The 56430-nt window shown below is 61.3% G+C and carries 57 protein-coding genes and 2 pseudogenes (2 of these 59 running past the window's edge); 40 read left to right on the plus strand and 19 right to left on the minus strand.

Annotated features, from left to right (window positions below):
* Positions 1-408 carry the 5' portion of an ArsR/SmtB family transcription factor gene (locus N2599_RS22245; RefSeq protein WP_027512864.1) on the minus strand. 261 nt of this gene lie to the left of the window's left edge, so only the first 408 of its 669 coding nucleotides appear in the window; it begins with the start codon at positions 406-408; its stop codon lies beyond the left edge, outside the window.
* Positions 409-478: 70 nt separating this feature from the next.
* Here N2599_RS22245 and N2599_RS22250 point away from each other — a divergent pair, with 70 nt between their 5' ends.
* The 10 genes and pseudogenes from N2599_RS22250 to N2599_RS22300 all read left to right on the plus strand — a co-directional run bounded on the left by N2599_RS22250 (position 479) and on the right by N2599_RS22300 (position 8021).
* Positions 479-1216 (plus strand): MBL fold metallo-hydrolase, encoded by a 738-nt coding sequence (locus N2599_RS22250; RefSeq protein ID WP_027512863.1) that lies wholly within the window; start codon positions 479-481, stop codon positions 1214-1216.
* 1 nt (position 1217) lies between these two features.
* Positions 1218-2519: an MFS transporter gene (locus N2599_RS22255; RefSeq protein ID WP_051336781.1), complete on the plus strand. Its 1302-nt coding sequence runs from the start codon at positions 1218-1220 to the stop codon at positions 2517-2519.
* A gap of 24 nt (positions 2520-2543) precedes the next feature.
* Complete coding sequence (locus tag N2599_RS22260) at positions 2544-2909, plus strand: SHOCT domain-containing protein (protein ID WP_027512862.1); 366 nt, start codon at positions 2544-2546, stop codon at positions 2907-2909.
* Between the two features lie 77 nt (positions 2910-2986).
* A complete protein-coding gene (locus tag N2599_RS22265; RefSeq protein WP_027512861.1) occupies positions 2987-3340 on the plus strand; it encodes a DsrE/DsrF/TusD sulfur relay family protein in 354 nt (117 codons plus the stop codon).
* A 4-nt stretch (positions 3341-3344) separates the two neighbouring features.
* Positions 3345-4478, plus strand: coding sequence for a cysteine desulfurase family protein (locus N2599_RS22270; RefSeq protein WP_027512860.1), 1134 nt, complete (start codon positions 3345-3347; stop codon positions 4476-4478).
* Between the two features lie 164 nt (positions 4479-4642).
* Positions 4643-4853, plus strand: a pseudogene (locus N2599_RS22275) (zincin-like metallopeptidase domain-containing protein); the annotation flags it as partial.
* 525 nt (positions 4854-5378) lie between these two features.
* The gene (locus N2599_RS22285; protein WP_027512858.1) at positions 5379-6434 is read left to right on the plus strand and encodes a Fic family protein; all 1056 of its coding nucleotides are present in this window, start codon (positions 5379-5381) and stop codon (positions 6432-6434) included.
* A 348-nt stretch (positions 6435-6782) separates the two neighbouring features.
* Complete coding sequence (locus tag N2599_RS22290) at positions 6783-7094, plus strand: DUF736 domain-containing protein (RefSeq protein ID WP_027512857.1); 312 nt, start codon at positions 6783-6785, stop codon at positions 7092-7094.
* 299 nt (positions 7095-7393) lie between these two features.
* A complete protein-coding gene (locus N2599_RS22295; RefSeq protein ID WP_167333941.1) occupies positions 7394-7555 on the plus strand; it encodes a hypothetical protein in 162 nt (53 codons plus the stop codon).
* 292 nt (positions 7556-7847) lie between these two features.
* Positions 7848-8021, plus strand: coding sequence for a hypothetical protein (locus N2599_RS22300; protein ID WP_167333942.1), 174 nt, complete (start codon positions 7848-7850; stop codon positions 8019-8021).
* Between the two features lie 64 nt (positions 8022-8085).
* On the opposite strand, the pseudogene N2599_RS22305 reads toward N2599_RS22300, so the two are convergent.
* Positions 8086-8253 (minus strand): annotated as a pseudogene (locus tag N2599_RS22305) (WGR domain-containing protein); the annotation flags it as partial.
* 788 nt (positions 8254-9041) lie between these two features.
* Here N2599_RS22305 and N2599_RS22315 point away from each other — a divergent pair.
* Positions 9042-9587, plus strand: coding sequence for a hypothetical protein (locus N2599_RS22315; protein WP_027512855.1), 546 nt, complete (start codon positions 9042-9044; stop codon positions 9585-9587).
* A gap of 84 nt (positions 9588-9671) precedes the next feature.
* On the opposite strand, the gene N2599_RS22320 is transcribed toward N2599_RS22315, so the two are convergent.
* The 7 genes from N2599_RS22320 to N2599_RS22350 all read right to left on the minus strand — a co-directional run bounded on the left by N2599_RS22320 (position 9672) and on the right by N2599_RS22350 (position 18555).
* On the minus strand, positions 9672-11360 hold the full coding sequence (locus N2599_RS22320) for an ABC transporter permease subunit (protein ID WP_027512854.1): 1689 nt from the start codon (positions 11358-11360) through the stop codon (positions 9672-9674).
* On the minus strand, positions 11357-12406 hold the full coding sequence (locus tag N2599_RS22325) for an ABC transporter substrate-binding protein (RefSeq protein WP_027512853.1): 1050 nt from the start codon (positions 12404-12406) through the stop codon (positions 11357-11359). Before N2599_RS22325 ends, N2599_RS22320 begins: the two co-directional genes overlap by 4 nt.
* Positions 12407-12439: 33 nt before the next feature.
* Positions 12440-13468 carry an ABC transporter ATP-binding protein gene (locus N2599_RS22330; protein ID WP_027512852.1) on the minus strand — a complete coding sequence of 343 codons (1029 nt, stop codon included), beginning with the start codon at positions 13466-13468 and terminating at the stop codon, positions 12440-12442.
* On the minus strand, positions 13469-15079 hold the full coding sequence (locus N2599_RS22335) for a CocE/NonD family hydrolase (protein ID WP_051336780.1): 1611 nt from the start codon (positions 15077-15079) through the stop codon (positions 13469-13471). It abuts the gene before it with no gap.
* Between the two features lie 7 nt (positions 15080-15086).
* Positions 15087-15908: a creatininase family protein gene (locus tag N2599_RS22340; protein WP_027512850.1), complete on the minus strand. Its 822-nt coding sequence runs from the start codon at positions 15906-15908 to the stop codon at positions 15087-15089.
* A gap of 16 nt (positions 15909-15924) precedes the next feature.
* Positions 15925-17439 carry a class I adenylate-forming enzyme family protein gene (locus tag N2599_RS22345; protein WP_027512849.1) on the minus strand — a complete coding sequence of 505 codons (1515 nt, stop codon included), beginning with the start codon at positions 17437-17439 and terminating at the stop codon, positions 15925-15927.
* A gap of 132 nt (positions 17440-17571) precedes the next feature.
* A complete protein-coding gene (locus tag N2599_RS22350) occupies positions 17572-18555 on the minus strand; it encodes a LysR family transcriptional regulator (protein ID WP_051336779.1) in 984 nt (327 codons plus the stop codon).
* A 236-nt stretch (positions 18556-18791) separates the two neighbouring features.
* On the opposite strand from N2599_RS22350, the gene N2599_RS22355 reads away from it, so the two are divergent.
* The 5 genes from N2599_RS22355 (at position 18792) to N2599_RS37885 (ending at position 22375) form a co-directional block, all read left to right on the plus strand.
* Positions 18792-18950: a hypothetical protein gene (locus N2599_RS22355; protein WP_156915353.1), complete on the plus strand. Its 159-nt coding sequence runs from the start codon at positions 18792-18794 to the stop codon at positions 18948-18950.
* Positions 18951-18982: 32 nt separating this feature from the next.
* Positions 18983-20044, plus strand: coding sequence for an IS110 family RNA-guided transposase (locus N2599_RS22360; RefSeq protein ID WP_260307350.1), 1062 nt, complete (start codon positions 18983-18985; stop codon positions 20042-20044).
* Between the two features lie 335 nt (positions 20045-20379).
* Complete coding sequence (locus N2599_RS22365) at positions 20380-21570, plus strand: IS481 family transposase (RefSeq protein ID WP_260308549.1); 1191 nt, start codon at positions 20380-20382, stop codon at positions 21568-21570.
* 114 nt (positions 21571-21684) lie between these two features.
* Positions 21685-22089: a dioxygenase family protein gene (locus N2599_RS22370; RefSeq protein ID WP_446250281.1), complete on the plus strand. Its 405-nt coding sequence runs from the start codon at positions 21685-21687 to the stop codon at positions 22087-22089.
* A gap of 223 nt (positions 22090-22312) precedes the next feature.
* Positions 22313-22375, plus strand: coding sequence for a hypothetical protein (locus tag N2599_RS37885; RefSeq protein WP_375714149.1), 63 nt, complete (start codon positions 22313-22315; stop codon positions 22373-22375).
* Between the two features lie 295 nt (positions 22376-22670).
* On the opposite strand, the gene N2599_RS22380 is transcribed toward N2599_RS37885, so the two are convergent.
* Positions 22671-23354 (minus strand): GntR family transcriptional regulator, encoded by a 684-nt coding sequence (locus N2599_RS22380; RefSeq protein ID WP_027512656.1) that lies wholly within the window; start codon positions 23352-23354, stop codon positions 22671-22673.
* Between the two features lie 112 nt (positions 23355-23466).
* Between N2599_RS22380 and N2599_RS22385 the strand changes: the two genes are divergently transcribed.
* From N2599_RS22385 to N2599_RS22420, 8 genes are all read left to right on the plus strand, one after another.
* Entirely contained in the window at positions 23467-24120 is a 654-nt protein-coding gene (locus N2599_RS22385) for a GntR family transcriptional regulator (RefSeq protein ID WP_027512657.1), read from the plus strand.
* Positions 24121-24231: 111 nt separating this feature from the next.
* Positions 24232-25068 (plus strand): ABC transporter substrate-binding protein, encoded by an 837-nt coding sequence (locus N2599_RS22390; RefSeq protein ID WP_027512658.1) that lies wholly within the window; start codon positions 24232-24234, stop codon positions 25066-25068.
* A gap of 76 nt (positions 25069-25144) precedes the next feature.
* Complete coding sequence (locus N2599_RS22395) at positions 25145-25837, plus strand: amino acid ABC transporter permease (protein WP_027512659.1); 693 nt, start codon at positions 25145-25147, stop codon at positions 25835-25837.
* 15 nt (positions 25838-25852) lie between these two features.
* Positions 25853-26743 carry a 4-hydroxy-tetrahydrodipicolinate synthase gene (gene dapA, locus N2599_RS22400; protein WP_027512660.1) on the plus strand — a complete coding sequence of 297 codons (891 nt, stop codon included), beginning with the start codon at positions 25853-25855 and terminating at the stop codon, positions 26741-26743.
* An 11-nt stretch (positions 26744-26754) separates the two neighbouring features.
* A complete protein-coding gene (locus N2599_RS22405; protein ID WP_037143291.1) occupies positions 26755-29688 on the plus strand; it encodes an FAD-dependent oxidoreductase in 2934 nt (977 codons plus the stop codon).
* Complete coding sequence (locus tag N2599_RS22410) at positions 29685-30413, plus strand: amino acid ABC transporter ATP-binding protein (protein ID WP_027512661.1); 729 nt, start codon at positions 29685-29687, stop codon at positions 30411-30413. The genes N2599_RS22405 and N2599_RS22410 overlap by 4 nt, the downstream gene beginning before the upstream one ends.
* An 11-nt stretch (positions 30414-30424) precedes the next feature.
* Positions 30425-31858 carry a dihydropyrimidinase gene (hydA, locus tag N2599_RS22415; RefSeq protein WP_027512662.1) on the plus strand — a complete coding sequence of 478 codons (1434 nt, stop codon included), beginning with the start codon at positions 30425-30427 and terminating at the stop codon, positions 31856-31858.
* Positions 31855-32268, plus strand: a complete 414-nt coding sequence (locus N2599_RS22420; RefSeq protein WP_027512663.1) for a DUF3830 family protein — start codon at positions 31855-31857, stop codon at positions 32266-32268. Before hydA ends, N2599_RS22420 begins: the two co-directional genes overlap by 4 nt.
* Before the next feature lie 407 nt (positions 32269-32675).
* Here the strand turns inward: N2599_RS22420 and N2599_RS22425 are convergent, their stop codons facing one another.
* Positions 32676-33137, minus strand: coding sequence for a winged helix-turn-helix transcriptional regulator (locus N2599_RS22425; protein ID WP_084606607.1), 462 nt, complete (start codon positions 33135-33137; stop codon positions 32676-32678).
* A gap of 84 nt (positions 33138-33221) precedes the next feature.
* On the opposite strand from N2599_RS22425, the gene N2599_RS22430 reads away from it, so the two are divergent.
* Positions 33222-33956 (plus strand): SDR family NAD(P)-dependent oxidoreductase, encoded by a 735-nt coding sequence (locus N2599_RS22430; protein WP_027512691.1) that lies wholly within the window; start codon positions 33222-33224, stop codon positions 33954-33956.
* A gap of 453 nt (positions 33957-34409) precedes the next feature.
* On the opposite strand, the gene N2599_RS22435 is transcribed toward N2599_RS22430, so the two are convergent.
* Together N2599_RS22435 and N2599_RS22440 are read right to left on the minus strand one after the other, a co-directional pair.
* Complete coding sequence (locus tag N2599_RS22435; protein ID WP_051336748.1) at positions 34410-34808, minus strand: hypothetical protein; 399 nt, start codon at positions 34806-34808, stop codon at positions 34410-34412.
* A gap of 343 nt (positions 34809-35151) precedes the next feature.
* Positions 35152-37506 carry a helix-turn-helix transcriptional regulator gene (locus tag N2599_RS22440; protein WP_027512692.1) on the minus strand — a complete coding sequence of 785 codons (2355 nt, stop codon included), beginning with the start codon at positions 37504-37506 and terminating at the stop codon, positions 35152-35154.
* A gap of 135 nt (positions 37507-37641) precedes the next feature.
* On the opposite strand from N2599_RS22440, the gene N2599_RS22445 reads away from it, so the two are divergent.
* From N2599_RS22445 to N2599_RS22500, 13 genes are all read left to right on the plus strand, one after another.
* Entirely contained in the window at positions 37642-38670 is a 1029-nt protein-coding gene (locus tag N2599_RS22445; RefSeq protein ID WP_027512693.1) for an ABC transporter permease, read from the plus strand.
* Positions 38670-39551 carry an ABC transporter permease gene (locus N2599_RS22450; protein ID WP_027512694.1) on the plus strand — a complete coding sequence of 294 codons (882 nt, stop codon included), beginning with the start codon at positions 38670-38672 and terminating at the stop codon, positions 39549-39551. Before N2599_RS22445 ends, N2599_RS22450 begins: the two co-directional genes overlap by 1 nt.
* Positions 39552-39554: 3 nt before the next feature.
* Positions 39555-41198, plus strand: a complete 1644-nt coding sequence (locus N2599_RS22455) for an ATP-binding cassette domain-containing protein (protein WP_027512695.1) — start codon at positions 39555-39557, stop codon at positions 41196-41198.
* A gap of 13 nt (positions 41199-41211) precedes the next feature.
* Positions 41212-42768 carry a hydantoinase/oxoprolinase N-terminal domain-containing protein gene (locus tag N2599_RS22460; protein ID WP_027512696.1) on the plus strand — a complete coding sequence of 519 codons (1557 nt, stop codon included), beginning with the start codon at positions 41212-41214 and terminating at the stop codon, positions 42766-42768.
* Complete coding sequence (locus tag N2599_RS22465; protein ID WP_027512697.1) at positions 42761-43894, plus strand: S-methyl thiohydantoin desulfurase family protein; 1134 nt, start codon at positions 42761-42763, stop codon at positions 43892-43894. Before N2599_RS22460 ends, N2599_RS22465 begins: the two co-directional genes overlap by 8 nt.
* Positions 43895-43932: 38 nt before the next feature.
* A complete protein-coding gene (locus N2599_RS22470; RefSeq protein WP_027512698.1) occupies positions 43933-45531 on the plus strand; it encodes an ABC transporter substrate-binding protein in 1599 nt (532 codons plus the stop codon).
* Between the two features lie 88 nt (positions 45532-45619).
* Positions 45620-46693, plus strand: a complete 1074-nt coding sequence (locus tag N2599_RS22475) for an S-methyl thiohydantoin desulfurase family protein (RefSeq protein ID WP_027512699.1) — start codon at positions 45620-45622, stop codon at positions 46691-46693.
* A complete protein-coding gene (locus tag N2599_RS22480; RefSeq protein WP_027512700.1) occupies positions 46693-48231 on the plus strand; it encodes a hydantoinase/oxoprolinase N-terminal domain-containing protein in 1539 nt (512 codons plus the stop codon). Before N2599_RS22475 ends, N2599_RS22480 begins: the two co-directional genes overlap by 1 nt.
* 71 nt (positions 48232-48302) lie before the next feature.
* The gene (locus tag N2599_RS22485) at positions 48303-49247 is read left to right on the plus strand and encodes an isoaspartyl peptidase/L-asparaginase family protein (protein WP_027512701.1); all 945 of its coding nucleotides are present in this window, start codon (positions 48303-48305) and stop codon (positions 49245-49247) included.
* 73 nt (positions 49248-49320) lie between these two features.
* The gene (locus tag N2599_RS22490) at positions 49321-50301 is read left to right on the plus strand and encodes a dipeptidase (protein WP_244914939.1); all 981 of its coding nucleotides are present in this window, start codon (positions 49321-49323) and stop codon (positions 50299-50301) included.
* A gap of 124 nt (positions 50302-50425) precedes the next feature.
* Entirely contained in the window at positions 50426-50581 is a 156-nt protein-coding gene (locus N2599_RS37890) for a hypothetical protein (protein WP_375714150.1), read from the plus strand.
* Positions 50581-50802 carry a hypothetical protein gene (locus N2599_RS22495; protein ID WP_027512703.1) on the plus strand — a complete coding sequence of 74 codons (222 nt, stop codon included), beginning with the start codon at positions 50581-50583 and terminating at the stop codon, positions 50800-50802. The genes N2599_RS37890 and N2599_RS22495 overlap by 1 nt, the downstream gene beginning before the upstream one ends.
* Positions 50795-51046, plus strand: a complete 252-nt coding sequence (locus tag N2599_RS22500) for a hypothetical protein (protein WP_027512704.1) — start codon at positions 50795-50797, stop codon at positions 51044-51046. The genes N2599_RS22495 and N2599_RS22500 overlap by 8 nt, the downstream gene beginning before the upstream one ends.
* 129 nt (positions 51047-51175) lie before the next feature.
* Here the strand turns inward: N2599_RS22500 and N2599_RS22505 are convergent, their stop codons facing one another.
* Positions 51176-52069, minus strand: a complete 894-nt coding sequence (locus tag N2599_RS22505) for a methyltransferase domain-containing protein (protein ID WP_051336749.1) — start codon at positions 52067-52069, stop codon at positions 51176-51178.
* 154 nt (positions 52070-52223) lie between these two features.
* Here N2599_RS22505 and N2599_RS22510 point away from each other — a divergent pair, with 154 nt between their 5' ends.
* Positions 52224-52844, plus strand: a complete 621-nt coding sequence (locus N2599_RS22510; protein ID WP_027512705.1) for a TetR/AcrR family transcriptional regulator — start codon at positions 52224-52226, stop codon at positions 52842-52844.
* A gap of 3 nt (positions 52845-52847) precedes the next feature.
* Here the strand turns inward: N2599_RS22510 and N2599_RS22515 are convergent, their stop codons facing one another.
* The 3 genes from N2599_RS22515 to N2599_RS22525 all read right to left on the minus strand — a co-directional run bounded on the left by N2599_RS22515 (position 52848) and on the right by N2599_RS22525 (position 54784).
* The gene (locus N2599_RS22515; protein ID WP_027512706.1) at positions 52848-53390 is read right to left on the minus strand and encodes a hypothetical protein; all 543 of its coding nucleotides are present in this window, start codon (positions 53388-53390) and stop codon (positions 52848-52850) included.
* Positions 53391-53852: 462 nt separating this feature from the next.
* Positions 53853-54587 carry an urease accessory protein UreH domain-containing protein gene (locus N2599_RS22520; RefSeq protein WP_027512707.1) on the minus strand — a complete coding sequence of 245 codons (735 nt, stop codon included), beginning with the start codon at positions 54585-54587 and terminating at the stop codon, positions 53853-53855.
* On the minus strand, positions 54587-54784 hold the full coding sequence (locus tag N2599_RS22525; RefSeq protein ID WP_245209299.1) for a hypothetical protein: 198 nt from the start codon (positions 54782-54784) through the stop codon (positions 54587-54589). Before N2599_RS22525 ends, N2599_RS22520 begins: the two co-directional genes overlap by 1 nt.
* Before the next feature lie 79 nt (positions 54785-54863).
* Here N2599_RS22525 and N2599_RS22530 point away from each other — a divergent pair, with 79 nt between their 5' ends.
* Positions 54864-55136 carry a hypothetical protein gene (locus N2599_RS22530; protein ID WP_084606609.1) on the plus strand — a complete coding sequence of 91 codons (273 nt, stop codon included), beginning with the start codon at positions 54864-54866 and terminating at the stop codon, positions 55134-55136.
* Between the two features lie 146 nt (positions 55137-55282).
* Here the strand turns inward: N2599_RS22530 and N2599_RS22535 are convergent, their stop codons facing one another.
* Both N2599_RS22535 and N2599_RS22540 read right to left on the minus strand, forming a co-directional pair.
* Entirely contained in the window at positions 55283-55561 is a 279-nt protein-coding gene (locus N2599_RS22535; RefSeq protein ID WP_027512710.1) for a metal-sensing transcriptional repressor, read from the minus strand.
* A gap of 66 nt (positions 55562-55627) precedes the next feature.
* A protein-coding gene (locus tag N2599_RS22540) for a cation diffusion facilitator family transporter (RefSeq protein ID WP_027512711.1) crosses the window boundary here: on the minus strand, positions 55628-56430 show its 3' portion. Its footprint extends 550 nt past the window's final position; 803 of the gene's 1353 nt are visible here — the last part of the coding sequence; its start codon lies off the right edge, out of view; its stop codon occupies positions 55628-55630.

Here is a 56430-nt window from a genome sequence, read left to right on the forward strand (position 1 = left end):
CGTGACAAGGCCATCCTGCAGCCTTGAGACCAACTCCTCCCGCGACACTGGCTCCAACGCGTCGCGAGCGCGGAAGTAGTCGGTCATAACGCGATTGACCTCGGCCACATTGCGCGCTCCCACGCGACCGAGCGCCTGCATCAGCGCCACAACCTCGACATCGCCAGCGAGACGATAGAGCACATGCTTGCCGCGGCGCTCGGTCTCGACCAGGCGCGCACGCCGAAGGATCTGCAGATGACGCGACGTGTTGGCAAAGGTCAGGCTGGAGCGGGCGGAAAGTTCCTCGACGCTGCGTTCGCCTTGAGCGAGGTGCTCCAGCAGCTCGAGCCGGTGCGCATGACCGAGCGCTTGAGCCACCTCTGCGAGACTATTGTAGATCGCTTGTTTCGGTCCGGTGCTTGACATGGGTCCTCTTCAGTGGAACATTCAGCGGAATGATTGAATGTTAACGCTTCGAGACAAGGAGTGCAAGCCCATGATCCTCCGCCAGTTCCTTCACAAGGATCCCGTCGGCATCTCCTACCTCTTCGGCTGCGGCGGCAAGGCAGCAGGAGCTGTCGTCGATCCGGTCGGTGAGATCGAGCCCTATCTGCGCGCGGCCGAAGACGCCGGCATGCGCATTCACTTCGTCATCGATACCCACGTCCATGCCGACCATATCTCCACGGGGCCGCAGCTCGCCGAGGCGTCCGGCGCCGAATACGTCCTTGCAGCGCACGCCGACGTCTCCTTTCCATTCAGAGGAGTGCGCGACGGTGATCTCCTCCCCCTTGGCAACGTCACCGCAACCGTGATGCACACACCCGGCCACACGCCCGAGCACATCTGTCTCCTCGTGAGCGACCACACGCGGGCTGAGGAGCCATGGTTCGTATTCACCGGCCACACCCTCATGGTCGGCGATCTCGGACGCACCGAGCTTGCCGTCAACGCCGAAGAGGGTGCAAAAGACCTGTTCCGGAGTGCGCGCCGGCTCAAGGCGCTTCCCGACTATGTCGAGGTGCTTGCCGGCGCCTATGCCGGCTCCGTCTGCGGCAGGCGCTTGAGCGGCAAACCCGGGTCCACCATCGGCTTCGAGAAGCGTCACAATCAGGCGTTTGGGATCGAAGACGAGGCGGAGTTCATCCACTACATGCTTGCCGAGATCCCGCCGGCGCCGCCAGAAGCCACACGGACCAGGGCTGCCAACTCCGGCCATATGGTGGCGGTCTGACATGACGGACGCAGCTCTAAACCCGCAACCTGCCGGCCCAGCTGTGAAGCTGGGGCTCAAGGAGAACTGGCCGCAATTCGCATTGCTCATTGTGATCAACGCCTTCGTCGGCGGCATGGTAGGGATAGAGCGCACGGTGATGCCGCTGATCGGTTCGGAGGAATTCCATCTTTCGTCGACGACCCTCATCGTCTCCTTCATCATCAGCTTCGGCGTGGTCAAGGCCTTCGCCAATCTCGTATCGGGCCAACTCGCCGACGCCTGGGGACGCAAGCGCGTTCTGGTGCTCGGCTGGCTCATCGGCTTGCCAGTCCCGTTCATCATCATCTGGGCACCAAGCTGGGAATGGGTGATTGCGGCCAACGCCCTTCTCGGCATCAACCAGGGGCTTGCCTGGTCGATGACCGTGATCATGAAGATCGATCTCGTCGGACCGAAGTCGCGCGGCCTTGCCGTCGGCCTCAACGAGTTCGCGGGCTACCTCGCCGTCGGTGTTACGGCGTTCCTCACCGGCTATCTCGCCTCGCAATACGGACTGCGGCCAGTGCCGATCTATCTCGGGATCGGATATGCGTTCCTTGGCGCCGCGCTGTCGATCCTGCTCGTCCGCGATACGCGCGACCATGTCCGGCTGGAGGTCTCGGGCCATGCGCAGCAATCCGCGCCGATCAGTTTCCGCGAGGTGTTCATGCTCACGTCGTTCAAGGATCGCAACCTGTTCGCCGCATCGCAGGCCGGTCTCGTCAACAACCTCAATGACGGCATGAGCTGGGGTATCTTTCCCCTGTTCTTCGCTTCCTTCGGCCTCGGTGTCGAGCGCATCGGCATCCTGAAGGCAATCTATCCAGCCACCTGGGGCATCCTGCAGATCGCCACCGGCCCATTGAGCGATCGATGGGGGCGAAAGGGATTGATCGTCGCCGGCATGTGGGTGCAGGCCGTGGGCCTGTTCCTGACTGCGATGACACGCCAGTTCGAATGGTGGCTCCTCGGCAGCCTGCTTCTCGGCCTCGGCACAGCCATGGTCTATCCGAGCCTGATTGCCGCCGTGTCGGATGCCTCGCATCCGACCTGGCGTGCCCGTTCGCTCAGCGTCTATCGGTTCTGGCGAGATCTCGGCTACGCGATCGGCGCGCTCTCTGCAGGGCTCATCGCCGATCGCTTCGGACTTTCGGCAGCGATCGCGTCAATCGCCGCCTTGACCTTTGTCTCTGGCGTCATTGTTGCAGTGCTCATGCACGAGCGTGCGGCGAGCGCCCTTGATCTTGCGCAAGCATCCAAGCCGATCAGCGAAGTAGAATGATGTCGGTCAGGAATGGAGGAACCGATGCGGAAAGTTCTGGTCAAAGCAATTGCCGCGGCGAGCGCGGCGCAGGTCCTCATGCCGAGCGCAGCCTGGGCGCAGGCGCCGTCAGACGCCGAACGGTACGCATGGGGTCCGCACATGATGTGGTGGGGCGGAGGCTGGTACGCCATGATATTCGGTCCGTTGTTCATGATCCTTTTTCTCGCGGTGCTGATCGCCGCCGTGGTCGTTCTCGTTCGCTGGCTGGGCGGGCCATGGCCGGGGACATTGCCGCCGCATCACGCCCCACCGGGTCGCACGCCGCTCGACATTCTCAAGGAGCGCTTTGCCCGCGGCGAGATCGACAAGGAAGAGTTTGAGGAACGGCGCCGCATACTCGGCGAATAAGCGGATTCGATCGACAGATACGAGGCGCGAAAGTCGCTCCATGCCTGAAGGTCGGATCTTGTGAAGGAAGGACATCGATGCAAATTCTGCTGATCTTGAACGATCCGCCCTATGGCACCGAACGCTGCTACAATGGCTTGCGCCTTGCACTCGCTCTCATCAAGAGCGAACCAGCGACGGTCGTGAGAGTGTTCCTCATGGCTGATGCAGTCGTGGCGGCGAAAGCCGGCCAGAAGACGCCCGACGGCTACTACAATGTCGAGCGCATGCTGAAGGGTGTGATTGCCGGAAAGGGAGAGATCCTGTTGTGCGGCACGTGCATGGATGCGCGCGGCCTGACCGACGCTGACATCATGGCCGGCGCGAGGCGCAGTACGATGAACGAACTGGCAGCCGCCACGGCTGCCGCCGATAAAGTGCTGGTGTTCTGATCCGATGACCCCGATCTATCTCGACTACAACGCCAGCACGCCGATCGATCCGACGGTGGCCGCGGCAATGCGACCGTTCCTCGATGAAGCCTTTGGCAATCCATCCAGCGGCCATTGGGCGAGCATGCCAGCAAAGGCTGCTTTGGATCATGCTCGCGGCCAGGTCGCCACGCTGCTCGGCGCCGCGGCCGACGAGATCGTGTTCACGAGCGGCGGCAGCGAGGCCAACAACCTGGCCATCAAGGGCACGTTCTTCGCGCTCCGGCACAAGGGCGAGCACATCATCACCACCGCTATCGAGCATCCCGCTGTCCTGGCGCCCTGCCGGTTTCTCGAGCGGCTTGGCGCGACGGTGACCTACCTGCCTGTGGATCGGACCGGCAGGGTCGATCCCGAAGGCGTGCGGCGCGCAATCACGCCACACACCATCCTGATCAGCGTTATGCATGCCAACAACGAGGTCGGCACGATCCAGCCGATCGAGGAGATCGGCGCCATCGCCCGCGAGCACGGCATCCGGTTTCATACCGACGCTGCGCAATCGGTTGGCAAAATTCCGACCATGGTCGATGCGCTCAGTGTCGATCTGCTCACGATCGCCGGCCATAAGCTCTACGCGCCGAAAGGTGTCGGCGCGCTCTATGTCCGGCGTGGGGTCGAACTGGAGCCGCTGATCCATGGCGCCAGCCATGAGCAGGGTCGGCGCGCCGGCACCGAGAGCGCCCTGCTCGCCGTCGGTCTTGGCGCGGCCTGCGCCCTGGCGCAGGACCTCGCGCCGATGGAACGTATCCGGGCCCCCCGCGATCGCTTCTGGCGCACCCTGCAGGATCACGTCGGCGATCGCGTCGTGTTGAATGGCCATGTCGAGCATCGTTTGCCCAATACCCTGAACGTCTCGTTCGTCGGTATGGTCGGGGCCGACGTGCTCGCCGGGCTCGACGGGGTTGCGGCATCGACCGGGTCGGCCTGCCATTCGGGCCGCGTCGAGCTTTCGCCCGTGCTCGCCGCCATGGGCGTGCCGGAGAGGATCGGTATGGGTGCTGTGCGCTTCAGCCTCGGCAGGGCAACAACCGAGGCTGAAATCGACGCCGTTATCGATCGACTAGGGGCTATCTTAGTCCCCTCCACCAGCACCTGATCCACGCCGAATGAACGGTCCCAACAGGCGTTTGCTGCAGAACAATTTCCGCACCCGACGGCGGCCGATCTGTCTCACGCCCACCTGATGGCCGAGAACGGCGGAAACTTCGGCATTTCAGAAGTAAAAAACCGACTGAGACAGCTTGACTGTTCAGATAACCAGCTGAGCTCGGAAGCTGCTTCCTTTGCGCTGATCTCGGGATCGCGCCGGAACTGGAGCCACGGCCGGACCATGTCTTACCTCGGCTCGTGGCTGAAGGTTATCTCCGACGACAGGCGGGCGATTTTTCAGGCGGCGGCCCATTCCCAGCGTGCTGTCAACTTCCTACACGCTCTCCAGCCTATTCAGGCCGACGAGAGAGCGGCGGCGTAGGAGTCGTCAAAGTCGGTCGTGTCACCCGCATCGGCCGACCGGCCTTCCGGCTCTCTCTCTCCGCGAGGGCATGCGGATCGGACGTGAGGCCGAGCTTCCCCCAGATCGATGGTTTCCGATCGGTAGCTTTCGGCTTCCGGGATTGCTTGATTTCGACGATAAACGGCTTTGTCTGCTGACGCATAGATCCTCCAGGCGACGAATCGCGGTCCGACAATATCGCGTTGATGACAGGAGGCAACTGCCCGGGCGCCCGAGTTTGTCGCGTTCAAAGCGGACGCCTGACTCAGAGACAGGGCAAAGGCTCGCGGCTGCGATGTTCCGGCACGGTAACGCTCCGACGACGGCCTGCCGCTGATCTGGTCGCGCCCCAACCGCGACTGAGGTCCTCCAGGCTCCGCCCATCGGGCGGAGCCTCTGCCGCTGAGGCTTTTCCCGTCGTTTTCCCTTATTGGGTGAAAATGGATGGAAAAATGGAGTCCGTTGTGCCATATCCCATTTGGATGGAAACGGATGGGATAATGGATGACAGCCCTTGATCTCGCCAAATTGCGCATCTCGCCGGAGATCCTGTCGTTGATCGCCGAGATTGACGAATTTAAGGGTGCGTGGCGAGCGCTCGGTCGGATCGCGCCGGATCGGCTGTCCAGCCTGAGGCGGGTCGCGACGATCGAAAGCATCGGCTCGTCGACGCGTATCGAAGGCGCAAAACTGAGCGACCGCGAAGTCGAGAGGTTACTCTCGAACCTCCGCATCGGCTCGTTCACCAGCCGCGACGAACAGGAGGTCGCAGGCTATGCCGAGGTGATGGAAACAATCTTCTCCGCCTTCGACGCGATCCCGCTTGACGAAAATCACATCCGCCAACTCCATCGGGATCTGCTGGCTCACTCGACTAAAGATGAGCGGCACAGGGGAAATTGGAAAACCCTTGCCAACAATGTCGAAGCCTTCGACGAAGATGGACGAAGCCTGGGCGTCGTCTTCGCGACAGCTTGCCCCTTCGATACGCCGCGTCGAATGTCGGAGCTGGTGGCGTGGCACCAGGCCCAGGAGAAGGATGGCACCTTCCACCCTCTGCTCATTGTCGCTGTCTTCGTTGTGGTCTTTCTGGAAATTCACCCTTTCCAGGATGGCAATGGCCGCTTGTCGCGAGCCTTGACCACTCTGCTCCTCCTTCGGGCGGGTTACTCCTACGTGCCGTACAGCTCTCTGGAAAGCGTTATCGAGCAGAACAAGGAAGCCTATTACCTCGCGCTTCGTCGAACGCAAGGCACAATCCGGACAGACCAACAGGACTGGAATCCGTGGGTCGAGTTTTTCCTCCGGAGCCTGCAGCGCCAAAAGCAGCGGCTCGAGCGCAAGATCGAGCGTGAACGCATCCTGCTGGGCGACCTGCCGGAGTTGTCGGTCGCAATCCTCGAACTGGCGCGTGAGCGTGGGCGCGTTACGGTGATGGACGCGGCCACGGCCACAGGCGCAAGCCGCAACACCGTCAAGGATCATCTTCGGGCGTTGACCGAGCAGGGGCATCTGACTCTTCATGGAGCGGGTCGTGGGACCTGGTACGGCCTGAACTAAGGCCGGAGTGATTGGTCTGCAGATGCACCGAGATCGGCGCTATGGCCCAACTGTGCGCGGCCATTGCCACGTCCCTTTCCGGTTGTTAGGGGCGCTCCATCCGCGGGCTCGATGAGGCATGTCTGATCGGAGACCGGCTTCGCCTCGATCGTCCTCCCGCAACGGCCCTCCGCAACTTTCTTCCCCTGAGCGCTGCGCGCCCATTCCTCGCGGTCCAAGAAAGCTGCTCCCGGCCGCCCTCCACTTCGTTTCGGCCCCTCCGGGGTGCGGTCCGATCGTCACCGATCCTTGCGACAGCCATCGAGGCCGCGAAGGGCGCGGCCCGAAACAACCGAAAGGAATTTGGACATGGCTACCATCGGCACCTTCACCGCAAACGAAAGCGGCTTCACCGGCTCAATCCGCACCCTCGCACTCAACGTCAAGGCCCGCATCGCCCGCGTCGACAACCCCTCCGACAAGGGTCCGCACTTCCGCATCTACGCCGGCAACGTTGAGCTGGGCGCGGCCTGGCAGAAGCGCTCCAACGAGAGCGACCGCGACTACCTCTCGGTCAAGCTGGACGACCTGAGCTTCCCGGCCCCGATCTACGCAACGCTCACCGAGGTCGAAGGCGAGGACGGTTACCAGCTGATCTGGTCCCGCCCCAATCGGGATTGAGATCCGGCCAAGGGCCCCGCCGCTTGAGGCGGGGCCAACAGGCCACTTTGAGAAAGCAGGCAACGGGCGTCGAGCCCGTTTCCAGCTTTTTGGGTGCCATACGGGGAGTTGGGTCTGCTCATATCGAGCCAATCGTGCCGTGGAGCCGGGCCAGCCTCAAGGACGAGCGGTTCCTCCAAAATGCTGGCGCATTTCGGCTCCCCCACTCACGGCCGCTGGCGGTCGCATGCGCGATCCTTGACCCTGACCCACCGCCACGCCGGCGGGCGTCATCTTTCTCAAACATCAAGGAGATGACGATGATCGAACAACAAATCGAAGAACTGCGCGCCGAGCTGAACGCCTGCATTGAGCCCGCCGAGCGCCGCGAGATCGAGGCCGAGCTCGAAATTGCCCAGGCCGAGCTGATCGTGATGCTGGCCGAAAAGGACGGTTCCATCGAGGCCGAGCCGCCCTTCTGAGGGCGGCATATCACCAGCGCTGGGGACCGCCGCCATTCACAACACTGAGGGGAGCGATCCGCTGCAATTCTCCTTTCGATCTCCTGTTATCGACATCGGGGATGCTGCATCCCGTCCGTCGCGCCGCAACCTGCCGGCGCCAGAATTTTCCCCGCCGTGTTGCGCTCCTCGCGCGCCAAAATTTTGTCGCCGGCAGGTCCTCCACTCTCGTTTCGGCCTTTCAGGTGCGCCCCTCCTTGTCCGTCATGCGGCCTATCCCCGCGATATCCGCATTTCGAAAGGAAAGAATACCGTGCGACAGCTCGCTCAATTCCTCACCGCCACCGGCCGTCGGCTCCGCGTCCTCGGCAAGGTGATCAGTCACTTCTTCCGCAAGGGGAAACTCGGTCTCAATCTCGCAATCAAGATTCCGTTCTTCGTCGAGATCGAGGCGTCGTTCGAGACCGACTGGAACCGGCGCGAATGACGCGCCACCAGGGCCGCCTCGGCGGCGCCTCCTCGTGAACCTGAGAGACGCAAGGCAATCGCGGTCAGCTTTGCAAATACCAGAGGGTCGTTGGTGGCCGATAGCCCCGAGAACGTTTTTGTTTCACCAAGTCGAGGAACAGTCGAACCGCTTCCTCCTCGCGTTCGAAAACATGCTGCTTCTCCTGACCACGCTTACCAATCCGTCCCCATCGCCGTGTCAGGCAGGTGTCGTTTGGCACTTAATTGTAAGAATGCGGCCGTTCCGGCGAGCTACGGCACTTAACGTGAGATTCTTTAAAGCGATTTTCGGCGCTTAACGCCTTCAGATGGGGCAGTAACCTTTTGTGATATTTGCGATTTGCTGATGAAGACCCGCCGAAGACAGTCAATTTATTCACAACGGCGGTTCTCACATTCAGTGCCGAAATCCAAACCGAAATCTCACATTAACTGCCTCGTCTCAAATTAAGTGCCGCGCTATCATATTGAAACTATTGAAGTGAGAGTCTTACGATTAGCTGCAAAACGACAGCCGTCGACGACCTCCACAAAATTGATGTCTGTCGGCGTATGGTCGATTTGGCAGACATCGAGTGGATGCGGCGCATGAATATAGCCTGGCCGGGGCTTCAGCCGCAGCAGGTGCTTTGGATTGGCCGATCGTTTCCTGGCGATCTCCTCAGGCGTGAACAACGCCGGAAGCCGCCGGGCGATGGTGAGGTAAGACGGCGGCATAAGACCGCCTCTTCACAGCGAGCCTGGATTTCGGCCACGACCGGAGCAAGTGGCGGCGCCTCCAGCGTCAGCCATTTCTCGCGTAGCGTCGCGCTCAAGATTTCCTCGATCCTGGCGTCAAGCCGTTTCTGGCGTGTTTTCGCGGCGCGAGGCAGTAAGGCTGTTACCGTCCGGTCGGCACGATAGCGTGCGACGAGGTTGTAAACCTGGCGCGTGGACAAGTGCAGCGCTGCGGCAGTCCGAGCGATGGCCGGCTGGTCGTGGGCCGGAACCATCGAGAACTTTGTCCAGCTCAGCGGCAAGGGCAGCCGTCGACGTTCAGGCCTATCTCGACGATCAAAAGAAACTCCTCGCGGCGCAGACCTCGGATCCAACGGTGGTGTCTGCTGTGCGCAATTTCGCCCTCGCTTTGAAGGGTGTCGCAGGTGACCGGCTTATCGGTATGCGCGATGCGTATGCCAAGCCTACGAATGACGGTAAGCCGGCCATCGAACGTCCTAAGGGCGGCGGCAGCACCTATGACCGCATGCACGAGCAGTATTACGCTGGTTTCGTTTCAACGATGAAGCCTCAGGGTCTGGCCGACATCTGCCTCATCGATGAGGTTGGCCGAGTGCTTTACTCCGCTACCAGGGGTGAAGACTACGCGGTCAATCTCAATGAGGGTAAATGGGCGCACGCGGCGTTGTCTAAGATGACAAAGTCGCTGAGCGAAGAGCCAGAGCCTCAGGTCATGATCAGCGACATTGTCGCTTATCCGCAAACTGGTCCGTCACTCTTCATATCCGGCAGACGGGTAGAACCGCAGCCCGATCAGTGTCCAACCTAAGAGGCGCAGTCCATTAGCGATCGGATAAACCGTTGCTGCACCGATCCCCGGGGATCACCTTAGCATCTTTTTATTCGGGCAGTCCTATCTGGCATAGAGGCGATCGAGACGCACAACCTTGCCCACCACGGTCAGCGCGATCACCGTAAATAGGATCAACACCGCAGAAATCGCATGGGCGGTCGGCTCCAGGCTGAAGGTCGATTCCGCATAGATCCTGACCGGCAGCGTGGTGAGGCGGGCGGTCGTCAGGAAGCTCGTCACCGTCACCTCGCCGAAGCTCAGCAGGAAGCCGATGATGCCCGCCGCGAACAGACCCGGCGCGAGGCCCGGCATGATCACCACGAAGAAACGTGTCACGGGACTTGCGCCGAGGCTTGCCGCCGCTTCTTCCTGTGCTCGGTCGAGAGCCATGACGGAGGTCGTCAACAGCGTGATGGCAAAGGGTAGGATGACGATCACGTGGATCGCGACCAAGCCCAGGAACGGTGGGATGACGAGATAGAGCTGCAGCAGCCGCAGCATGCCGACGCCGATCGCCACATGCGGCAGCGACATCGGAAGCAGCCAGAACGCGAGCAGCGCCGACCTGCCCTTGAACGGAAACCGGCCGAGCGCAAAGGCCGCCGGCAAGGCCAGAACGATCGCGACGAGCATCGAGGTCAGGGCGAGTTGTACCGAGACCCAGAAAGCGTCCGCATAGGTGCCGGCGAAGAAGACCTGCTGGTACCATTTGAGCGTGAAGCCCCGGAAGCCGGCGGCAGTCGCCTGTGGCACGTCGTTGACGCTCTGGATGCAGACGAGCACGAGCGGCAGGAGGAGAAGCAGCAGGGCGGCGGCGAGCAACAGCTTGGAGACGATCGGACTGAGGATATCGATCACCGGCACGATCCAGCGCGGAATGCTGATCGGCTGGCTCGGCCTGCTTTTCAGCCAGGGCATCATGCGGTTGAGCGCGAGCGTGCACAGCGCCGCAAAGATCAGTCCCGTCACCGTCATGATGATGGCCAGCGCGGAGGCGAGCGGCGCGTTGAGGTTCTTGATCGCCTCCTGCAGCACGAGCATCCCGGTCGTCCAGACCTTCTTGCCGCCGAGCAGGGTTGCCGAGACGTAGGCCGTCGAGGCCATGAGGAAGACGATGACCGCGCCCGAACGCAGGCCGGGGAGCGAAAGCGGCAGGTCGACGGTCAGGAAACGCACGGCAGGAGACGCACCGAGGCTTTCCGCAGCCTCATGGACGCGCGGCGAGGTGTTCTGCAGGTTGTCGTAGAGCGCGAGCACCATGAACGGCAGGAAGACCTGCGCCAGCGCGACGGCGACCGCGCCATGGGTGAACAGCATGTTCCTTGCCGCCGGGACGCCGACGAGGGCGGTCACAGAGTTGATCAGGCCCTCCGGCGCCAGCAGCAGGATGATGCCGAGCGACCGCACGACTACGTTGGTGAGCAGCGGGATGAGGATCACCGAGAACGCGACGGCGCGATACTTCACCGGCATGCGCGCCAGCCAATGGGCCAGCGGATAACCGAGCAGCGCGGTCAGCACGGTCACGCCGAGCCCGAGGAGCACGGTCTCGGAGACGACGCCGTAATAGAAACCGTCGGATACTATGTCGGTATATTGCGTCAGCGACGGCGGGATGAAGATTGGGCCGAAGGGGTCGGGATACTCGTGCAGGGAAAGCACGAGCACCACGAACATCGGCGCCGCGAAGGAAAGCAGCAGCCACAGGGTGACCGGCGCGGCGAGCGCCGGTCCTATCCAACGGTTCATCCGGCGATCTCCCGGTCGTAGCGGGCCTGCCATTTCGCGCGGTTGGCGTTGATGTAATCCCAGTCGAAATCGACGAGCTGGCTGACCTGGCTTTCACCGACGACGAGCTTCTTCTTCAGGTCGTCCGGAAGGGTGACGTTGTTGACCGTCGGCGAATAGTAGATCTCGCGGGCATAGGCGAGCATGCAGGGCTCGGAAAGGTGCAGGTTGATCCACTCCTCGGCAAGCTTCTGGTTCTTCGTGCCGACGGTGATGCAAGCGACGTTCATCGCAAGCGCCTGGCCTTCGGACGGAGCGGCGATCGCGATGTTCGGGTTGCGGCTTTCCACGTAGGACTGAGTGAAGCTGCCGAACTCGACGGAAAGGTCGGCGAGCTTCTGGTCGAACATTTCGAAGAGCTGCGCCTGGCTCGCCTGGATGGCGGCGAAGGGCTTCAGCTGCTTCACCTTGTCGACGACCATGTCGAAGTCCTTCTCGGTGCCGCCGAAGGCGCGGGCGGTCATCATCAGGGCCGAGATGCCTTCGGCGCCGAGGCCGTCCGGCCAGGCGATGCGGCCCTTCCATTCCGGGTTCCACATGTCCTTCCACGAGGTGATGGGCTTGGAGGCCTTGGTCTTGTCGTAGACGATGGTGCAGGGGTTGAAGGCGACGCCATAGCCGCCCTTTCGCGCACTCGGATAAAGCGCCTCGAAATTCTTGACCGCTGCGGTCGGCTCCTGGGTCACGCCATCCTTCACCGCCTGGCGGCTTTCGAAGATATTCAGGTAGAGAACGTCGAAGCTTGGGCGGCCGCGCTCGGCATAGGCGCGGGCACGGCGGTCGCCGGTGCCGCCGAGAACGTAGCTGATCTTGCAGCCGTATTTCTCCACCAGCGGTTTTTCGACATATTCCTTGACGATGCGCTCCTGCGCGCCGCCCCAGATGCCGACGACCAGCTCGTCGCCCTTCTTGGGCTCCTGTGCGGCGGCGGGGCGCATGATGTGGAACGGTGCGGCAAGGCCAGCACCGACGATCAGTTTGTTGAATTTGCGACGCGAAATAGTCATCTGAGGTTCCCCTTGTTCGTTTAGATGCCCTGGTTAGATGAATGTGGCGCCACCCGGCTGTGTCTGGATGCTGCACGACGTCCCGACGGGCGGCGGCGGCATATCCGAAGGCACGATGAGGCGGATCGTGCCGCATGCGGATTGAATGTCGGCTTCGTAGGTGTCCCCGAGGAAGGCCGCGTTGACGAGCGTGCCGGAGACGTGAAGCGGCCCAGGTTCGTCGGAAAGTCTGAGGCGGGAGGCGCGCAGCACAAGACGCGTCGCGCCTTCCGGCGCACCGTCGCAGGTCAGTCCCGGCGCGGCGAAGCGCCCGGCTTCCGTGCGGCCCTTGATCACGGTGCGGGCGCCGAGGAAGGAGGCGGTGAAGGCGGATTTCGGCCGGTCGCAGAGGCTGACGGGCGATCCGATCTCCATCAGCAGCCCCTTGCTCATGACCGCGACGCGGTCGGACATGGCGAGCGCTTCCTGCTGGTCATGCGTCACGAAGACGGTGGTGATGCCGAGCCGCTGCTGCAGCGAGCGGATTTCGCTGCGCATGTCGGCGCGCAGGTGTGCGTCGAGATTGGAGAGTGGCTCGTCGAGCAGAAGCACGTCTGGCTCGATCACCAGCGCGCGGGCCAGCGCCACGCGCTGCTGCTGGCCGCCCGAAAGCTGGCCGGGATAGCGGTCGTAATAGGCGCCAAGACCGACCGTATCGAGTGCGGCGGCGGCCTTCTCGCGGCATTCCGCCTTGCCGGCATGGCGCATGCGCAGGCCGAAGCCGACATTGTCGAGCGCCGTCAGGTGCGGAAAGAGCGCGTAGGACTGGAAGACCACGCCGATATTGCGGGTATGCACGGGACGGCGGCTGATATCCTCGCCGCCAAGGATGATGCGCCCGCTGCTCGGGCGGATGAAGCCCGCGATCATTCGGAGCGTCGTCGTCTTGCCGCAGCCCGAGGGGCCGAGCAGCGAGAGCAGTTCGCCCTTGGCGGCCTCGATCGTCAGGCCGCTGACGGCGACGGAATCGCCGTAGATGGCCGTCGCGTTGTCGAGGGTGAGGTAGTGCTTATTCGACGTCATCTAAACCTTGGGCATGATCAGGCGGGAACGGGCAGTTCCGCCGTGGTGAATGGAAATCGGGATAGGCCGCTTCGCCATGTCCGGCACGGAGGCGAAGGGACCGTTGCCGGGATGGACTTCGAAGGCCGGCGAGCCGGCTCCCTGCAGCGAAAGCCGCAACGCATGGCGCGCCGGAACGGTCAGGCATACTGGCCGCAGCGAAATCGATGCGGAAGCCTGCTGAGCGCTCTCGATCCGGGCATAACCGGTGGAGACGACCTTCGCTGCGCCGTCCGGCGTGACGAGCGAAAGCGCCGCGCAGAGGTCGCAGCCCGACGATGGCGTACGGATATCGACCTCGACCTTTGCCTCGCCGACGAAGGTCCTGCTGGTTACGAACGGCGCGCTGGTATAGACCGCCACGTCGGCGCGGTTGTCGCTGGCGCTGCGGTCGACAAAACCGGCTGGCGTACCGAGATGGCCGCCGATCAGCGGTGTCGGGCGGAAGGGGTCGTTGACGAAGGTGTCGATGGCTCCGGCCGAGGGTTCGAGGCCGAGACGGCCATCGCTCACGGTAGCGGCTGCAAGGCCGGACGAGGATAGAAAGAAGGTCTCGTCCGAGATATCCGGAAGCGACGGGAGGTTCTGCCAGGTCCGGCTGCCCATGTCGAACAGCCGCATGGCCACGGGCCGCTCGCCTCTGCCCTTGAGGTAGAAATCGAAGAACTCGACCTGCGCTCGATCGACCGAAAACTCCGCGGCCGGTCCCATGTCGGTGCCGCCGCTCATGCGGTTCCAGGGGACATGCGCCCATGGCCCGATGACGAGGTGGGACGTTTCGGGGTTTTGGGCGCGGAAGGCCGCGTCTGCGGCCCAGGTGCCCTGCAGCAAGAAGTCCGCCCAGCCGCCGGTATGAAGGGCCGGAATGTCGAGAGGATCGTACTTGAGCAGGGTCCCGGGAGAAACGGCATCCCAATAGGCCGCGTCATCCTCGATCCATTTGCACAGGTGCGAAAGGCCGGGCCTTTCCACGAGGCAGTCGCGCAGCGCGGCATCGCCCATGGCGCCGAGTGCCGCGTAGGTGGCGGCATCGCCGCTGCGGGCAGCCTCCAGCTTGACCATCTGCGCCGCCCAACTGACATTCACCCCGAAGCGGAACGCGTTGCCTTCATAGGCCCAGTCGTCGCGCGGCATCCACGAGCCCATGGACGGAGCGATCGCATCCGGCCGGTGGCTACCTTTGCCAGCGAGCGCAAGATATTGCGTCATCGCCTGGTAACTGAAACCGTAGAGGCCGAGCTTGCCGTTGCTGCCCGGCAGGTTGGCGGCCCATTCCAGCGTCTGGGCGCCATCCTCGGCTTCATGGATGAAGGCCTCGAAATCGCCGCCGGACTCGCCGCAGCCGCGCACGTCCTGCACGACGACGACGTAGCCTTGCGACGCATACCAGGACGGATGTGCCAGAACCACGGTGGAGGCGATGGCCCGCCCATAGGGCTGGCGCATCAGGAGTACCGGATAGAGGTCTTCGTTCGCTGGCCGATAGATGTCCGCCACCAGGACGGTGCCGTCGCGCAACACGAGTTCGGCCCTTGTCGGTCCGATCACGTCATGGGGCGTCCGGTGGTGCATCACGTCGTCAGCTCCTGTACATCGTCTTGTCGGTGATGCGGTCGAGCGGGAATTCGAGAACCTCGTTGATGAGCTTCAAGAGGTTGCGGGCGCTGCGCTCCACGTGTTCGCGGCCGCGTTCGGCGTCAGCGGCGGCGGCATTGCCACAAGCGCCGGAAGGTTGCACGTCCTGCGTCTGCCATCCGTAGCCGATCCGTCCTTCCGGCATCAGCAGGCCGCCCGCATTCTCAAGCTCCACGGAGACCGGCACGAAATCGTCGGCATACTGCATGTCGATCAGGTCGCGATGCAGATGCAGCATGACGCTGGTTTCCGCCTCACCACCATGAATGCCGTGTTTCAGTTCGTGGGCACTGTAGAGATCGGAGAAATCCGCGCCGGCGCTCGCCCAAGCGCTGACGGCAAACATGCCTAGCTTGACGCGGAGTTCCCGGCAGACGATCTCCATCACCTGCGGCTGGCCGCCGTGGGAGTTAACGAAGATGATCTTGCGGCAGCCGGCCCGGTTGACGCTTTCGCCGAGCTCGAACCACATCTTCGCTAATGTCTCGTAGGTGAAGGTAAGCGTGCCCGGAAAGGCGGTGTGCTCGACCGACTTGCCGACCGGCATCATCGGCAGCACGAGGACGGGCAGATCGTCATCCATCAGTTCGACGGTGCGGACGATGGTGCCGGCATTGATCGCTGCGTCGACGCGCACCGGCAGATGGGGACCATGCTGTTCGACGGCGGCGATCGGCAGGATGGCGACGAATTCTTCCATGTCGAACTCGGAAAAATCCTTCGTCGTGTGATCCCACCACCAGTGCGATTTCAGTTTCGTGGTCATGTTCTCTGGTCCCCTCTCAGGCCGCGGCTGCACGCGCGGCAAGTTCCGCCTTGGCGATCTTGCCGGTGGGCGTCATGGGAAGTTCGGCGAGCGGGATGACGGTCATGAGGGAAAGGTCATAGGGCACCGAACCGGCGATCTTCGCCTTGATCTCCTCCCCATCCACGGGACCTGCGGCCTGTACGAATGCGACCGGCCGGGTGGTAATCGCCTTGTCGGGAACACCGACGACGGCCGCTTGCTGCACGCCCGGCACCATGGAGAGCGCCTCCTCGACGTCGCGCGGATACCAGGTCTTGCCGCCGACCTCGATCAGTTCGGAACGGCGTCCGAGCATGGTGACGAAGCCTTGCTTGTCCATCGCGCCGATGTCGCCGGTCCAAAGCCAGCCACCCTTGAGTGTCTCGGCCGTCTTCTCCGGCTTGCCCCAGTAGCCCCACATGAAGCCGCCCCTGAGCGCGATCTCGCCGACCGCGCCGCATGCAACCTCGGTGCCGTCGGCATTGAGAATGCGCACTTCCTTGTCGGGAAGCGGCTGGCCGGCGCGGCGCGTCTCGATATCAGCCGGATCGAGCTTCGGGAAACCGAGCGCGACAAAGCCGCCGAGCTCGGACTGGCCGTAGCTTTCGACGAGCGGCAGCTTCAGCTTTTCATGCCAGCCAGCCTTCAAGGTCGGCGGAACCGGTCCGCCGCCGGACATGCTCATGCGCAGCTTGGATGGCGTACGGCCCCGCACGGCTGCTTCGTTTAGGACATCGGTGAGGATCGGAGGATTGGCGATCAGCATGGTTGCGCCGCGCGCTTCCAGCGCATCGAAGCCGGTCGTCTGGGTCCACTTGCCCATGACGTTGATGGCCGCGCCGCGGGAAAGCTGCGGCAGCAGGTTGCCGACGAGCTGGTAGGAACTGGAGAGCGCGCTCGGCCCGAAAGAGACGTCGGCGCCGGTGATCTGCAGCCGCTCGGCAATGCAGCGCGTCGCGCGGACGGTCGGTTCGTGCTTCAGGCAGGCACCCTTCGGCTTGCCGGTGGTGCCGGATGTGTAGGAAAGATGCGCGATCGCATCCTCGTTGCCGGGATCGGCGGGGAGGGGGAGTGCCGCGGCCATCAGGTCGGGCAGCGAATGGGCGCCTTCCTGCGGTCCGTCCATGCAGATCAGTGCCCTGACGCTTGGCGCGCCCGCCGCCGCCGTGTGGATCGGCTCCCTCATGTCATGGGTATAGACGACCACCGTGGGCTCGTGATCGGCGAAATAATAGGCAAGTTCGTCGGCAAATTTGACGTTTACGAGGGCGCAGATGGCCCCGAGGCGCCAGCAGCCGAACATGATGTTGAGATAGTCCATGCCGTTATGGGCAAAGATCGTCACGCGGTCGCCCGGTTTGACGCCGAAATGATGAAGGGCCCCAGCGGCACGCTCCATGGTATCGACCGCTTCGGCATAGGTCAGGCTCCTGCCCCGGTCCACCCAGTGGAAACAGGCGTGGTCCGGATCACGGATTGCACCGTCCAGAAGCAGGGTGTGCATTAGCATTGAATTCTCCGCGTATGTTGCTCATTTGTTCGGCACTGAAGAGATCTGCCTGAAGCATGGGCAAAATTGATCGCGGGGTGAACGCCTACAGCGTCAATAGTAGATATAGACACACGCTTATATATCGCCCGCTCAGTACGCCGCGAGGAGCTCGGCCTTTGCGGGCATGGCGTGGAGGGTCTGGTCGAAACGGCGGGCGACGGAGCGGACTACGCCGCGCAACCATTGATTGGCGCCGCTCGCATGGGCGCGCTCATGCCAGAGCAGATAGAGGTTCATCTGGTCAAATTCCCGTGGCGCTTCGATCAGCCGAAGCTGATTGGCCGGCGCGTTTTCGATGATGTATTCGGCATAGGGCCGGGCGGTGGTGAAGACGAGGTCGGTTTCCGCCAGGATGGCCGGGATAAGGGCATATTCCGGCACGGACATCGCGATCCTCCGCTTCATCCCGAGTTGCGACAGCCTGCCGTCGATCGGGCTGTAGAAGGCGCTCGATCCCGGCGTCGGCGAGACATGATCGGCATCGAGATAGGTGTGAAGGGTCAGCCGGCCGGCCCGGGCGAGAGGATTAGATCTCTGCACCACGCAGGCAATATCGCAATGCAGGAGTGTCGTCGATTTCAGGCTTTGCTGCGGTGCCGGCCAGTTGCCGATCACAAGGTCCACCCGGCCCGCGCCCAGCTCATCGATCAGGTCCATTTTTTCGGAAGGGGCGAAGAAATCGACCGAAATGCCGGGCGCCTTCTGGCGGATGCTGGCGGCGAGCGGCGGGATGAGGAAGGCGCCGAAGCAATTCACGGCGGCGACGCGCATGCGGCTCTGGACCGCGCCAGGATCGAACTGGCTGGTCCGGTTCAGCGTGTTCTTCAGTCCTTCCAGGATGAGGCCGACCGAAACCATCACCTCTTCTCCCCGTTCCGTCAGAACGAGTTTCTGGCCGCTGCGCACCAGCAGCGGATCAGCGAAGACCTCACGCGCTTTCTTCAACGATGCGCTAACACTCGGCTGGGTGAGGCCAAGCAGAACGGCAACCTTGGAAACGCTCCTCTCGGTGAGCAGGAGATAGGTTGTGTGGAGCAGTCGGACGTCGATCGACGGGTTGATATTCGCATACACGGCCGGTTCCTCTCGCAAGTGGATTGCGGGACGCGATGCAAGCGATGTGCCACCCAAAGAACTTGCGTTGCTCGGGATGGTGTGCCCCCCGATTTCATCGGACATTTCAGCTATTGAGTAATAGTGCGCCTGGTATCCGTTCCCTGGCCTTGGCCGTATGCTCAAGACGGATGCCGGCAATGCCTGGGTCCCGGTCAATTGGCAGTTCTAATTCGGTGAGTAATGGAGGCCCCGCAATGACGACATCAAGGCGCGCACTTCTTTCGGGTTTTCTCGCAATGCCGCTCGTGCCGCTGGCCGGAGCGATCGCTTTCGGACAGGAGGCACCGTTGCTGCCGCTGCCCGACCTGTTGGGGTGGACGGCCCCCGAGCGGCATCGAAATGTGCCAGAGTGAGCCGTTAACGATCTCAAACGAAGGAGCCGTCCGTGGATCAGATTATCCGTATTGGCATGGATACGTCAAAGCACGTCTTTCAATTGCATGGTGTAAACGCCGCCGAGCAACCGATCTTGCGCAAGAAGATGCGCCGCAAGGAGATGGTGGATTTCTTTGCGAATTGCCCACCGACCGTGATTGCGATCGAAGCCTGCGGCGCTTCGCATCACTGGGCCCGGTTGCTGACGGGGCTCGGACATGAGGTCAAGCTGATCGCGCCACAACTGGCGAAGCCCTACGTCAAGCGCGGCAAGAATGATGCGGCCGATGCCGAAGCGCTATGCGAGGCGATGAGCCGTCCGACGATGCGGTTCGTTCCGGTGAAGAGTGCGGATCAGCAAGCCGCGCTGATGCTGGTGGGCATGCGCGAGCGCGCTGTCGCCGCACAGACGCAGCTTGCCAATACAATTCGTGGCTATGCAGCTGAGTTCGGGCTGACGGCGGCCAAAGGCATGTCTCATATTCCGCTCCTTCTGGAACGCACCATGATTGATGAAAGCGTTCCGGCTGTGGCGCGTGAGCTGTTTACGTCTCTCGCTGAGGAATTTGCGCAGTTGGGGGATCGCCTGAAAGAGGTGGAGGCAAAACTGATGGCCTGGTATCGCAACAATGAATGTTGTCGCCGTCTTGCAAAGATCCCTGGTGTCGGACCGATCGGCGCGGTCTTGCTGGCGATGAAAGCTCCGGCCCCGGAACAGTTTACATCCGGAAGGCAGTTTGCCGCCTGGATGGGCCTAACGCCCAGAGACCATTCGACTGCGGGCAAAGTCAGGCTCGGTGTCATTACGAGGGCCGGCGATGAGACCTTGCGCAAGACATTGGTCGTGGGTGCGACCTCGCGGCTTCAACAGGTAAGAGCGGGACGTGGAAAGAGCACTTCGCCTTGGCTCATCGAGTTGCTCAAGCGCAAGCCACCCAAGCTCGTGGCTGTCGCGCTGGCCAACAAGATCGCCCGGATCGCCTGGAAGATAATGGTGACCGGCGAGGACTACAAAGGTAATGCTCGCGACCGGCTCTGGCCTGCGCAGCATAGAGAGATCAGTCAGGTCTAGGTTAGCAGGTTACAGATGCTGCCGTGCCGATCTGATGCGTGAACTTGCAAGGAACGAGCAGATGGTGTGATCGATCGATCCGAGACGTGGGACACTCCGTATCTCTCAGTGGCCGTTGAAGGTCGCCGACCTGTTTGGAACTCACGTCGCGGAACCCATCTTGGCCAGCGTTCATGTGCGAGCGCAACAACAGGCCGGACATATGAACGCAAGCGATCTCGATCAAATCATCATAGGAGTTCTTGCAGGGAGGGGGCCGTCCACATATGAGAGATAGGTGACGTTTTGTACCGGAGACATGGGTGACACTTTTCGCTTTTTGGCGGGAGGTGTTGATGCCGTGGAAAGAGACTTCGGTGATGGAGGAACGTCTACGATTTGTCGCCCGGCTATTAGAGGGCGAAGGCATGAGCGATGTGTGCCGTGCATTCGGCATCTCGCGCAAGACCGGCTACAAAATCTTCAATCGCTATAAGGACGACGGCCTGGAGGCACTGACGGATCGGTCTCGACGGCCGGTGCGTTATGCCAACCAGCTGCCTGAGCCGGTCGAGGCGATGATCGTCTCGTGCAAGAAGAGCAAGCCGCATTGGGGTGCCAGGAAGATCAGGGAGCTTTTGGTGAAGCGCCTGGCCGGCGATGTGCGCGTGCCGTCGAAGAGTACGGTGCATGCCGTTCTCGATCGACATGGTCTGGTCGCCCATGCCCGCAAGCGGCAACGACATCGAGCCGAAGGGACAGCCTTGTCACAGGCATTACTGCCGAACGATCTGTGGTGTGCCGACTTCAAGGGCGAGTTCAAGCTCGGCGATGGCCGATACTGTTACCCGCTGACGGTCACCGACCAGGCGTCACGTTATCTTCTCGCCTGCGAAGCCTTTGAATCGACACGAGAACGGGCTGTCTTCGACGCGTTCCGGCGGCTGTTTACCGAATGCGGCCTGCCGACGGCGATCCGCAGCGACAACGGCTTGCCGTTCGCCAGCCCCAACGGGCTCTACAATCTGTCGAAGCTGTCGGTGTGGTGGCTGAGGCTCGGGATCACGCTGGAGCGCATCAGGCCGGGCCGTCCCCAAGAAAACGGCCGGCATGAGCGCATGCACCTGACGCTGAAGAAAGAGGCGACCAGACCACCGGGCAAAAACATCCTCCAGCAGCAGGCCCGCTTCGACGCTTTCGTCAGCGAATTCAATCAGGAGCGGCCGCACGAGGCGCTCAACATGAAGGTGCCGGCAGATCTCTACGTCGCTTCGTCACGCCCCTATCAGGGCCTGCCGGAGATCGACTACCCCTTCCACGATCGCGATGCGCTGGTGACCAATTGCGGCCGCATCTGCATCTTCTACCGCAAGAAGGTCAACATCTCGACCGTGCTGGCAGGACAGAAACTGGGACTCAAGGAAGTCGACGACGGTATTTGGCTCGTCAGCTTCATGCAGTATGATCTGGGATATATCGACCTGGAGCAGAGGACCTTGCAAACCATCGACAACCCGTTCGGCACGAGGTTGTCACCCATGTCTTAGGTACGATCTGTTACCGATGTCTCCGGGTCGGACACGCTGACGCGCGCCTGCGCCGACGGAGATGAACCCACGCCCGCCCGTGAGGCCGGTCCGTTCTTCAAGCCGAATTCACCGTTGAAGCAGGATCTCTATCTGGATGCGCCGCGCGGCGAGCGCATCACCATCGCCGGCTATGTCCTCGGTGATCGCTGTCGCCCAACGCCGCGGAGCCTCGTTGAGATCTGGCAAGCGGATGAAAACGGCGAGTACGATCGTCGGGGCTTCCGCTTGCGGGGACATCAGTTCGCCGACGAGCAGGGACGCTGGTGGTTCAACACCGTCGTGCCGGCGCTGTATCCGGGACGCACGCGACACTTCCATTTCAGGGTTCAACGGCCGGGCGGATATGTCCTGACGACGCAGCTCTTCTTTCCGGGCGAGCCGAGTAATGCACGCGACCGGATCGTCGATGAAACGCTGCTCATGACGATCAGCCCCGCGGGCGACGGTCAGTTCGCGCGCTTCGACTTCGTGGTCTGACCCATGGGTCGCCGCAGCGATCGGCAACGCGATCTTCCATGCCACGGGGCGGCGGCTTCGAGAACCGCCGATCCGCATCGAGCATCTTTTCTGGGAGGTTCGATCGACCAGCCGGCGGCGCGCCGAGGTCCGTGCATGAGGCAGGCTTAGAAAAGATGAGGAGACTATTGCATGAGCGAACAGCAGGATTCTGATCGTCAACCGACGTGGCTTCATCGGTGCTTTGGGCACAGGAGCCATCACACTGGCTACAACACCTTTCTTTTCCGGTAAGGCCCACGCCTAAGGCCAACCGAGCGTGCCGGCGACGGCCTCCACGACATCTGCACGAACGCGAACGAGTCCGAGAACGCAACAGACCCTCACGATACTCGGTCTCGGGACCTTCCTGACCTTTGACGCCCGCCCGGGCGACGACCGCAGGAACCTCGGCGAGGTCTTTCGGCGCTACTGGGGGCGGTGTCGGGTCATCGACACGTCGCCTCTCTACGGATCGGCGGAAGTCTCTGTTGGCCGTTCCTTGCGGGCACACCGGAGGCATCCGAGATTTTCGGGCTTGTTCCTCGGTCCACTTGATCGCACTAGAGGTCGGCGACTTGTAGATGCATTCGAGTAAATGCGATTAAGCTTTCGATGTGGTGGGCAACAGCCCGGCGCGTTTCCTCGACGTCGCCCCGGTCGATCGCCTCGATGATAACAAGGTGTTCCGTGGAGTCCGGCTTCAGGCGATCTTTCAGGCGGTCGATTTCGAAGAGACGCGTGGTCGCCCGAAGCTCCCGCAGTACCTTTGCCATTACCGCGTTGCCGCAATGATCGATGATCATATTATGGAGATTGTCGTCCGAGAACCAGTGCGCGTCTGTGTGATACGCAGTCGCGTCCAAAAGGTCGTGGATTTCCTGCCGGACGCTCATCAAAAGACGTCGCGGAATAGCGTTGATCGACAGTACCGCTGCTTCAGGTTCGATCAACAACCTCAGTTTCAAGCTTTGAAGATACTCGCCGATATCCACCTGTCGCACGACGTAGTTTCGGCCATCACCCTTGCGAACCAGGCCTTCGCCCTCTAACCTCTGAAGCGCTTCGCGCAGCGGTGTCCTCGAAATCCCGAGTGTCTCGGCAAGCCTTGCCTCAACGATGACATGCCCGCCTTTCAGCCGGCGATGCCGGATCATGTCGGACACGGCCTTGTAGGTCAGCGATGCAAGATTATGCTGCCCTTTCTCCGCAATTTTCCGACCCGGGGCCGCTAAAGCGTCTGTCACCGTTCGCTATTTCCTTGTTCTTTAAGGCGTTGGCCGCACGACGCGGCAACGCGCTTTCCTTACGCGATCACTTGTTACATATGATAGCCGATTTGGAAAAGGACTGGAACGAGTGCAGATGGACGATGGTCTGAATGAAGTTGGCGACTCCAGCCTTGCTGACGAAACCTACCGTTCCCTGCTGGCTGATATTCTATCAGCCAGGCTCGCGGGGGGATCGGTCGTCCAGCAACGCCGCCTGGCGACGAAACATGCTGTTTCGCGTTCTCCCATGCGCCACGCGCTGGGACGTCTCGAAGGGGAGGGACTACTTGTCAGAAACGAAAAAGGCGTTCTCTCCGTCAGGGTCATCAGTCTCAAGGATTACCTTGACAGTCTCACCATGAGGATGCTGCTCGAACCAACTGCGGCCGCGCTCGCCAGTCCTCACGTTTCGCGACTTGAACTGGACCCTTTGGCAAGGATGCTTGACGAGATCGAGGCCGACCCCGAACCTGACCCCGAGGTGGTTTGGGCGTTCGACGACGCGCTTCACAACTATATCGCAAGCGAGAGCCGCAACCCCTTTATGGCGGCTACCATCGGGGAGATGCGACGCTACACAACGATCTTTGAGCGGCAACTGCCCGTTGTTCGCGCTAAGCCGGGCGTGCGAGAACATAGAGCGATCCTGCTTGCCTTGGCCTCCAACGATGCCGAGGCCGCCCGCCGAGCCATGACCGATCATCTCGAAGTTGTCCGTCAGGGCGTTCTTGCGAACTACTGAATCCGATGAAAATGCACTTGCATTCGCGGGGGACTTTTGTATAAAAGTGGGATCCCACTTGAATGCACGGTCGGGATCCAACGATAAAGAACCGAACTCCAGAGGCTCTCCATGCTCCGTTCACACTTCTCTCGCAGCGTTTTTGCCGCGTCCTTCCTGTCGATCACAGCGTCTTTTGCCTTCGCTCAGTCCTGCGAACCCAAAGTGGTGGCAGGCGAGTTGATCAAGCCCGGTACGCTCGTCATGTCGACCAATCCAACGCTTCCTCCGCTCCAGTTCATCGATTCCACTGGCGATCTGAAGGGCATGCGCATCGACCTCGGCAAAGAGATCGCCAAACGCCTTTGCCTTGAGCCCGAGTATGTCCGCATCGAATTCTCCGCGATGGTTCCGGGTCTGCAGGCTGGCCGCTGGGACATGATCAATACGGGCATTTTCTTCACCGAGGAACGCACCAAGATCATGCAGATGATCCCCTATGAAGATCAGGCCATCAGCATCTCCGTGGCGCCGGATTCGAAGAAAAACGTCACCGCAAAAGATGATCTGGCCGGCATGACGATCGGTGTCGAAATCGGTGGTTTCGAGGAAACAAAGACACGCCTTCTCGACAAGGAACTGCGTGACGCGGGCAAAGAAGGCCTGACCATCCAGACGTTCGATAATTTCGCCTTGGCCTTCCAGGCTCTGCGGGCAGGCCAGGTGCAGGGTGTCGTGTCGATCGACGCGGTTGCGAAGGAGTACGATTCTCGCGGGGACTTCAAACGGGCAATCAGCGGCCTCTACCCCGCTCCGGTTTCTGTCGCATTCAAAAGCTCGGCTTTGGCTGATGCCGTGTCTGCAACGTTGAAAGACATGAAGACGGATGGATCTCTGAAGGCGCTCTTTGACAAATACGGTCTGCCGATGGTCGCGGGTGACTATTCGGTCAAAGGCCCCGGTCGCTGAACTGATTTCAAAGATCGTTTAGAGATGAGGCGGGGGCGACCACGTCGCGCCAAACCTCTTGTAGAAGGTCGTCTTCATGTCGCTTTGGAACTGGTCTGGGTTCTTCGGTTATCTGTTCAACCCCTTTATACTTGGCGGGGTGTTCACGACCGTCTGGCTCACCGTCGTCTCGTTGATTGCGGGGCTTATTCTGGGCTTTGCCCTTGCATTGATGCGGCGATCGTCGCGGCGGGTGCCATACTCCCTTGCCAAGGCGTATATCTGGCTTTTTCGCGGCACGCCGCTTCTTGTACAGTTGATTGCGATCTACACGGCGCTTCCGCTGTTCGGCATCAAGTTCACCGTCATAGAGGCGGCATTGCTCGGATTGGCTCTCAACGAGGCGGCGTATCTCGCGGAGATCATTCGCGCCGGTATCGAAGCCGTGCCGGAAGGCCAGACCAGGGCAGCACGCGCGCTCGGCATGACGGAGCGTCAGATCATGCGCTATATCGTGATGCCGCAAGCCTTCAAAGTTATCGTTCCGCCTCTCGGCAATTCGGTGAACGGTCTCTTGAAAACGACCTCTGTCACCTCCGTCATCTCGGTCGAAGAACTCCTTCGCCGGACCCAGGTTCTCATCCAGGAGCGGTTCATGGTGCTCGAACTGTTTGCGGTCGCGGCGATTTATTACCTCCTCCTCACAACACTCTGGGACTTCTTCCAGAGCCATATCGAAAAGCGTCTCGGTCAAGCCGGATCGCGGCTTTCCATTAACGAGAAGCGCTAGAACCAGGATTTTCAAATGCAGAAGATGTTCCGCGGTGTCTACACCGTGATGATTACTCCGTTAGATCCCAGCGGCGCGGTCGATCTGAAGGGGTTGGCTGCCTTTACCGACTGGCAGGTCAAGGAAGGTATCCATGGTCTGATCCCTCTTGGATCGACAGGTGAGTTTCTGTCGCTCAGCGAGGAAGAGCGCGATAGTGTGGCGAGGACCGTCATCGAAACTGTCGCGGGACGGGTGCCTGTTCTGATCGGCACGGGAGCGGAAGATACGCGGGAGTCCATTCGCCTCAGCGTCAAGGCCGAGGCAATGGGAGCAGACGGCGTCATGATTATTCCGCCGTTCTATTCCACACCAACGGATGACGAACTTGTTCACCACTACAAGAGCATTGCGTCTGCAGTGACTATCCCGATTATGGTCTACAACAATCCCGCGACCGCAAACGTCGATCTGACGCCAGAGTTGGTCAAGCGCATCGCCGAAATCGACGGCTGTGACTATATCAAGGAGTCCACCCTCGAAGTGACGCGCGTGCGCGACATCATCCGGCTGGCTGGCAACGATATGACTGTGTTCGGGGGCATTCTCGGGTTCGAGTCTTTCGTTATGGGTGCGCAGGGCTGGGTGGCAGTGGCTTCAAATGTTGCGCCAGGACCGATGGTGCGGATCTTCGAACTTGTCGCAAATGAGAAAAAGTTCGATGAGGCAAGAGAGCTTTACCTCAAATGGCTGCCTGTCATTCAGGCGGTCGGGGGCCAGGCCTATGTCGCAGGAACGAAGTCACTGCTGACCCACATGGGATTTGGCGCAGGCCTGCCGCGTCCGCCGCGCCTACCGTTGCCACCCGCGCAGGATGCCGCCATGAAGAGGCTGGTGGCCGATTTCGGTCTGACGTTCAGCGTCTGAGGAATTCCATGATGCCCGTCGCTTCCATAAACCAGAGTTTGGGGCCCGACGATGCGCGGGTCAGGCTCTCGGTCGACGGCCTGCAGATATTTGCCGAAAAAGGCATGTCTGTTGCCGCCGCCATCGAGGCGACGGGACGGCATGAATTTTCCCGAGGCATCAAAGGCGAGGGCCGTGGCCTCTTTTGCGGAATGGGTGCCTGTCACGACTGTCTCATGACGATCGACGGAAAAGTCAGCCAGCGGGCCTGCATGACCACTGTCGACGATGACATGCAGGTCCTGCGCCCTGCCGCCCGGCCGGACCTTGCCGCTGGTCAGATTGCTGATCTCTGCAGTGTGCCGCAGTCCTTGGCGACAAGGACGATGGACGTTCTCATTGTCGGAGCCGGCCCCGCAGGGCTTGCCGCCGCTAAGGTCCTTGCTGTGGCCGGGGCCGAGGTGACTGTCATTGATGAACGGCCGTCCGCCGGCGGGCAGTATTTCAAACAGCCCTCGACACCGAGCGCCGCTGAACGATTGCGTGGCGACGAGCAGGCTTTATCCGGCGCAGCGCTTATAGGGAAAGTGCGCGACCACGGCGTGATATTTCTTAGTGCGACGGTGGTGTGGGGTGGTGCACGCGACGACGCCGGTTCGTTTATCATCGCCTGCTATGGATCTGGCCATGCGTTTTACTGCAAGCCGAAAATGCTCATTATCGCGACAGGGGCCTACGAACGCCCAACGTCGGTCAGGGGTTGGACACTTCCCGGTGCGATGACAACAGGGGCCGCCCAGACGTTGCTGAGGAGCTACGGAACTGTGCCCGGCCGAAGGATCATTGTCGCCGGAAACGGTCCTTTGAATATGCAGGTCGCAAACGAACTTCGAAAGGCAGGAGCTTCCATAGTGGCTTTGCTGGAAGCAGCGCCGCCACCGTGGTCTCGGCCTGCGGCAGCCCTCAGGCTTCTGACAACGGATCCCGCTCTCGCCCGTCACGGATTACGCCAGATATCGACGCTGAGGTCCAGGGGCGTCAAGATAGACTGGAATAGCGTGCTCACCTCGATCAACGGTTCGCAGTGTGTGGAGAGCGTCACTTTCGCCGGACCGGGCGGCGAGACCAATCTCGATGCTGACACTGTCCTTATCGGCGGCAATTTCACATCCTCCAATGAGCTGTCCCGGCTACTCGGATGCGGCCATGAGGTCGTCGACGGTGATCTGCGGGCCGTGCGAGATCTCGACGGTCAGACAACGGTTGCGAACGTGCATATTGTCGGCGAAGCGGCGCGTTTCGGCGGCGCGCATGTTGCGATGGCAGAAGGACGGATTGCCGCCGCAGCGATTGCGCGAAAACTGGGCCTCCTTGCCCAGACCGACGAAAGCGCAGCGAAAAGGCTTGCTCGCCATAGACGGTTTCAAGAGGCGCTTTGGCAGGTCTTCGCGCCGAAGGACGATGCAAAGACAAAGACGGCGGTTCCGCCAGATGATGCCTTGATCTGCCGTTGCGAAGGGGTGACTTACGGTGCCTTGAGGACCCTCAGCGCAAATAGTGCGCAGGACGTCTCGACATTAAAGCGCCTGTCGCGTGCAGGCATGGGGCGATGTCAGAGCCGCTACTGCGGCAAAGCGATTACTGACGTCGCGAAGGAACGACACCTCACGGGCGAAACAAGCGGTTTTCTGGCTCCGCAAATGCCACTTCGACCTATTCCGTTGGCGGCGCTTGCGGTCGAGAAGCCGGAATGGGGCGGCCACAAGCGCGCACTTTTGCCGGAAAAGCCCCCATTGGCGAGCCCTCAAGCTTTGCCGGTGGCGGAAACGTCCACGCTGGTAATCGGCGCCGGCATTGCAGGCCTTTCGACGGCGCTCTTCCTTGCCAGGGAAGGCGAGGACGTTGTGGTGGTGGAGCGCGCTTTTGCGAACTCGCTGGCGTCGGGAGGGAATGCCGGAAGCCTTCATGCCCAGCTGCTTTCCTTCGACCACGGTGCCCGTGCCGAAGGTGGCGGCGGAGCGGCCGCTCAAACACTTCCCCTCCAGCGCGATTCAATCGCTCTTTGGGCCGCGCTGCAAAGCGAACTCGGACAGGATTTCGAGATGAAGGTCACAGGCGGCCTCATGGTGGCGGAAACCGATGATCATATGCATTTTCTGGCGGAAAAGGTCGGTGTGGAGTGCGCGGCCGGGATTGATTGCCGCTTGATCGGGCAAGACGAACTACGCTCTCTGGAGCCTGCTCTGTCTTCTCACTTCGTCGGCGCTGCCTACTGTTCCCAGGAGGGCAAGATCAACCCTCTCGTCGCTACGCAATATATATTGGAGGCGGCACGGCGAGACGGCGCTCAAGTCTTCGAAAACTGCGAGGTCACCGGAATAAGGACCTCGGACGGCGGGTTCGAGGTCAAGACATCGAGGGGCATCTTGCGGACAAAACGGATCGTCAATGCAGCCGGAGCCTTCGCTTCAAGGATCGGCGCGATGCTCGGTGTCGACGTGCCGGTATTCGGTGCTCCGCTGCACATGGTGGTTACCGAGGCCGCAGCACCTTTGATCTCGTGTCTCGTCGCCCATGCCGACCGCCATTTAACCCTGAAGCAGGCGGCAAACGGGAACTTCATCATTGGCGGCGGCTGGACCGCAGGCCTTGATCCCGTCCATCAACATCCGCGCCCGCTGCTGTCGAGCCTTGAGGGGAACCTTTGGGTTGCCCAGCACGTCGTTCCCGCTCTGCGCAAACTTCACGTCATCCGAAGCTGGGCGGCGATGAACATCAATATCGACGGCGCGCCAATCCTCGGCGAACATCCGTCAATGCCTGGGTTCTTCAATGCCGTCACTTCAAACGGCTACACGCTCGGCCCGATCGTCGGCCAGTTGACGTCTCGGCTCGTTCTCGGTCGCGAGACCGATAGAGCCTTGCAGCCCTTTTCCATCTCACGTTTCCAGAAAGGCCGGGCATGATTGAGATCACTGGCGTTACCAAATATTACGGTCAGTTCGCTGTCCTTAAGAACTGCTCGGTAAACGTCGAGCGCGGTGAGGTCGTGGTCGTCTGCGGTCCCTCGGGGTCGGGCAAATCGACGTTGATCAAATGCGTCAACGGGCTCGAGCAGTTTCAGGAAGGTTCGATCCGAGTGCATGGTATCGAAGTTGGCGACCCGAAGACCGACCTGCCGAACCTTCGCACACGAGTAGGGATGGTCTTCCAGAACTTCGAATTGTTTCCGCATCTGACGATCATCGGCAATATCATGCTGGCGCAGAAGATTGTCATTGGCCGCAGCGAAACGGCAGCCCACGCGAAGGCCATGGCGCTTCTTGATCGCGTCGGGCTGACGGACCACGCGCAAAAGTATCCAAGCCAACTCTCCGGCGGGCAGCAACAGCGCGTGGCCATCGCTCGGGCGCTCGCGATGGATCCGCTCGCCATGCTCTTCGACGAGCCGACATCCGCACTTGACCCAGAGATGATTTCCGAAGTGCTCGACGTCATGACCGGACTGGCAAAGGACGGCATGACCATGATGGTCGTCACCCATGAGATGGGATTTGCCCGCCGGGTGGCGACTCGCGTGATTTTCATCGATCAGGGCGAGATCGTCGAGGATCGACCGAGCGAGGAGTTTTTCGCGGGAAAACACAATCCGCGGACCGAAGCTTTCCTTGGCAAAATCCTGCAACACTGAGGGTCAGGCTTGTGAGCGACTACGATCTCATCATTCAGAATGGCACGGTGGCGACTGCTGCGGATGTTTTCCAGGCCGATATCGGCATTAAAGACGGCAAGATTGTCCAGATCGGGCAGAGCCTGTCGGGTGCTGCGCGCGCAATCGACGCCTCGGGCAAATATGTCCTTCCAGGCGGCATCGACAGCCATGTCCATATCTCCCAGCCTTCCGGCGAAGGGATCGAGATGGCGGACGACTTCGAGAGCGGAACGCTGTCGGCGGTGTTCGGCGGCAATACGACCATCATGCCGTTCTGCCTTCAGGAAAAGGGCAAGTCGCTGCGAGAGGTGCTAGCGGCCTATCATGCGCTCGCAGAGGGACAGTGTTATACCGACGTCAGTTTTCATCTGATCATATCCGACCCCAGTGACGCTGTGCTGGGCCAGGAGTTGCCGGCCCTTGTGGCCGATGGCTATCCGTCGCTGAAGGTCTTCATGACCTATGAGAACCTGCGCCTCGACGACGCGCAGATCCTAAAGACGCTCGATGTGGCGCGACGGACGGGCGCCACCGTCATGGTCCATTGTGAAAACGAGGACGCAATCAGGTTCCTGATTGAAAAGCACGAGCTGGCAGGCGACGTTGCCCCACGCGCTCATGCCTCTACCCGTCCGGTCGCTGTCGAACGTGAAGCCACGCATCGCGCCCTGACGCTCGCCGAAATCGTAGACGTTCCCATTGTCATTGTGCATGTCTCGAACGGCGAGGCGATGGAAGAGATCGCTCGCGCAAGGACGAGAGGTGTCAAGGTCGTCGGGGAAACCTGCCCGCAATATCTGACGCTCACCGCCAAGGACCTCGACGGCATGGATTGGGAGGGCGCGAAACTTGTCTGCTCTCCGCCGCCGCGGGATGAAGAAGCCCAGAAGGAATGCTGGCGCGGCATCGAGACCGGGGCATTCGAACTCTTTTCATCCGATCATTGTCCATTCCGCTACGACGACCAGCACGGGAAGCTTAATCCCAAAGGCCGCACGAATTTCAGGCACATTCCCAATGGCATTCCAGGTGTCGAAACCCGCCTTCCCATCCTGTTTTCGCAAGGGTTCATGACCGGACGCATCGATCTGCCGCGCTTTGTCGCCCTGACATCAACGAACCATGCAAAGACCTACGGGCTCTATCCACAAAAGGGAACAATTGCAGTGGGGGCAGATGCGGACATCGCGATATGGGATCCAGCCATCGAACGGACGATCCGTCATGCGGACCTGCATGATGGCGCAGACTATTCGCCCTACGAGGGGATCAATATCACCGGGTGGCCGATAACGACAATTGTCGCCGGAAAGCCCGTCGTCGAAAACGGTGTCCTGGTGGGCACCAAGGGCGACGGGCAATATCGGAAGGCTGCGGCGAGACAGATCAACAAGCATTCAAATCTAACAAGAGTGACATCATGAAACTGAAGATTACAGCAGGGCCATTCATCTTCGACGCTGTCCTGGAAACTGCCAAAGCGCCCAAAACCTGTGAAGCATTCATCAAGCAGATGCCATTTGATGGTAAAATCGTGCACGTTCGCTGGTCGGGCGAGGGCGTCTGGATCCCGCTTGGCGACCATAATTTCGGCGTCGGTTATGAGAACCACACAAGCCATCCGGCTCCTGGTCATATCATCCTTTACCCGGGAGGCATTAGCGAAACGGAAATCCTGCTTGCCTACGGAGGCGTCGATTTTTCATCGAAAATGGGGCAACTGGCCGGCAATCACTTCATCACAATCACATCCAATCTCGACAAACTCGCCGAGATAGGACGTCTCACGCTGTGGGAAGGCGCGCAATCCATTCGATTTGAGGCCGTATCCTAAGCGCAATAGGGGGAGACAGGGTTGACGTCGACGTGCCAGCGCCGCCTCACGCAGCGGTTGGCACGTTTCCTGCGTTCTACATCTTCGAGATTTCCAAATGTTGGGCGAGCACCGAAATGTCTTTTGATTTTGACTTTGAACTTGCGAAAAAAGCGGCGCAAGAACTGCCTCCGTCGCAGAAACAGCCAAAAACGCGTAAGATGTCTCTTCTACAGAGGCTTGGCTTCGCCGCCAACTGTTCCTCACCCGTCTCGCAGCATTCTGAGCACGCATAGAGGGGGTGATGCTCAATGACGCTGTGATACCCCTGTCGTGCAGGCACGACTCTACCGTGCCGACGGTTCAATCCCCATCAAGAGCGACCAGCCCCGCCGTTGTCCGACGTGGCGCAATACCCTGCGAGATTGCTACTCAATTCGCGCCGATTGCCGCGTGGGCTCCGTCCTTCGGCTGTTCAAGGCGTCGCGCTCGGCGAATAGGCGAGTGACTTCGGCCATGTTTTCTGTGCCCCAAGAGCAGAGGGGTACGAGGGCTTCGGCCAAGCTACGGCCCATCGGAGTGAGGCTGTAGTCTACCCGCGGTGGGATCTCTTTGTAGTCGGTCCGCTTCACAAGACCGTCGGCCTCCAACTCCTTGAGCTGCTGGATCAGCATCTTATCACTGACATCGCGCACGGCTCGCCGCAGCGCGCCGTATCGGGTCGGGCCGCCTTGGGCAACGAAATACAGGATCAGCGGTTTCCACTTGCCGGCGATGACCCGCAAAGTCGCGTCGAGACCGCAGGTGAAGCCAAGTAGGGTGGGGGTACAAGTTGCCAGCGGTGGAACCGGCACCAGCGGTGAGGTCGGGTCTGAATTATCTGATGACATTTCTAGGTACTTACCAAAAGGTGCATACTTGTCAATGGGTAGGTATGTCGCCAGCTTAGTGCAATCTCAATGAAGGAGCACATCATGAGCAGGCTACAGGGTAAGACGGCAGTAGTGACGGGAGGCGGAAGCGGCATCGGCCTCGGGGCCGCCAAGCGGTTCATCGAGGAAGGCGCGTTTGTCTACATCTTCGGCCGTCGGCAGGAGACGCTCGATGCTGGCGTGGCGCAGTTGGGGTCCTCGGCGCGCGCCGTCCAGGGCTCGGTGACCGATCTGTCCGACCTCGACCGACTGTATGCGACGATCAAAACCGAACGCGGTGGGCTCGACATTCTACTCGCCAACGCCGGGACTGGGTCGTTCGCACCGCTCGGCGAGATTACGCCCGAGCACTACGACCAGATCTTCGACCTCAATGTGAAGGGTTTGGTGTTCACGGTACAGAAGGCCCTGCCGCTGATGAGGGTGGGGGCGTCGATCATCTTGACCGGTTCAAGCACGGGGGTGATGGGGACGCCGGCGTTCAGCATCTACAGCGCAACCAAGGCGGCCGTCCGAAACCTTGCACGCAGTTGGGCGCTGGACCTGCGTGGCACGGGCATCCGCGTCAATGTGATGTCGCCAGGGCCGATCACGACGGAGCTGGCGCTGGAGGTTTTGGGCGAGGAAGGGATGGAAGCGATTGGGGCGACGACGGTGTTCGGACGCATGGGTGACCCGGCGGAGACGGGGGCGGTGGCTGCCTTCCTGGCATCCTCGGACAGCAGCTTCATGACCGGCGGTGAGGTCTTCGTCGATGGGGGCCTGGCACAAGTCTGACACGCTAGGGACATGAGCGTGAGGGTTTCGAGCTTAAATCGAAGCCCTCACTGGCGGTCTCCATATCCTCGCTGGGGTAACGAAGGCGGTTTATCATGATGGCTAGGTTCGATTCCTATCAAGGCGAGGCATTTCGCAGCGGTATCGGGGTCACTGAAACGGCTGGCAGCGTAACCAAAACCCAGTGCGCGTGGGTACTTCGAGAGGTAGAGACGCCGCCATGTCGTATTTGCATCGACTTCCGTGAGCGCAAGCGACTGTTTGGCGAATGCGGATCGCGAAAACTTGGGCTTTTTCGGCATGCTCAGGCGAACGCGCCTTCACTTATTGCGCGTGCAACTTCAGCCACACGGTCGATCTCGCCTAACCTGATTACCTCAAGTCCGGTTCGCCCGTCCAATCCGTCATGATGCTGCAGGAGAAAGCGATAAACGGCCCACGGCCTATCACCGATCACCCTAACAAGTTGGGGAAAGACCGGGAAGAAGCTCTCCACGCTCGCTGAGTTTGCCAGCGCGGGAAACGAACACCGCGCTTCGGGCCCTCGAGTCCAAGCAATTCATGACACCTTCGCTTGTTGTTCACGGTCTCACGGCTAACCTTGTTCTCGCGAGCGACATCATCAGCGGTCATCATGTCCGGTCCGTTCAGAATATCGGCAACCCGCTCAGAGCCACGTTCTCGTGCCGCTTCCAGCGCAATATCGAGGGCGTCCGCGCACGGTGCAATGCCTTCCATCGCCATATCCGGCACGGAACTGGTCGGCTTGATCACGATCGTCAACCGGACCGACCTTCCCGACGCCTTGGCAGTTTTGGCCGCCTGAAGATATTTTGATGCGACCTCTTCCATCGCGGCCCGCTCTATTTGCCGTCTTTTTCCGGGAGCTAATAGTGTATGGGTGCGACCGATGCGACCAGTCCGCCGCTTTTTCGCGGATCGCAAGCTTGTTGTTTCTTTGGAACGGTCATAGCAGAGTCCTCTGCCGCTAATATCGTCTGGTTCGTCACGTTCGTCACGTTCGTCAAGTTCGTCAATGAGACTTGGCAACGGGCAGGACTTAGCCCTAAAATGAGCGGTCGCCCAAAGGCTTAGCCCTAGGAGCGGTAAAGCGTCGCAGGTTCGATTCCCTTCAAGACCCGGGAGCTCGATCGAAAGTCGGACCAGCAGGTGCGGCCAGTGGAAGGAACTTTCGCTAAAGCCATCCGAGCGCCGTCGCCGCGCGAAGCGCTTCGGCCCGGCGGCTGCAATCCAGCTTCCTGAAAAGATTTCCAAGATGAAATTTCACCGTCACCTCGGAGATACTGAGCGTGTGGGCGATGCGTTTGTTCGACAGTCCGGCAGCAACCAGCTGCAGTATCTGTATCTCGCGCTGCGACAGGCCGCCGTGCAAAGCCCGCGCCTGAGGTGAATTGATCGAGGCAGCAAAGATCGACAGCGCGATGCGGACATCGTGCGAAGTCTCCACAAAAGCCCGGATCCGCTTATTGTTGAGAAGCGGCGACAGGAATATCCGCTCTTCCGACAACACGCCGTTGCAGCCGAGACGCGTCGCTGCCTCCAAGGCGGACAAAAGATGTGTCCGCACAGCGGCATTGTCTCGCCGCTGATAGGCCGCATAGCTTTGCCATAGCTGCAGAGCTACGCGTTCGCGGTTTGTGACCTTCGGGTTTGCGATGAGCGCGTCTATCTGTCGGGGCAGGTAAGCGCGAGGTGCGGCAAGCCGCACGGCATCGCGCAGCCAGGCCATTGCATAGGCGATCTCGTCTCGCCGGACGAGGCGCGTCAGTTCGTCGGTTGCGCTCTCGACCCAGTTGCGCCCCAGCGGCATGCGCACGGCAGTTAAGGTGGCTGCGGCGTCTGTCCACCGGTTGGCATTCTGGTAGGCGATGGCTGTACGGATCTCCATCATCGCATGGAACTGCAATCCTTCTGACAGATGAACCCACAGGCCATCCAGAAAACCCGGCCTGATTGTCATGGCAAAATGATCGCCAAGCACCTGCGAAGCGTAACGCAGGGCAAACTGCATCAGGCTCGGCCAGATCTCTGCGGCAGCAAATGCCTCGAAGTCGTTCTGGACGAACTCCAGCAGATCGCGCGGCCGCCCGGTCTCATAGGCGAGGCAAGCTTCCGCCAGCCGCAGCATGCGAAATTCCTGGATCGCCTCGTGTGGGACCTGTTCGAGCCTGGCACGTGCATCTTTGGCCGCCCGGCGCGCTAGCAGGGCGTCGCCACTCATCAGCCGCAGCACGACCTGGTGCAAATGGATGAAGAACTCCAACAGCGGTTGCCCGCCCCCCTTGTGTAGATAGATGAGCGCCCGTGTCGCGGCGGCCTCGGCCTCGCGAAAATTCCTCCGGCGGATCTCGAACTCGAGGATGGCATTGTAGTATCCCGACCATCGTCCATCGTCGCCGAGCGGATAATCCGCCATGAACTCGCCGAGACGGGTGATCATCGCGTCGCTTGGCGTCAGATCCTCGCTGATCATCAGGTTGAGCCTGAAGGTGCGCGCTGCAAACGAGAACCGCGATCCGAGGGAGAGTACTTTGAGCGGATCGAGGTAATCGTGTCCAAGGTGCTTGGCAACCAGGTGGCGTGTGCGGGACAATTCTCCCTGCTTCATGAGCGTACGGGCGACGGCGAACAGCACCGTCTCGTTGGTGGCGATCGTCGCCTGGGAAAACCGCATGACTATTTTCTGGAACGCATCGACGCTGCTTCGGTAGATCAGTTCCCGACCCTGCGCCCGCTGGAGTATCTGTGCCGCATGCTCCTCGTGTCCGTGGTCGAGCAGCAGGTCCATTGCCGCAAGCGGGCGCCCAGCTCGCTCGAGCGCGGATGCAACGTCTATGACGGCACCGCCGGCGGTGAGCGCGGTCAAGCGCTCGCTGACCGCGACGGCGAGTAGGCGTAGAAGGTCCAAGTGCCGTTCGGGATTATCGCCTAGAAGCGGCGGGAGGAAAGCCTTCCAATCGCCCGCGGACGCCACCGAGGGTGCCTCCAGCCAGATCGACAGTTCGGCCGTCTGGGCCGGAGACAGGGATGAGAGGAAGGCCTCGCGCAGATAATCGACACAGGCGGCATCATCTGGCCGCGCCGCGATCGGCAGAAAGGCCGGCCATCCCGCGTAATCCTGCAAAAGGCGCCGCTTGTGTGAGACGGCCAAGGTTGCGAGTTCGTCCTCGGCAAACACCGCGTGGGTAGCGTCATATGTAACCGCACCCTGATGCATGATGCGGCGTGCCATGCCGCTGATCCGCTGTTCCGGCCGACAAGCGATCAACACCGATCGCGTGGCTTCCAGAACCTGGCTGGAAAGCCTGGCAGACCGCGCCGTGACGGGGACGTCCCAGATCAGCCATCCGTCGTCGACGTCCTCCATGCGCGGCTGGTATGCCGTGCAGACAGGCTTGTCGAGATGCTCTGCCACCATGCGGAGCAGCGCGGATTTGCCGGCCCCGGCCGGCGCACGGAGAAAGATCAGACCGGCGGTTTCGTCGGCGATGCGGCGCACGAGCTGAGGGCGAGGCAACAGGGACTGCATAACCATCCGTAGCCTGAAACTCGCCAATAACCTATACCATGCCGCTTAAAAACTATACTTAGGAGCGGTTGTCGCCGACGCTGCGGTGGGAAATGCTGGATCTCAGGCAAGTGATGCACGAGGACCTCTCCGCCGATGCAGCAACATCCACTGGTCGCAATTCTCATCCGCATCGGCACATTCGTGCTGGTGATGATTGCGCTCTCGATCATGATTTTCGTTCTGGCGCGGGTCGTCCCCGGTGATCCGGCGCGTATGGCTCTAGGGCCGTCCGCTACGCCGGAGCAGGTTCAGGCCGTGCGTCTCCAGATGGGTCTCGACAAGCCACTGGTGGTTCAATACCTCGACTATGCGGGCAAGGCGTTGCGGGGCGATCTCGGCATGTCGCTGGTCTCTCAAAGGCAGGTCATTACCGACCTTGGCCAGACCGTGCCTGCAACGCTGGAACTTGTCCTCCTATCCGTCGTCTTCATGTTCGTGGTAGCCGTCCCGCTTGGCGTGGTGATGGCGCATTCCCGCGATCGCGCCATTGATCATGTCGGACGCCTGCTTTCCCTGACCGGCGTGATCATACCGAGCTTTCTGTTTGCGATCACTCTGCAGCTGATAGCGGCGCGTCTCCGGTCCGGCTGGCCGATCATCGGCCGGCTCGATCACGACATGAGCTGGGCCGGCGGCCCGACGGGTCTGCTGCTGCTCGACGGGATTCTGGCGGGCCGGCTCGACGTCACTCTCAATGCACTGCAGCATCTCATCCTGCCGGCCTTTGCGCTGTCGATGGCGGGCATCGGCCAGGTCACCCGCATCACCCGCTCGGCGATGATCGAGAACCAGCGCAAGGACCACGTGCTGACCCTCAAAAGTTTCGGCGTGCCGGAACGGGTCATCATCTTCAAGTACCTGCTGAAACTGTCATCGATTGCGCCGCTGACGATCATGGGGCTCGAATTCGCCTCGCTGATCGGCAATGCCTTCGTCATCGAAATGGTCTTCGCCTGGGGTGGCTTTGCCTCCTACGGCCTGACCTCGGTCCTTCAAAAGGATTTGAACGCGGTTACGGCCGTCGTCCTGGTCGCCGGCCTGTTCTTCATCATTGCGAACCTCATCGTCGATATCCTCATCACGATCATCGACCCGCGCCTGCGCCGCAAGGAGGCACGTTGATGACCGATATGAAAATGCTCGACACGTCCGATCGCGGGCTCAGCGCCAGCTACATGATGTGGTATCGTTTCAGCCGCAATCCGGCTGCTGTGATAGGCACCCTGATCATTCTCTCCGTGCTCGTGCTTGCCGCCTTCGCGCCCTGGGTGACGCCCTATCCCAAGCACGTGGGCGCTATGGTCGATTTCCGCGCGCGGCACCTGCCGCCGGACATTGCGCACTGGTTCGGGACCGACAAGGCAGGCCGCGACATCTTCTCGCGGACGATCTTCGGCCTGCGTATCTCGCTTCTGCTGGTGGTTGGCGTGCTCGGCATCTCCGTGCCGGTCGGCGCCGTCCTCGGCCTGATGGCAGGCTATTTCGGCGGCTGGGTCGAGAGGCTGATCAGCGGCCTGACGAACGTCATGCTGGCCATGCCTCCGCTTGTCATGGCTTTGGCGGTCTCGAACCTGCTCGAGCCGAACCTTATGAACGCCATGATCGCCATCACTCTTCTGTGGTGGACCTGGCACGCACGGCTGATCTACACAGTCTCAAAGTCAATCGCATCGGAAGACTATATCGAGGCGGCACGCCTCGCAGGCGCCGGCCCGGTACATATCCTGTTTCGGGAAATCCTGCCGAACTGCATCCCCGTCATCTCCGTCAAGACGACGCTCGATGCCGCCTTCGTCATCCTGTTCGGCGCGACGCTGAGCTTCCTCGGCTTCGGCGTCAAGCCTCCGACCCCTGACCTCGGGTCGATGGTCGCGGACGGACGGCAGTTCATGCCCGACTACTGGTGGGAGGTTCTCTGCCCCGGCCTCGCTGTCCTCTACGTGACGCTCGGTTTCAACCTGCTGGGCGACGGCCTGCGCGACATGTTCGACGTGGAGAACTGAGTGATGACCGAACCGCTTCTCAAGGTGGAAAACCTCACCGTCTCCTTCACCACCTATGGACGCACGCGGCAGGTCCTGAACGATGTCGGATTTTCAGTCGCGGCCGGCGAGCGCGTTGCGCTCATCGGCGAGACGGGATCCGGCAAGTCGATCACCGCCAAGGCGATCATCGGAACGCTGCCGAAAAATGCAGCCATCTGCTCGGGCTCGATTTCGTTCGGCGGCCGCGATGTCCTTCCCATGTCGCGCGGCGAGCGCGAAAGCCTGAAGGGCAGCGCTTTTTCGCTGATCATGCAGGACCCGCTGTCGTCGTTCAATCCGGTCTTCAAGATCGCCACCCATCTCGATGACGTGATGCGGTTTGCCGACAAGCGCGACGGCAAGTCTTCGTCCAAGACAGAGCGCCGCACCCGCATTGCGGCCGTGCTGCGCCGCGTGCAACTGGCCGACACCGACCGGGTGATGAATGCCTACCCGTCCGAACTCTCCGGCGGCATGCGGCAGCGTGTCCTGATCGGACTTGCGCTTCTGCACCAGCCCAAGCTGCTGATCGCCGACGAACCGGGCACGGCGCTCGACGTCACCACCCAGGACGAGATCCTCAATCTCATCAACCAGCTGGTGGTCGAGGAGAACATGGCTCTCCTGATGATCACCCACAACCTCGGCGTGGTGCGCAAGGTCGCCGACCGGGTCGTCGTCATGCACCATGGCGACATCGTCGAAACCGGTCCATGCGCCGAGATCCTGTCCAGCCCGAAGCAGCCCTATACCCTATCGCTGCTCGATGCGGTGCCGGCCCTTTACGGCCCCCGCGTGATCGACCTGCCGCAGAGCACCCGCTTGCCGATCATCAGGGTAGAGAAACTGAACAAGATTTTCGGCCGCCGCAATGGTTACCATGCCGTGCGCGACGTTGATCTCATCCTACGGGAGGGCGAAGTCTTCGGCCTTGCCGGCGAATCCGGCTCCGGAAAGACCACCGTTGCCCGGATCATCATGGAACTCTCCAGGCCAACGAACGGGCGCGTCACGATCAATGCCCCACCCGCGAAGGGCAACCGCCTGACGCAGATCGTCTATCAGAACCCCGGCACCTCGCTAAACCCGAAGCGCACGGCAAGGCAGACGTTGAGCGTGCCGCTGAAGTCGATCGGGCTCAATGGGGCCGCGCGCGAAGCGCGGATGAACGAGCTGATGGATCTGGTGCGCCTGCCGCAATCCTATCTCGGCAAATACCCGCATGAGCTTTCAGGCGGCCAGAAGCAGCGTGTGGCGATTGCCCGGGCGCTCGCGGCGGAACCGAAAATCCTGATCCTCGACGAGCCGACGGCGGCGCTCGACGTTTCGGTGCAAAAGACGGTGATCGAGCTGCTTTTGCAACTGCGCAAGGATCTCGGCCTTACCTACCTGATGATCAGCCACGACCTGTCGCTGATGCGGAATTTCTGTTCGCGCATCGCCGTCATGCTGCGCGGCGAGATCGTCGAGGAGGGGCCGACCGCGCAGGTCTTTGCCGAACCCAAACATCCCTACACACGCGCGCTAATCGCTGCGATCCCGGTCGTCAGTGACGAGGAGGAGCGCCTGAAACCTGTCGTGACCGAGGAAGAGCGCATGCGCTTTCTCGTCAAGACGACTGATTGAAGAGGAGCCTGAGGTGTATCGGGTTGGAATTGACGTCGGCGGCACGAATACGGATGCCGTTGTCCTGCACGCGAAAAAGGTTCTGGCGGGGGTTAAGGCTTCCACCACCGAGGATGTGACGTCAGGCGTAATCGAGGCGCTGGAGGCGGTGATCACGGCTTCCGGCATCGACCGGCAGCGGATCGCTGCCGTGATGATCGGCACCACGCATTTCACCAATGCGGTCATCGAGCGCCGTCATATGGAGGAAGTTGCCGCGATCCGGCTCGGCCTGCCGTCGGGCGCCGGGCTGCCGCCCATGGTCGACTGGCCGGACGATGTACGCGAGATCGTCGGCAATCACGGTTATCAGGTCCGTGGCGGCTACGAGTTCGATGGGCGCGAGCTTTCGCCTCTCGACGAGGATGAGATTGTCCGCATTGCCGGTGATATCCGTGCCAAGGGTCTGAAGGCAGCTGCCGTCACCTGCGTCTTCAGTGGCATCAACGATGCGATGGAGGTCCGCACCAAGGACATCCTGCAGCAGCATTGCCCCGGCCTGCCGGTGGTGATGTCGAAGGATATCGGCCGTCATGGTCTTCTGGCGCGCGAAAGCGCGGCGATCATGAACGCCAGCCTGCTGTCGTTGGCCGACCGCACGGTCGCCGCTTTCGGCAAGGCGCTGGTTGCCGCTGGCATCACCTGCCCTTTCTACATCACCCAGAATGACGGGACGCTGATGGCTGCCGATGTCGTGCGTGCCTTCCCGGTCCTCACCTTCGCGTCCGGCCCAACGAATTCGATGCGTGGCGCCGCCTTCCTCACCGGCATCAAAGATGCGGTGGTCGTCGATGTGGGCGGCACGACGTCGGACGTCGGCTCGCTGTCGCACGGCTTTCCACGCCAGGCATCGATGACGGTCGATATCGGCGGCGTGCGGACCAATTTCCGCATGCCCGACGTATTTTCGATCGGGCTGGGCGGCGGCTCTCTGGTCGTCCAGTGCGATAACGGCATTGTCGTCGGGCCGAAATCGGTCGGTTACCGGCTCCGCCAGGACGCCTTGTGCTTCGGCGGCAAGACATTGACCGCGACCGATATCGCCGTTGCCTCGGGCAAGGCCGATGTCGGTGAGAAGGCCTTCGTAACAAGCCTTGCCAGGCCTCTGGTCGATGCTGCTGCCGCGAAGATCAATGCCATGCTGGAAGCCTGCGTTGAGCGCAGCCGCATTTCCTCGACGCCAGTTCCAGTGATTGCCGTCGGCGGTGGTTCGATTCTGATGCCCAACCGCATCGGTGAGCTGGACGTCATTCGCCCGGAAAATTTCGCCGTTGCCAACGCGGTCGGCGCTGCGATCGCGCAAATCAGCGGCGAGACCGACCGTGTCTTCTCGCTGATCGATGGGCGGACCCGCGAAAGCGCCCTGGCCGTGGCCGAGGCGGAAGCCCGGGAGAAAGCGATTGCCGCCGGCGCATTGGCCGAAACACTCGAGGTCATCGAGCGCGAGGACACGCCGCTGGCCTACCTGCCGGGCAATGCCACCCGCATTCATGTGAAAGTCGTCGGAGAAATGGGAGGCCACGATGCCTGAGGCGCGCAAGCTGAAATACGACGAGGCTGCCGTGCGCACGCTGACGGTGGAAGATCTCGATGCATTGGAAATCGGTGCCGGTATTCTCGGCACGGGCGGCGGCGGCAATCCCTATCAGGGCAAGCTGCTGGCGCTTGAGGCGATGAAGGCCGGATACGAGATGAAGGTGCTGGCCACCGACCAGATCGAGCCGGATGCGCTCTGCATGTCGATCGGCGGCATCGGTGCACCGGTGGTCGGCGTCGAACGATTGCGTGAGGGGCGCGAAGGATTGCGCTGTCTGCGGGCGATGGAAGATCTGATCCGCGCGCCGATCGACGCGATGGTATGCGAGGAAATCGGTGGCGCCAATGCCATCAACCCGCTCGTGACCGCGGCACTCGGCGGGCTGCCTATTCTCGATTGCGATGGAATGGGACGCGCCTTTCCCGAAATGCAGATGACCACCTTTTCCATCTACGGTCACAGCTCGACGCCGTCTGTGATGTGCGACCTGCATGGCAATGTCGTGATCTTCAGCCATGCCGTTTCCGAGGTCTGGCACGAACGCATGGCGCGTGCCTGCGTGGTGGCGCAGGGCGGCGGCGCGATGCTGGCGACGGCACCGATGCAGGCGCATTTTGTGCATCGCTACGGCATTCCGAAAAGCTATACCAAGGCGATTGCCATCGGCGAGGCGGTCATCAAGGCCCGCAAGGTGCAGGAGGATCCGATTGCCGCTGTCTGCGCACTCGAGGGCGGCCGCCGCATCTTCAACGGCAAGATCACCGATCTGAAGCGCCATCTGCGCGGCGGCTTTGCCGTCGGCGACCTCGAACTTGCAGGTTTCGACGATTGTGTCGGCCAGACCGCCGGCGTCGCAATCCAGAACGAATTCCTGATCTTCCGGCGGAACGGCAAGGTCGAAGTCACCGTGCCCGACCTGATCGTGCTGCTCGATGTCGATACGGGCTACCCGATCACTACGGAAATGCTGCGCTACGGCCAGCGGGTCGCGGTTCTGGCGGTCCCCTGCCACGATCTCTTGCGCAGCGCCCAGGCGCTCGAAGTCGTCGGACCGAAAGCCTTCGGCTACCCGGAAATCACCTTTTCGCCGCTGCCACCCGCAGTGCGCCAGGCTGCCTAACCATAAGCGGACGTGTCCGCATCACGAGAGGAACTCGCATGAAAGCCTATTCCAAGACTTCCCGCATCGCCGCACTTGCGCTCGGCACCGGCATGGCCCTGCTGATGAGTTCGGCAGCGGCGTTCTCGGCCGACGACAAGGTATCGATCGCCGTCAACACGATGCAGATCTTCAGCTCGCTCGATCCGGCCAAGGTTACGGACTACACCGGCTACATGGCGATCGTGAACATGTATGACGGCCTGACCACGGTCAGCCCATCGGGCGAGATCGTCCCGCATCTCGCCAAATCCTGGGACATTTCCAGCGACGGCCTGAGCTATACGTTCCACTTGCGCAACGACGTGAAATTCCAGGACGGCACGCCAGTCAAGGCGTCCGATCTGGTCTGGTCAGTGCAGCGCCTACTCGGCATCAACAAGGGTCCCTCGAACCTGATCGTCGGACTGATCAAGCCGGAAAACGTCGCGGCGCCTGACGATGTTACCTTCAGTGTCAAGCTAGATCGCCAGTTCTCGCCGTTCATGTCGATCACGCCGCTGTTCATGGCACTGAACCAGAAACTGATCGAAGGCAATACCCAGGCCGAGGACAAGTGGGGCGAAGCCTATGTCGGCGAGCACTCTGCCGGCTCCGGTCCCTACAAGCTGGCCAGCTACAACCGTTCGGCCGACATGGTCATTGCGCGCAATGCCGACTACTTCCGCGGTTGGACCAGGGGCAAGCCGATCGACGAAGTCCGCTTCGTCCAGACCAGCGACGACGCGACAGTGAAGGCGCTGGCCGAGAAGGGCGAGCTCGGCCTGTCCTCGCACGGACTCGGCAACGATACCTATGAAGCGATCGGCAAGATGCCGGGCTACAAGCTGATCCAGACCCGCACGGCCGGCGGCTTTGTCATTAAGCTCAACACCAAGGTTGCCCCGACCGACGACGTCCATGTGCGCCGCGCCATTGCCTATGCGACCGACTACAAGACCATTCAGGACGTGATCTATCCTGGCACGGACATGACCGGCCCGCTTTCGACCGCCTTCAAGGACGCTCATAACGACGGTGTCGAGCCGGGCGTCTTCGACCTCGAAAAGGCCAAGGACGAGCTGGCAAAGTCGAAATATGCCGGCCAGAACATCACGCTGGTAAATAGCTACGTCGCTTCGCTCGCCTTCGAGGCGGAAGTGGCGCTGCTGATGCAGGCCAATCTCGAGCAGATCGGCATTACGCTCGATATCAAGCCGGAGCCGTGGAACCGCATCGTCGAGCTGTCATCCAAGCCGGAAACCACGCCGGCCTCGACGCAGGTCAATATCTCGCCGAGCTATCCGTCGCCGGATTCGATGTTCTACAACCAGTATCACTCCAGGGCCTCCGGCACCTGGATGTCGATGGAATGGCTGCAGAACCCGGAAATCGACGCGCTGATCGACAAGGCCAGAGGCGAGACCGACATTTCAGCACAGACCGCCATCTACAAGGAAATGCAGGCAAAGCTCGCCGAACTGCAGCCTGACGTCTGGGCCGTTTCGCCAAACCGCCGTTACGGCGCCAGCAAATGCCTGAAGGGCTACGAGTTCATCCCCATGCAGAGCTGGGACCTGAACTTCTCCAACTTCCATTGGGACTGCAAAGCGAATTGAGCCACTTGCGTCACATCAGAAACCGGCCCGCATCTGTGCGGGCCGGCAAGGCCAGCCATGCCGAACAGCTACTGCCGATAGGTGAAACATGCTTCAGGAATTTCCCGAGGAAAATATCGAACCGCTCGCGACGGGCGCTTGGATACTGGGCACCGGGGGTGGCGGAAATCCGTATATTTCGACGCTCAATCTTCGACGTCTCTACGCCGAGGGTCGACGCGTCCAGATCATGGATCCGATGGACCTCGCGGATGACGACATGGTGGCCGTCGTTTCCAAGATGGGTGCACCTCTGGTCGGACAGGAACGCCTTAGCGATCCCATCCACCTGGCACGCGCGGTTGAGGTCATGGAGGATTATCTCGGCAAGCCTTTCCGCGCCATCATGAGCGTCGAGATCGGTGGCTCGAATGCGCTGTCGTCCTTACTCGCCGGTGCGATGCTCGACCGCCCGGTCGTCAATGCGGACGCCATGGGCCGCGCCTATCCCGAGGCGCAGATGACATCATTTGCAATCGGCAACCTGCCGATGTTTCCGCTATCGCTCGTTGACATCCGTGACAACGAGGTCATCGTCACCCGGGCCGCCTCGTGGAAATGGATGGAGCGCATCTCGCGAAAAGTCTGCACGGAAGTCGGCTCTACGGCCGCCACCTGCAAGGCGCCGCGCACCGGCCGTGAGGTCAAGGATTGGGGCATCCACTATACCGTCACGAAGGCGACCGAGCTCGGTCGTGCCGTGATCGAAGCGCGCGCCCGCCACGACGATCCGGTCAAGGCGGTTCTCGATCACGAAGGCGGCAAGCACCTGTTTCGCGGCAAGATCATCGATGTCGTCCGCGAAACAACCGGCGGCTTCCTTCGCGGTAAGACGGTGATCGAGGGCATCGAGGCAGACAGGGGCTCTCGCATGGAGCTGGCATTCCAGAACGAATGGGCCGTGGCCTTCCGCGACGGCTATCCCGTCGCCATGACGCCCGACCTGCTGTGCCTGCTCGACACGGTGTCCGGCAGCGCCATTGGCACCGAATCCGTTCGCTATGGGCAGCGCACCACGGTTGTCGCCCTGCCGGCACCGGAGCTGCTAACCTCGCTTGCGGGGATTGCTGCCGTCGGGCCTCGCGCCTTTGGTTACAACATAGATTTCAAATCGGTATTCTAATGAAACGCATCGGCATTGACGTAGGCGGCACCAATACGGACGCCGTCCTGATCGACGGCGACACGATCCTCTCCTCAATCAAGGTTCCGACCACGCAGGACGTGATGTCCGGTGTGAAGGCGGCCCTGGCCCATGTCTCCGGCTATGTCGGCCCGATCGATCGGCCGGTCGACGCCGTGATGATCGGCACGACGCATTTCACCAACGCGGTCGTCGAACGTGCTCGCCTGGAGCGTGTCGCGGCAATCCGCATTGCGCTGCCGAGCGGCTCCTCGCTGCCACCGATGTGCGATTGGCCGGAAGACCTGCTCGCGGCGGTCGATCCGCTGATCTTCATGGTGCATGGCGGCCACGAATATGACGGCAGCCCGCTCGTTCCGATGATCCCCGACGAGATCCGCGAGGCGGCGATGAAGATCCGAGATGCCGGCATCACTTCGATCGCCATTTCGGCGACTTTCTCGCCGCTGACGACCGAATGCGAGGTAAGCGCCGCGGAGATCGTCCGGTCAGTCATCCCGAATGCTCGCATCACCCTGTCGCACACGCTCGGCCGCATCGGTCTGCTAGAACGCGAGAACGTCGCGCTTCTGAACGCGGCGCTGCAGTCGCTGGGCAAGACCACCGTCCAGGCGTTTTCCGACGCGCTGCGGGAGGCCTCGATCGCCGCTCCTTTTTTTCTTACCCAGAACGACGGCACCGTGGCGCTGGCCGATGTGGCAGCGTCAAACCCGGTACACAGCTTCGCCTCCGGCCCGACCAACTCCATGCGGGGTGCGGCTTTCCTCACCGGCTTGAGCGATGCAATGGTCATCGACGTCGGCGGAACGACATCCGATATCGGTTGCCTGGTCGGCGGTTTCCCACGCGAGGCGAACAATATCGTGCATGTCGGCGGGGTGCGCACTCTGTTCCGCATGCCCGATCTCCTGCCGATCGCGCTTGGCGGCGGCACCATCATCGATCCGGAAACCGGCAAGATCGGCCCGCGTTCGGTCGGATACCGCATCCTCAGCGAAGCGCGCGTATTTGGCGGCAGCACGCTGACGACATCGGACGTTGCGGTGGCGGCGGGGCTGATCGAAATGGGTGACCGCGACCGGGTGAAGGATCTCAATCCGAGCTTCGTTGAGGCAAGTCTTGCCCGCATCCGCGACATGGTGGCGGACAGTTTCGACCAGATGAAAACATCTGCAGAGGACGTGCCGCTGGTCGCCGTCGGGGGCGGCGCCTTCCTCATTCCCGAGCAGATCGCCGGCGCCTCGGAGGTGCTTCGTGTCGAGAATGCCGGCGTGGCCAACGCGCTCGGCGCTGCGATGGCACAGGTATCGGGCGAGGTCGATCAAGTATTTTCGGGTGTCAGCCGCGACGAGGCACTGACCACCGCGGAAGCCGAAGCGCAGAATGCAGCCGTCGCCTCCGGTGCCGGGCGCGATAGCCTCAAGACGCTCGAAGTCGAAGACATTCCGATCGCCTATTTGCCGGGCGGCGCTCGGCGTGTACGCGTGCGGGTGATTGGTGATATCGCCTTCAACTAAAGGAGCGCCGTTCATCTGGACAGGCCTTTACATCGGCCTCGGAAGCGGGGCTTTCGAGATCGGAGCGGGACATGACGAAGATCGCACTGGCCATTCACGGCGGATGCGGAGTGATGCCGGAAGACAGCATGAGCGCGCAAGACTGGGCGGCCGCACGCAATGATATCGCCGCAGCTCTGCGCGCCGGATACGCCGTGCTTGCCAGCGGTGGCCGGGCGATCGATGCGGTCGAGGCCGCCGTCGTCGTGATGGAGAACAGCGCGCAGTTCAATGCAGGTCATGGCGCAGCGCTCAACGAAAACGGCGTCCACGAACTCGATGCCTCGATCATGGACGGCGAGACGCTGGCCTCCGGGGCGATCAGCGCCGCGCGAACCATCCGCAATCCGGTGAAGGCGGCCCGCGCCCTGATGGAGGACGGCCGCGCCATGTTCCTGACGGCAGGTGCCGCAGACATGTTTGCTAAGGCCAAGGGTCTGGACATCGAACCGCAATCCTATTTCACCACCCGGAAGCGACAGGACGCGCTGGCAGCGATGAAGGCGCATGCGACGGCGGGAACGGAAGGGACGGAAAACGAGAAGCATGGCACGGTCGGTGCGGTCGCACTCGACGCGGCAGGCCATCTCGCCGCAGCGACCTCCACAGGCGGTTACACGAACAAGCCCGACGGCAGGGTGGGTGACAGCCCGGTCATCGGCGCGGGCACCTATTCGCGCGACGGCATCTGCGCAGTCTCGGGCACCGGCAAGGGCGAATTCTTCATTCGTTATGTCGTGGGGCACGAAATTGCCTCGCGCATCGCCTATCTTGGGGAGGACCTTGCCACGGCCTCGGACATCGTCATCAACCGCTGCCTCGCGCCGCACCAGATCGGCGCGGGCCTTGTCGCTGTCGACGCCGAGGGCGCAATCAGTGCACCCTTCAATACACCGGGCATGTTCCGGGGCTGGGTGACGCCTGAAGGCAAGGCATTCGTCGCCACGCACAAGACAATCCACGAAATCGTACTTTAAGTAGGTTCGCGTGACCGAACCAACGACTCCCGTTCCGGTATTCGACGGGCACAACGATATTCTTTCCCGCTTGATGCGCGAGGGCCGCGAAGCTGCGGAAGCGCGCTTTCTGAACGGCCAGCCGGGCGTACATATCGATCTTCCCCGGGCGCGCCAGGGCGGGCTTGCCGGCGGACTTTGCGCCGTCTACGTCCCCTCGCCGGGTCGGGACCTCGACGCCAACGGCGATCTGCCAAGCGTTGACCGCCAGAGCGCACTCGACCAGACGATCGCGCAGGCAGCTCTTTTGCGAAGCATCGAAGCGCAATCGGAGGGAGGCTTCAAGATCTGCATCTCCGCCAGCGAAATCCGCGCGGCCATGGCGGCAGACCGTTTCGCAGCGATCTTCCATATCGAGGGCATCGAGGCCGCGGGAGCGGATCTCGACCTCATTCCGGTACTGCATGCTGCGGGCTTGCGAACGCTCGGCCCGGTCTGGAGCCGTCCGAATATCTTTGCCCATGGCGTTCCCTTCCGCTTCGGCCAAGCCCCCGATATCGGACCGGGACTGACCGAGGCAGGCCGCGATCTGGTGCGGCTGTGCAATCGGCTGAAGATAATGGTCGACCTGTCGCATATGAACGATGCCGGCTTCTGGGACATAGCGAAGATCTCCGATGCACCGCTGGTCGCCTCCCATTCGAATGCGTTTGCGATCTGCCCGCACAGCCGCAATGTGACCGATGCCCAGCTCGACGCCATCCGCGATACGGGCGGGTTGATCGGTCTGAACTTCGGCGTGAAATTCCTGCATCCCGAGGGTAGGCCGGATACAGAATTGGACCTTTTGGTCATGGTCCGTCACGTCGACTATCTGGTCGAAAAAGTGGGGATCGATCATGTCGCGCTCGGCTCCGATTTCGACGGCACGTTGATCTCGAGGAAGATCGGCGACGTTACTGGTCTGCCACGGCTCATGGCTGCACTGCGGGAGGCGGGTTACGACGACGAGGCTCTGGTCAAGATAGCACATCGCAACTGGATCTCCGTGCTGGAGCGAACCTGGGGCACGTAAACTTAGGCCACAGACCACGGCCCTTGCGATCGCCGCCCGCTCCAGCGGTGGCCGAACTACACGAAAGGTATGCCTTCAAGCTCGCCGGAGCCAGGAGGTCGTTCCCTTCGATGTCGCGGACCAGATCGCCTTCACTGGCAAGCTCATATCCGGCGCGCTTGTCACCAGCCATTTCCGGGGCGGGTTGTCGCGTGCAACCAATTTCCATTTGGAGATCAACGGCAGCAGAGGAGACTTGTTGCTCACAAGCCCCGTCGGGGCCTGGGTGGATTCAAGCTAATGGGGGCGCAAGCCGGCGAGCAGCTCCACCCCATCTCCGTTCCGGACGACTTCGGTTCCGATGACAACGTCCTGACCGGCAATGTCAGGAAGCTCTACGAACTTTTCGCGTCCGACATGACGGCGGGAACCCGCCACAGTCCGACGTTCGAGGACGCGGTCAAACTGCATCGGCTGATCAATGCGATCGAGCAGAGCGGCGGAGTGTCACGAAATGTCTGAGACGATGCGGGCGCTGGTGATGTACGCCCCTGGCGGACCTGAAGTGTTGCAAGTTCGCACGATCACTAAGCCAAAGATCGAGAGGCCATCAGACGTTCTTGTCAGAATTCGTGCCGCCGGAGTGAACCCGGCGGACTGGCAGAACAGGAAAAGCGGCCAGAGGCACGATCCCCGTGCCGAAACGGGGTCGCCGACAGGGGATCTCCCGGACATTGAGATGCTGGAAGACGCGGGGCTAATTTAATCGGCACATGGTCGAACAGGCGGCCACTTTGGACGACGAGGTCGTTGATCAGAGTTCCTTCGACGGGGAGTGAGGGCCGGAACAATCGGTACATAAGGCTTTTGGCTGCCGGCAGGAAACCGTCAGTCGTCACGTTCCGCAGGACGGCCCTTCGTCGTCCGTATGCGCCGGCATTGCCCGGATGTAACGGAGGCCCTTGGTCCCGACGTCACCGATCGCGACGATTTCAAACCCGGCCTCAGTGAGAAGCGCACCGATCGCCTGCATGTCGACATGTCCGTGTCGGTGGAGGGTCGGCAATCTCGACCTCCGCGCCGGCTTGCCGAAGTCAATCAGCAACAAACGGCCTTCCGGCCTGAGGACGCGGCGCGCTTCGCGGGCGAAGGCTGCTCGAGCACGCTTTGGCAAATGGTGGAGCATGAGCGTGCCGGTGACGACGTCAAACCGGGCATCATCGAACGGCAACGTCTGGGCCGCTCCGTGCACGAAGGTGACATCAAGCTGCACTCTTTGTGCCTTCGCCTTCGCTCGCGCGACCATCTCCGCCGAGGCGTCGAGCCCGGTCACGCGGCCGGTTGGTCCAACCTGACGTTTCGCCGCGATCGCCAGCGTCCCGGTCCCGCAGGCGACATCGAGCACGATTTCTCCCGGCCGGAGCCCCGCTAGGCGCAGCATTGAAGTGCGAAACCGACCCTCGCGCCCGAGCGTCAGCATGCGGGCGAGCAGATCGTAGGTGGCCGCTCCGTGTAGGACGATTCCAATCGCGTTGCCGTGTTCGTCGTCGCTGCGGCCTCCTACAAGGCTTTGCCGTCGGCCGCGTCCCCAGATTACCAGGGCCAACAGGGCGGTCAGAACGACGCCGTGGAACACGAACACCGAGGCACCAGCGCTTAGATATCCGGCTCCAAGCCACAGCAACGTCATCAACCCTGCGATCAACGACAGCTTCGCTGCGACGACCATGATGATCAGGCTTCTGCGGGAAGGCGAACCCACTCCGGCGTTGCGACCAAATCCGTGCATGAGAGGCAGCCTCCGTGGTGACAAAAGCGCGCCGCAAAGGCGCTGTAAACTTTCGGGACAGGTCGTATCATGCTGGACACGATGTCCGGAAATAGTGTTGCAGGACACCCGACGGTAAGATGTTCGGAACGGCACAATCCAGGAGGCAGTGGCCATGAAAATCGAGCGGTCAGCAAAGAACGGCTCGATCGACCGTCGCGTCGCGCGAACGCGCGCTCTGCTGCAGGACGCGCTCATCGCACTGATCCCGGAGCGCGGATATGCGGCAATTACTGTCGAAGACATTTGCCGCAAGGCCAATGTCGGACGATCGACCTTTTACGCTCACTACACGAGCAAAGATGAACTGCGCAGCGCAACGATCGAGGCACATCTGAGATCGCTCGATCAACAGCGCCTGGCGACGCTTCCGGCTTCCGGCCGACGCCTATTCCGGTTCAGCCTGCCGATGCTTGAGCATGCGCAGGCGGCCCGCGAACTCCATCACGCGCTGCTCTCGAGCAGCAGCGACGCGATTCACGATGAATTGCGCGAGCGGATCCGCCGCGTTGTCCGGCATGAGCTTGCCGAAAAGCGGATCGGCAATACCAACGTCCCTGCCGAGGTTGCCGTGCAATTCATTTCCGGAGCCTTTGTCGCCGTTCTGGCCTGGTGGATCAACGGAAACGCTGGCCTGTCGCCGTCCGAGGTCGATGAGCTGTTCCAGCAGCTGGCGCTGAACGGCGTCGGCGCCCGTGTCGAGACGGACGAAGCTCATCCTCAGCAATGCCGTTAGCCGTCAATTTTCCCATTGCGTTTCGGCGATCGAACTGGCCATGAGCTGGTCTCTACCATCAGGTGCCGCGGGCACCGTCAACGTGACAAGTTCATTGCGGCCCTTGACGATCACGCTGTAAAGCTTGTGCACGTGCGTCGGGCTACGGTTTTCATCTATCGCTTCGGCGTCGAATACGTCGAAGAGCTGCCTTTCAAAGCCCCTGCTGTCGACGCCGGATGTCGCCACCGTGCAGGCTTGGACCGACTTGCCGCCGAGGTTGTTTTTAGCGACGCCGACGAAGAGAGGTTGGCCTATGCCATTGCCTTGCGCCGCCCAGCCTTCGATGCTCTCCGGATCGTCCACGGGTGCCAAGCCGATGACCACCTCGTCGCCGAGCGGCGTCCAGCCGTGGGCCTGCGCGGCCCTGACTGTCCTGTCGAAGTCGGGTCCGCTCGAAAGACAGTGGCGACGGAAAAAGTCGAAAGATGTGTTGCTATCCTCGGCTCCGGCCGTTGACGCGACGCAAAGGATGGCGGCCTGCAGTATCGTTCGGGAGCGTACCATCGTGTTATATCGCTCGGATCGCCGAGCGATCCCCGGACATAGAATTCCCTGGCGCCCAGTCTGATTATACTCCTAGTGTGGTTAAAGCACAGGCGGTTTGTTGAGTTTGCGTACGCACAGCAACCCTTTCAATGTCGGGGCCAATTTGCCGTGATATTGTTAGCCGGCACTAACAATTTCGAGGAGCAGCTTCCTTAGAGGCTGACCTTGATGTGGTGAAGCTCCTGACCGCCGCTACCGACGAAAAGTACTCAGAAGAAAAAGGTTCGGGCTGCACGACCCCCGGCGCGGGCCGTATAGAGCTTGTGAAGACGCTCCAGGCGGGTCCCGACGACAGGCAGCGCCCGTAGGAAATGTCGAATGGCAGGCTCCACGGCGAAGACGGATCGCAGATGCCGAGAACCATCAGGATGGCGGCCAAGCTAAGTTTCATCTCACTTCGCCCGAGAACATCGCCAGACCTTATCCGAGACCTGCCCACCTCGAAAGCTCGAACCCGGCGACGGTTAGAAGGATCGCTCCGGCGATGGCCTCGACCGATTTCGAGACGGTCGCGAGCAGCTCCGGTCTGCTGTGCATCAGTCGTCCGAGCTGCTCCCTGAAGACGACCGCCAGGAGTGCGACCGCCGACAGGGTTAGGCAGACACCGATCATCATCGACACCGCGAAAAGCAGTCCCGTTATGACAACCTGGTGGATCATCGCGAACGTCATGACGAAGAGCGTGAGTGGACAGGGGATCAGTCCCGCCATGAAACCCACGATGACGCCTTCGCCGCTCGAATGGGTATGGGAGTGCCGGAACAGCGCGCTCCCCAGCATCCACAGGCCGATCACGCCAAGCAGTCCGCGGCTGAGCGCCTGGAGGGCGGGGGCAGTTCCGGCGTTGACGAAGGAGTGCGAAACCAGCGGCAGGGCAAGCAGCGCGATCAGTACCGCCATGGACACATGCGTGAACGACAGCGCCATCGACACCAGCAACGCCTTGTGCGCCTTCATCGACGAACCCGTGAGGTAGGTGGCGAGGATCGACTTGCTGTGCCCCGGCGTCAGGGCATGGACCGCGCCAAAGGCAATCCCCATCGGCAGGAATGCCAGAAAGGCGAGCCAGCCGCCGCCGGAGGCGAACGCCTTGATGTGCTCGGCAAACGCCAGATAGATGTCGCGTTGAAATTCGATGATCTGCTGCCAGGGCATCAGGTCAGTCCCGTGGTTGCCGCTGCCAGGATGATATAGCGTCCGAACTTGGCGATCGCCACCAGCAGGACGAAGGCCGGGAAGCGGCTGGCGGAGGACACCTGCCATGACCGTGATCGGATCGCCGGCCAGCGTAGGCGTCCAGTCAGCCTGCCGTGGACCTCTTCCCTCAATGCATCGGAGCGAATGCCCTTCATCGGTCGTTCATATCCGATCTCCGAAACTAAAACGTCAAAGATGTGTTGATCTAGCATGCGGAAGAAGGAGCTCCGAGCCATGAAGCTTTTGACCATAACTGCCGCGGTTGGCATGGCACTTTCCGTGTGTGCCGGGAATGCATTGTCCGATCCCTGGAAGGACGAAAGCGGTCATGGGCGTTGGCGTGAGGGCGGCTACTACGATGGACCCCGATATCAGCAACGAGCATACAAAGAAGAGTATCGTCGCGGTGGCTGCAAGATCGAGCGGAAATGGGATGGTGACGAGTACAATGAAGAGATCAAGTGCAAGCGCGGCGCGCGACCGATCTACGGGTATTTTCGTTATTGAGCCGGTGCTCATCGGGCAACCAAGCGAGAACTCGATTGATCAATGACGGTGTGGCGGCTGCGGCAAGGTGACGAGAACAGCTTCCGGCATCGAAAATTATCGTTGCCATCGCGAGTGCGGCCGCATGCCGTTCATCACCCATCGGCTCACAGATACTTGGTGATCGTCTTGAACTCGTCGATGGACTGGCGCTGGTCGCGGGGCAGCGCGCCGACGGTCTCCTCCAGGCAGTGGTCGAGATGGTCCTGGATGAGCGTGCGCTTGGCGTTGATGATCGCCTTTTCGACAGCGGAGAGCTGCTGGGCAATGTCGACGCAGGGTCGGCCAGCCTCGATCATGGCGATGACGCTCTTCAGATGGCCCTCCGCGCGCTTGAGACGCTTGACGATCTCGGGGTGGGTGGCATGCGTGTGGTGTTCGGTCATCGTGTCCATTTCCAAATGCCTCCGTCGCGACGGGACGATACGCCGCCGGTCCCGTGATCGGCAAGGTCAGTGGTGATGTCCTTCCGGCTCTTCCATCCGAAAGGAAAGGTCATCCACCTCGATCCCAGCCATCAGTTTTAACACGGCTTCGAACTCATGCGGCTCGGCAGGAGCGACCGCACTGATCATCACATGATGATCGGTCGGGGAGGGAAGCAACGGCAGACGCTCGATTGCGCCGTTACCGCGATTGATCTCTACCACTGCCTGCAGGCCATGGATATGCTTTCCAACCGAAAGCCGGAAACGTTCGCCATCCGGAGTGTCGACAATCTCCAGCAAACCGGTCGCCAATGGGGAACTGACGGTGAACGGCGCGGGGGCGTGGTGATGTCCGTTGTCCTGATTTTCGACGGGCGTCGCCGTTCCTGCGGTGTCGAGCTGGATCGTCGCGGTTCCCAGGGCCGGCAGATGGGCGTTCAGCTCCTTACGGAGAGCGAGCACGACCGCATTGGCCTGGGCAACCGACTTCGAACTATCGACGGCGATCGTCACATCGGCGTGAAGCTTGTGACCAAGCCAGCGGGCCTTGACGTCGGTGAGGCGCTCGATACCGGCAACGTGTCCGGCGGCATGACGGATCTCGTCGGTGATCCCAGGTTCGACGCCGTCGAGGCTCCGGGTGATGACCGAACGCGCCGACTGCCAGACGATACCGAAGATCGCGATGGTGATCAGCAGGCCGACGATCGGATCGGCGAGCGGGAAGCCCATCCAGACGCCGAACGCGCCGAGGACGACGGCAAGGCTGGTTAGGCCATCGGTTCGGGCATGGTAGCCGTCGGCGATGAGGGCCGCACTGTTCATCT

Source organism: Rhizobium sullae (assembly GCF_025200715.1).
In the GTDB taxonomy this organism is placed as follows: domain Bacteria; phylum Pseudomonadota; class Alphaproteobacteria; order Rhizobiales; family Rhizobiaceae; genus Rhizobium; species Rhizobium sullae.

What these genes read in the sequence shown, in the direction of transcription:
- N2599_RS22435 (WP_051336748.1), bottom strand. Translation starts at nt 34,808, where the DNA reads ATGGAAGAGGTCGCATCAAAATATCTTCAGGCGGCCAAAACTGCCAAG.
- N2599_RS22495 (WP_027512703.1), top strand. Translation starts at nt 50,581, where the DNA reads ATGGGGGCGCAAGCCGGCGAGCAGCTCCACCCCATCTCCGTTCCGGAC.
- N2599_RS22510 (WP_027512705.1), top strand. Translation starts at nt 52,224, where the DNA reads ATGAAAATCGAGCGGTCAGCAAAGAACGGCTCGATCGACCGTCGCGTC.
- N2599_RS22455 (WP_027512695.1), top strand. Translation starts at nt 39,555, where the DNA reads ATGACCGAACCGCTTCTCAAGGTGGAAAACCTCACCGTCTCCTTCACC.
- N2599_RS22270 (WP_027512860.1), top strand. Translation starts at nt 3,345, where the DNA reads ATGACCCCGATCTATCTCGACTACAACGCCAGCACGCCGATCGATCCG.
- N2599_RS22265 (WP_027512861.1), top strand. Translation starts at nt 2,987, where the DNA reads ATGCAAATTCTGCTGATCTTGAACGATCCGCCCTATGGCACCGAACGC.
- N2599_RS22405 (WP_037143291.1), top strand. Translation starts at nt 26,755, where the DNA reads ATGCCCGTCGCTTCCATAAACCAGAGTTTGGGGCCCGACGATGCGCGG.
- N2599_RS22290 (WP_027512857.1), top strand. Translation starts at nt 6,783, where the DNA reads ATGGCTACCATCGGCACCTTCACCGCAAACGAAAGCGGCTTCACCGGC.
- N2599_RS22260 (WP_027512862.1), top strand. Translation starts at nt 2,544, where the DNA reads ATGCGGAAAGTTCTGGTCAAAGCAATTGCCGCGGCGAGCGCGGCGCAG.
- N2599_RS22470 (WP_027512698.1), top strand. Translation starts at nt 43,933, where the DNA reads ATGAAAGCCTATTCCAAGACTTCCCGCATCGCCGCACTTGCGCTCGGC.
- N2599_RS22365 (WP_260308549.1), top strand. Translation starts at nt 20,380, where the DNA reads ATGCCGTGGAAAGAGACTTCGGTGATGGAGGAACGTCTACGATTTGTC.
- N2599_RS22480 (WP_027512700.1), top strand. Translation starts at nt 46,693, where the DNA reads ATGAAACGCATCGGCATTGACGTAGGCGGCACCAATACGGACGCCGTC.
- dapA (WP_027512660.1), top strand. Translation starts at nt 25,853, where the DNA reads ATGCAGAAGATGTTCCGCGGTGTCTACACCGTGATGATTACTCCGTTA.
- N2599_RS22330 (WP_027512852.1), bottom strand. Translation starts at nt 13,468, where the DNA reads ATGACGTCGAATAAGCACTACCTCACCCTCGACAACGCGACGGCCATC.
- N2599_RS22345 (WP_027512849.1), bottom strand. Translation starts at nt 17,439, where the DNA reads ATGCTAATGCACACCCTGCTTCTGGACGGTGCAATCCGTGATCCGGAC.
- N2599_RS22445 (WP_027512693.1), top strand. Translation starts at nt 37,642, where the DNA reads ATGCAGCAACATCCACTGGTCGCAATTCTCATCCGCATCGGCACATTC.
- N2599_RS22440 (WP_027512692.1), bottom strand. Translation starts at nt 37,506, where the DNA reads ATGCAGTCCCTGTTGCCTCGCCCTCAGCTCGTGCGCCGCATCGCCGAC.
- N2599_RS22500 (WP_027512704.1), top strand. Translation starts at nt 50,795, where the DNA reads ATGTCTGAGACGATGCGGGCGCTGGTGATGTACGCCCCTGGCGGACCT.
- N2599_RS22475 (WP_027512699.1), top strand. Translation starts at nt 45,620, where the DNA reads ATGCTTCAGGAATTTCCCGAGGAAAATATCGAACCGCTCGCGACGGGC.
- N2599_RS22535 (WP_027512710.1), bottom strand. Translation starts at nt 55,561, where the DNA reads ATGACCGAACACCACACGCATGCCACCCACCCCGAGATCGTCAAGCGT.
- N2599_RS22355 (WP_156915353.1), top strand. Translation starts at nt 18,792, where the DNA reads ATGACGACATCAAGGCGCGCACTTCTTTCGGGTTTTCTCGCAATGCCG.
- N2599_RS22525 (WP_245209299.1), bottom strand. Translation starts at nt 54,784, where the DNA reads ATGAAGGGCATTCGCTCCGATGCATTGAGGGAAGAGGTCCACGGCAGG.
- N2599_RS22520 (WP_027512707.1), bottom strand. Translation starts at nt 54,587, where the DNA reads ATGCCCTGGCAGCAGATCATCGAATTTCAACGCGACATCTATCTGGCG.
- N2599_RS22285 (WP_027512858.1), top strand. Translation starts at nt 5,379, where the DNA reads ATGACAGCCCTTGATCTCGCCAAATTGCGCATCTCGCCGGAGATCCTG.
- N2599_RS22430 (WP_027512691.1), top strand. Translation starts at nt 33,222, where the DNA reads ATGAGCAGGCTACAGGGTAAGACGGCAGTAGTGACGGGAGGCGGAAGC.
- N2599_RS22325 (WP_027512853.1), bottom strand. Translation starts at nt 12,406, where the DNA reads ATGACTATTTCGCGTCGCAAATTCAACAAACTGATCGTCGGTGCTGGC.
- N2599_RS22515 (WP_027512706.1), bottom strand. Translation starts at nt 53,390, where the DNA reads ATGGTACGCTCCCGAACGATACTGCAGGCCGCCATCCTTTGCGTCGCG.
- N2599_RS22320 (WP_027512854.1), bottom strand. Translation starts at nt 11,360, where the DNA reads ATGAACCGTTGGATAGGACCGGCGCTCGCCGCGCCGGTCACCCTGTGG.
- N2599_RS22395 (WP_027512659.1), top strand. Translation starts at nt 25,145, where the DNA reads ATGTCGCTTTGGAACTGGTCTGGGTTCTTCGGTTATCTGTTCAACCCC.
- N2599_RS22420 (WP_027512663.1), top strand. Translation starts at nt 31,855, where the DNA reads ATGAAACTGAAGATTACAGCAGGGCCATTCATCTTCGACGCTGTCCTG.
- N2599_RS22340 (WP_027512850.1), bottom strand. Translation starts at nt 15,908, where the DNA reads ATGACCACGAAACTGAAATCGCACTGGTGGTGGGATCACACGACGAAG.
- N2599_RS22425 (WP_084606607.1), bottom strand. Translation starts at nt 33,137, where the DNA reads ATGTCATCAGATAATTCAGACCCGACCTCACCGCTGGTGCCGGTTCCA.
- N2599_RS22250 (WP_027512863.1), top strand. Translation starts at nt 479, where the DNA reads ATGATCCTCCGCCAGTTCCTTCACAAGGATCCCGTCGGCATCTCCTAC.
- N2599_RS22390 (WP_027512658.1), top strand. Translation starts at nt 24,232, where the DNA reads ATGCTCCGTTCACACTTCTCTCGCAGCGTTTTTGCCGCGTCCTTCCTG.
- N2599_RS22490 (WP_244914939.1), top strand. Translation starts at nt 49,321, where the DNA reads ATGCGCGAGGGCCGCGAAGCTGCGGAAGCGCGCTTTCTGAACGGCCAG.
- N2599_RS22530 (WP_084606609.1), top strand. Translation starts at nt 54,864, where the DNA reads ATGAAGCTTTTGACCATAACTGCCGCGGTTGGCATGGCACTTTCCGTG.
- N2599_RS22505 (WP_051336749.1), bottom strand. Translation starts at nt 52,069, where the DNA reads ATGCACGGATTTGGTCGCAACGCCGGAGTGGGTTCGCCTTCCCGCAGA.
- N2599_RS22255 (WP_051336781.1), top strand. Translation starts at nt 1,218, where the DNA reads ATGACGGACGCAGCTCTAAACCCGCAACCTGCCGGCCCAGCTGTGAAG.
- N2599_RS22410 (WP_027512661.1), top strand. Translation starts at nt 29,685, where the DNA reads ATGATTGAGATCACTGGCGTTACCAAATATTACGGTCAGTTCGCTGTC.
- N2599_RS22485 (WP_027512701.1), top strand. Translation starts at nt 48,303, where the DNA reads ATGACGAAGATCGCACTGGCCATTCACGGCGGATGCGGAGTGATGCCG.
- N2599_RS22465 (WP_027512697.1), top strand. Translation starts at nt 42,761, where the DNA reads ATGCCTGAGGCGCGCAAGCTGAAATACGACGAGGCTGCCGTGCGCACG.
- N2599_RS22295 (WP_167333941.1), top strand. Translation starts at nt 7,394, where the DNA reads ATGATCGAACAACAAATCGAAGAACTGCGCGCCGAGCTGAACGCCTGC.
- N2599_RS22450 (WP_027512694.1), top strand. Translation starts at nt 38,670, where the DNA reads ATGACCGATATGAAAATGCTCGACACGTCCGATCGCGGGCTCAGCGCC.
- N2599_RS22335 (WP_051336780.1), bottom strand. Translation starts at nt 15,079, where the DNA reads ATGCACCACCGGACGCCCCATGACGTGATCGGACCGACAAGGGCCGAA.